This is a genomic window from Streptomyces sp. NPDC001220, from assembly GCF_053597895.1.
On record NZ_JBSFJE010000010.1, the window covers coordinates 166,053 to 222,168 of the forward strand.

Consider the following 56,116-nt stretch of genomic DNA (forward strand, 5'->3'; position numbering starts at 1 on the left):
GCTCACGAACAGCCGTTGCCCCAGTTCCGTCTGGCTGAGGCCGGCCTTCTCGCGCGCGTGCCGTAACTCGGCCCCCAGGAGTGCTCGCGGTGACGACGACGGGTCCAGGTCCTTCGGTGCCGCCATGGGCAACTCCCTGTTCCACGGACGAGGTTGTTGGGATGTCGTATCTAGCCAGGTTAGAGCCGTGGCCGACACGCTGTGTTGCGAATGGTCAACTCAGCGTGGAGGTGGGAAAGGTGCGGCCGACCGAAGAAGTCGTGGAGTCGTTGCGGATGGCCCTGAAGGGCGCCGGGGTCGTGCTGCCGTCGTTGTGCGTCGATCCGGTGACTGGTGCGAGTGACGAGCCCTTCGCCCTGGTCGAGCTGGGGCGTTGCAACGTCCGGGTGGCGGAGCGGCTGGCCTCGGTGGTGCGCGGCGAACGGCCGCCCGTCGGGACGTGGGTGACGGACGTACGGGACGGGCGGATCGGCGAGGTGATGGGGCACGTCGGCGGCAGGGTGCAGCTGCGGCCCGTGGCCGGCGGGCGGGAGTGGGACTGTCCGGCGGAGTCGCTGGAGCTCACGCCGCCGGACGAGGTGCTGCGGGAGCAGGTGCGGTGGGCCAACAGGGCTCGGCGGATGCCCTGTTGAGGGCGGTCAGTCCGCGTTCTTATGGCGCGTCATGATGAGCAACTCGGCGACCTGCCGACGGCGTCTGCGTCCGAGGGTGGTGTCGTCGATGAGTTCGTTGAGGACTGTCTGCGCTCGCTGCGGGTCGATCCCTGAGAGCCACTTTGCGGCCTCCAGGCGGTGGGCGGCCTTCGTCGCGGGGTCCAAGGCGATCTTCGCGTGCAGTGCGGTGGCTGTGTCGTGGTCGGCGTCGTGCAGAAGCCACGCCACCGTGATGCGTTGGCCGATGCCCAAGGTGGTGTCGGCGGCGAGGGTGCGCAGGAGTTCCGCCCGTCCGGGCTTGTCCAGCGTGTTCAGCACCACCACGGCCTGCATCCGGTGTGAGGACAACGCATCGGCATCGCGAGCGAGGGCGTGCAGTCGTCGGACGGCGGTTGCCGGATCGGTTTCGGTCAGGGCCAGCGCCGCTTTCATCTGGTGCGACGACTTGGCGCCCCCTGTCGTGTCCGGGGCGAGGTCGCCGAGGAATCGGGCAGGCCGTTCCGCCGGATCAAGTTCGGCGAACGCGCTTGCCGCGAGTGCTCGGGCATAAGCCCATGCGGTGGGGTCTGCCGCGATTTCCCGGAGGGCTTCCGTGCCGGCCGCCTTGTCGGCGGTGCTCAGTGCCGCGGCCACCCGCAAGCGAGCGAATGCTTCGAGTGACCGATCACGGGCGAACTGGTTGAGCAGACTCACGCAGTCCTTGACCACGTCCTCGGGCAGCCAGGTTCCCGACTGCGCCTGCTTGATCAGGAACTGGGGGCCCTCGGCGCCCGCACGCCTCGAGGTCATCCAGGTCAGGAACTCGGTCTTGAGCGGGTGGTCGTTGGGCGTGATGTCGAGGAGGAAGCCGCCGAACGGGTCGTACTGGGGCGGTGTCCAGCGCTTGCCGAGCCGCCGCGGTGGCCGGGCCGAACGCAGGAACGTCTCCCGGAAGACGACCCGGAGTCTCTCCTCCTCGTCGGCGACATGGCGAGCGGCGAAGTACTCCAGGAAGGTCTGGTGGGTGAAGACCAGGTCGTCCGAGCGCCGGATCAGCAGGCCGGTGCCGGACAGGACCGATTCCAGGAACTCCCGCCAGCGTCTTTCCGGCACCGCCGTCGGCCGTTCGGCGCACTCGTGATCCTGTACGGCGTCGAGGACGGCCCGGCCCTCGTCTTCGTCGGTGAAGAGCAGCCGGTGGGCCAGGTGGGCGAGGATCGGCCGGAGGTTCTGGACGGTCCGTTCCGCCCCGGCCTCGGCGTCGGAGCCGTACTGCCGCAGGGCGGCCCGGGCCTGTTCCACGGCGCCGGCGGCGTACTGGCGCTCGTGCAGCAGGTCCATGAACCTGCGGTAGAGGTCGCCACGCCCGCGAGGGGGTGGCTCTGTCGGGGCTTTGGCGCGGAGCTGGCAGAGCATGGACATCATGAGCGGGACCCGGGCGAGATCGATCAGCCCCATCGCGTGCAGTGTGCCGAGGAACTGCTGTGCGGTCTGCTCGGGTTCGGTGACGTCCAAGGCGCGGAACCAGCCGCTCGCGACGCGTTCCAGTTCGTCGGCGCGGAACGGCTCCAGTGCGTAGCACGGGACCTGCGGGCCGAGGATGCCTTGTTCGGCTTCGCGCACGGGGCGGGTGGCCACGACGAACGTGTACTGGTCGCCGGCGTGGGCCACCGTCCTGAGGACGTCCTCCCGGCCGGAGACGCTCGTGATCTCGTCGAGGCCGTCGACCAGCACCAGCCAGCCGTGCCCAGGGGCCGGACGGTCTTCGAAGAAGGTGTCGGGGAGGGGGGACGTGAGGCCGTACCGGTGGAGCTGGGCGTTGACGGTGCCGGCGAGGGCTCTGCTGAGGGGGGTGCCGACCAGGGCGGCGGCGGGCACCAGGACCGGCGCGGGGCCCGGGTCGGCGTTGCCGTCGAGCCATTGGGTGGCACCGTGGGTGAGGCGGGTGCGCAGCAGGCTGGACTTGCCGCCGCCCGGTCCGCCGACGACCAGACAGACCCCGTCACCGGTCAGGACCTCGTCGGCGGGCCGTGGCGGGGCTGCGGGGAGCAGGCCGCTCGCCATGAGCGCGGCGTTCCCGGTTCTCTCCTCGGCGGGCGAGTTCCGGCTCACGACCTGCTGGCGCACGTAGACGTGGGACAGCGGTGGCATGGTGCCGGGTACGACCCCGGGGTACGGGTGCTCGGTGGCGGCGAGCCGGGCGGCGGTCAGATAGCGCTCCAGATCCGTGCCGACCTGGCGCAGCCGGGGACGGCCGTCGCCGTGGCGTTCCAGTACGTCGGCGAAGCCGGGGTCGTCCACGAACGAGCGGGCCGGACACGCGTGCAGCCGGCGGTTCCGGAACGCCTCGTCGTCGTGGATGACGACCCCGACGAGATGGTCCCGGCAGAAGACCGCGCTGCCGGAGGCGCCGGACCAAGCCCTGCCGCCACTCCTGGAATCCGCTTCCGGCGCGGGGCCCTGGTCGAGGACGTACCGGTCCTGGTCGCCGCTGCCCCCGCCCAGCACGGGCAGCTCTCCCCGCAGGTGCTCGACGCCGAACTGTCCGTTGCTCGTCGTCGCCGCCGGGAAGCCGAGCGCCTCGTAGGGGAGGGGGCCGTTGCCGACCGGGCGGCCCCAGCGGACCGTGCCCGGTGCCTCGACGGACTCGTCGAGCAGGAGCAGGGCGACATCGCGGCCGTCGGGGTGGGTCCAGCAGACCTGTGCCGCGCAGCGCCGGGTGTCGTCCTGGGGGTGCCCCACGCGTACGTCGACGCGTGGCCAGGCGGCTCCCGGGTGCTCCTCGACGACGTGCCGGGCGGTCAGTACCAGGCGCGGTGCGATCAGGTACCCGCTGCCGATGCGGCGGAACCCGGTGTCCGCTCCGCCCCTGACCAGGGTGAGACGTCGGCGGTCCACCTCAGTCCTCGTCGTCCCAGGAGCCGGACCGCGACCCGCTGATCTCGGGGCTGCCGCCGCCCGTCGCCCGGTCCCTGACCCGGAGCTTCAGCGTCAGCTTGTGCGACCGGGCCGACGAGTGTCCGGCGCCCGCGCCCGCCGTGGCCACCCCGAACTGGAGTTTGCCCTCGCCCTTGACGTCGTCGCGCAGTTCCAGCAGCAACTCCAGCTGGGCTTCCTGGATCTCGAAGGCGAACTGTTCGTGCGTGCCTCGGTCCTGGGCCTCGTACAACTCCTGCCGCAACTCCTCGATGGCTGCGGCCAACCCGATCGTCGCCATGGCAACTCCCCCTGAATGCACGCCTCGTACCCGGAAGTGTGCCCTCACCCTGTCAGGCACCGCTGAAACTGGCCAACTTCCGTGACGCGGCTCTCTCCCGACCAGGAACCTCGGCGACGACGTGGACATCACGTACTACTGGCACGGCGCCGACGACGACCCCGGGGACTTCATCACGTGGATCGCGCAGGTGTCGGGCCACCGGCCCGCGAGCCGTCGGCGCTGAAACTCAGGTAGGTGGCCAGGAAGCCGACGGCGTAGCCGGTCAGCAGGCCACCCGCGTAGACCGCCGCCGCCAGGGCCGGGCCCCTGTTCCCGGTCAGCAGGGGGAACAGGGCCCAGCCCGAGGGGCCGATGGCGGTGGCCCCGACGCGGTCACCGAGCACGGCGAAGAAGCCGACGAACGCCCCGCCCGCCGCGCCGCCCGCACAGGCGGTGAGGAAGGGCCGTCCGAGGGGCAGGGAGACGCCGTAGATCAGGGGTTCGCCGACACCGAGCAGGCCGGCCGGGAGGGCGGACCTGATGGTCGTACGCAGTGAGGTGTCGTGGCGGAGGCGGACGTAGACGGCGAGGGCGGCGCCCACCTGGCCGGCACCGGCCATGGCCAGCAGCGGAAGCAGCACGGTGTAACCCTGCTGCTGGATGAGGGTGGTGTGGATGGGGATCAGGGCCTGGTGGAGGCCCAGCATCACGAGGGGGAGGAAGAGGCCGCCGAGGACCAGGCCGGCGAAGGGGCCGGTGGTGGCGAGGAGCCAGTCGGCGGCGGTGCCGATGGCGGAGGAGACGACCCCGGCGGCGTACATCAGGCCGTACAGGGTGGCCAGCCCGGCGACGAGGACGGTGACGGTGGGAGTGAGGAGGACGTCGAGGGCGTCGGGGACGCGGCCCCGGCACCAGCGTTCGACGTGGGCGGCGAGCAGGGCGGCGGCCAGCGCGCCCAGCACCCCGCCCTGCCCCGGCGCGAGCGCCACCCCGAAGGCGGTCACCTTCGCGACGCCCGGATAGACGACGATCGCCGCGACCGCGCCGCCGAGCACGGGCGTCCCGCCGAACACCTTCGCCGTGTTGTAGCCGACGAAGACGCTGATCAGAGCCATGAAGCCGGAGGCGATGGCGGCGAGGGCGGGGGTGAGCCAGGGCAGCAGGCCGGCGTTGACGAGGAGCCCGTTGAGGCCGGCCAGCACCCCGCAGCCGATCAGGGCGGGGATGAGAGGAACGAAGACGTCGGCGATGCGGCGCAGGGCGGTCTTGAGCGGGGTCGCGTTGCGCCGGGCGCGGGCGGCGCGCAACTCGGCTCCCCGGGCGGCGAGCTGTTCGGCCCCGTGGGGGGCGGAGCGTCCGGCCCCGGGCCGTTCGGCTCCCCGACCGGCGAGCCGCTCCGCTCCTTGGGCGGCGAGCGGCTCCGCACCTTGGGCGGCGAGCGGCTCCGCACCTTGGGCGGCGAGCGGCTCCGCACCTTGGGTGGCGAGCTGCTCGGCTCCGTGGGCGGCGGCCTGCTCGGCTCCCCGGGCGGCGAGCTGCTCCGGACCCTGGGTGGCGGTCTGGTCGGCCGTCGCCGGCTTCTCCGCCGTCAGCAGTCGCTGGAACTCGGCGGTCACCGTCACCACCGCTCCCGGCCCCAGCACCACCTGGAGGCCGTCCCCGGCGGCCACCACTCCCAGCACCCCGGGCACCGCCCGCACCGCCTCTCCCGCCACGAGCGAGGGATCGTTCAGCCCCAGTCGCAGACGGGTCATGCAGTGGGCGACGGAGCTGACGTTCGCGGGGCCGCCGACGAGGGGCAGCAGTGCGGCGGCGGTGTCGTACGGCGATCTCTGCACACCCCGAGCGTGCGGGTCAGCCGGCCGCCGTGGCGAGCGCGGCGCGCAGACGGCCGCCGGACTCCTCCAGAAGGCGGGTGGCGGTGGGCCCGTCGACACCGGCCAGGACCACCAGGATGGCGTTCTTCACCTCGCCGTCGGTCGCGGTGAGGGCCTGCTCGATCTCCTCGTCCCCGGCGCCGGTCGCGAGGGCCACGATCCGTCTGGACCGGGCGCGCAGCTTCTCGTTCGAGGCCCGGACGTCGACCATCAGGTTCCCGTAGGTCTTGCCGAGCCGGATCATCGTGATCGTCGACAGCATGTTGAGGACGAGTTTCTGGGCGGTGCCGGCCTTCAGACGGGTGGAGCCGGTGAGCAGCTCGGGGCCGACGACCACCTCGACGCCGTGCTCGGCGGCGGCCGCCAGCGCGCTGCCCGCGTTGCAGGAGAGGCCGACGGTCAGGGCGCCGCGGGCCCGGGCGTGCTCGACGGCGCCGACGGCGTAGGGGGTGCGGCCGGAGGCGGAGACACCGACGACCGAGTCGAGGGCGTCGACCCCGAGGGCGTCGAGGTCCTTCCGGGCCAGTTCGGCGGAGTCCTCGGCGCCTTCCACGGACGTGACCATGGCCTCGGGGCCGCCCGCGATGACACCGACGACCTGACCGGGAGCGGTGTTGAAGGTGGGCGGGCACTCGGAGGCGTCGAGCACCCCCAGCCGCCCGGCGGTACCGGCACCGGCGTAGACGAGCCGCCCGCCTTCGGCCATACGGGCCGAGATCGCGTCGATGGCGGCGGCGATCTGGGGCAGCCGCAGCGCCACAGCGGCGGCGACCCCGGCGTCCTCGCCGTTCATGAGCCGTGCGATGTCGAGGGTGGGCAACGTGTCGATCTCGGCGAGCTCCGGCCGAAACGCCTCGGTGGTGAGCGCCTCCAGCTGCGAGCGGAGGGCGCGGTGTTCGGTGGTCATGGAGAACGGTTCTTTCTGACTCGGTCGAGTGCACCCAGCAGGGGCGCGGGGAGCTGCGCGACCAGCCACATCCGGCCCGCACATGCCCACGACGATCAAGCACTACGGTCTATCGAGGAATGTTCCGGTGCCGATGGGCCAACGCCTCGTAAGACGCCGCCAACGCCGGAGCCGCCGCCTCGTACGTCCGCTGCGCAACACCCACGAACAGGCAGTCCACCACCAGCAACTGACTGGTCCGCGAGGACATCGCGGCCGGCCGCAGCTCACTCTCCCGCGCGGTCGAGGTCGTCAGCACATGGTCGGCGTACTGCGTCACCGAGGAATCCGGCCGCCCGGTGACGGCAACGGTCGTGGCCCCCCGCTCGAAGGCGACCCGCAACGGCTCTATGACATCCCCGGTGGCCCCGGAGTGCGTGATGGCGATGGCCACGTCACCCGCCCGCAACTGCACCGCGTTGGTGACCGCCAGATGCGGATCGCTGTGCGCGTGCGCTATCAGCCCTATCCGCAGCAGCTTCTGCGTGAGGTCCTGGGCGACCAGCCCGGACGCCCCGATGCCGTAGACGTCGATCCGCCGTGCCCCGGCGAGCGCGCTCACCGCGGCCCCCAGCTGCACGGTGTCCAGGCCGGCGGCCGTGTCCGCGAGGGTCTGCTGCTCGTCGTAGGCGAGTTTCGCGACGACGTCGGCGATCGGGTCGTCGACGGCTATGTCGGTGGTGATCGCGGGCGCCCGCCCCGACTGCTGGTGCGCGGCGAGCCCGGCGAGGGCGAGCCGCAGATCGCGGTAGCCGGGGTAACCGAGCAGCCGGGCGGTGCGCACGACGGTCGCCTCGCTGGTGCCGGTGCGCTCCGCGAGTCCGGTGACCGTGAGGGCCGCGCAGCCGGCGGGGTCGCCCGCGACGGCTTCGGCGACCCGCTGCATGGAGCGGGTCATGGAGGGGGCGAGGGTGCGCACCTTGGCCGCGAGGGCGGCCGGAGCAGGCGGCGCGCTCCCCGGGGCCGGGGTCCCGCCCGGACGGTTGCCGAAAATTTCCTTCACGTTCTCGGTCACCCCTGAAAGATATTTTCGTTTCGGGCGCCCGGTCAAGACCGCGCACAATAGGACCATGGACCCCGTAAGCCCCCTGGAACAGGCGCTGCACGCAGCCCGCGCCCTGGTGCTCGCCGACCTGGTCGCGGGCGAGGTCGCCGAGGCGGACGTCGTCTCACTGGTCGAGGACTCCGTCGTACAGCGGCGCTGGTGGGTCGAGCAGTGGCCGGACGGGGCCGGGTACGTGGCGGGCCTGGTCGCCCAGGACGTACAGGACGCGCTGCTCGAGCGGTACGGCCGCTGGCCGCTGTGCCCGGTGTGCGGCACCGGCGACCCGCACGCCCTGGACGTCGAACCGGAGCTCGGCCCGGACCCGCACTGGGTGTGCCACAAGGCGGGCGTGAAGGTCGCCTCCGTCGGCTCCCTGGGCCGGGCGACGGGCGGGATGGCGTCCTCGTGACGGTGCTCTCATGAAGGTGCTCCCATGACGGTGTACATCGACCCACCGACCTGGCCGGGCCACGGCCGCATGTGGTCCCACCTGGTCAGCGACGTCTCCTACGCCGAACTGCACGTCTTCGCCGAGGCGTTGGGCGTACCCCGGCGCGGCTTCGAACGCGACCACTACGACCTCCCGTCCGACCGCTACGCGGACGCGGTACGGGCGGGCGCGGTGCGGGTCAGCAGCCGCGAGGTGGTACGGCTGCTCACCCGGGCGGGGTTGCGACGACGGAAGGGGCGGTCGACTCCGTCGGCCCAGGGCTGAACCAGCTCTCGGCTTCGTGGGCGATGCCCCTCTGGGTCGCTCTGTCGGAGAGGCAACTCCGGTTGTACGGGGGCCTTTGCGGTCGGTGATGCGGCTACCGGGTTTCCGTCGTGCGGGTTATCCCCGCAGTTCGAAGGCGAGCCCCTCCGCGTCCTCGCTCACCTTGGTGAAGCCCGCGCGGGTGACGACGGCCTGGGAGGGGACGTTGGCGGGCTCGATCGTGGCGAACAGGGAGCTCACGTCGGCGCGGGACAGGGCCCAGTCGGCCAGGGCGCGCAGCGCTTCCGTGGCGTAGCCGTGGCCGCGGGCGGACTCGGTCAGGTCGTAGCCGATCTCCACCCGGCCCTCCTCGTCCGGCGCGGAGTGGAAGCCCATGCCGCCCACCGCGCGGCCGTCCTCCCGGCGGACCAGGGCGAAGACGCCGAACTCCGGCCGGTGCACGCCCCCTTCGTACGCCTTCAGCATGAAACCGGCCGCTTCCCGGGATCCCTCGTACGGGCCGCCCTCGATCCACGTGAAGCCTCCGTCGCCGCCGAGGCGCAGGTCGCGGGCCTCGGCGGGGCGGATGCCGACGAGGTCGAGGCGGTCGGCGGGGATGACCAGGTTGTTGTGCCAGCGCCACTCGGTGACCGGGGCGCGGCCGGGCAGTTCGCCGCGGCCGGTGGCCCACAGCAGGGTCTCCCAGGGCGTCGGGCCGGGCTGGACGTGCGGGAAGAGCAGCGCCAGGACGGATTCGGCCAGTTCGTCGGACGGCCGGTGGGGGACCCCGAGGCCTGCCGCCATGTCGTGGGTGTGGAGCAGCACTTCGGCGATGCCCATCGCGGCGAAGCCGACCCGGTCCGCGCTGCGGAAGGGGTACGGGTGGAAGGCGCGGACCTCGCGCGGGGTGGTCCGGACGGTGGCGGCGAGCAGGGCGCCGGTCGTCTCGATGACGTGCAGCAGGCCGGAGTTGTCGGTGCCGTCGTCGAGCTTGAGCTCGAAGGGCACGTACGCGTCCTGCGCGCGTCCGGCCAGATTGGCGGCGTACGCGACGAGGTCGTCGGCGACGTGGACCGCCGTCTCGTGGCAGTTCCAGTCCAGGCGCCCTGCCTTCACCTCCGTCCAGTCCCGTGGCACCGCCGGCCGCAGCGTCGCGACACAGCCCGCGACGGCCTCTTCCACCTGATCCCCGCCTATTTCCCGCATGGGCCGCACCTTAGGACGCCGGATCCTGTGCGGTCGACAGCATTTCCAGCTCGGCTGCGAGGTTGTAGCGGGCGGTCGGCTCCCACCGCGATCGGCCGTGCGGGGTCCTGAAGAGGGCCGGCAGGTCGAGGAGTTGGCGGAGGATCGCGGAACGGCCCTCGCGGAAGGCGTCGTTCGGGACGAAGTGGTACTCCTCGCGCACCTCGGCGGTGTAGGCGGCGTACGCGGCGGGCGGGGCGGCGAGGATGGCGAGGTCGGCGTCGCACAGGACTTCGCCGTTGCGGTCGCCGGGGGCCGGGTCGTGCGTGACGGTGAGCCGGACCAGGCGGGCGACCTCGGCGGTCCCGGCGTCGGAGACCCCGGCCTCGGGCAGGGCGCGTTCGGCGAGCCGGGCCGAGCGCTCCTCGTTCTCCGACCGGTCCGGCAGATACACCGCGTCGTGGAACCAGGCGGCGAGCCGCACCAGATCGGGGTCGTCCGCGTACTCCGTCAGTACGTCGACGTGGTCGAGGACCGCCGTGAGGTGGGCGACGGTGTGGTACCGGCGCTGGGGCTCCTGCCAGCGGTCCAGCAGGGCGGTGGCGTACGGATCGGGGTCGGGCAGGCGCGCGTCGTCGCCCCGCGCCTGGAGGAGGGCGCGCCGCCAGCGGACGCGCAGTTCCTGGAGATCGGCCATGCGCCCATTCTCCCGCGCGCCACGGACATGCCCCTAGCGTGGAGGGCATGACTGCTGCTGTTGACGACGTACGTGACCCTTCCCTCCCCGGACGTCTGCTCGCCGTCGAGCGTGACGCGCTGCTCCCGCTCCTGCGCTCCCGGCCGGACGCGGACTTCGCGCTGCCGACCGCCTCGTGTCCGGGATGGACGGTGCGGGATGTGCTCGCCCACTGTTCGGCCGCGCTGGACCGGGTGGTGGAGAGCCGCTTCGAGAAGGGGGTGTTCTCGCCCGAGTCGAACGACCGGGACATCGCCGACCGCGCCGACTGGACGAACGCGCGGGTCCTCGACGAGCTGGAGCGCGGGATGACCGAGGCCGGGGAGGTGATCGCGGGGCGGGCCGACGGGGCCTGGGACGGGATCGCCTTCGGGGAGTGGGTGCACGCCGGTGACGTCCGCGACTGCCTCGGCGAGCCCGGCGCCTACACCGGCGCGGGACGGCCGTACGCGCTCTCGCTGCTGGCCCGGGTCACCCGGGACCGGGGGCGGCTGAGGCTGCAGGCCGACCTGGACGACGTCGACGACCCGCTGCACCTGGGCGTGCCGAGCGGGACCCGGACCCCGGCCCGTTTCATCGGGGACTCGGCGACGCTCGTACGGCTGTACACGGGGCGGGCGGTCGACGGGGCGTCGTACGAGCTGACCGGGGCGGCGGCCGAGGAGCTGAATCTGTACGGGTGAGAGGAGCCGAATCCGCACGGTGAGCGGCCGGGGGCGGTCTCGCGGCCGTATACGGTCCCCACGTACTCTTGGATTGGACTAGACCTCCTGCGGTCGGCCGGCGGCTGATCGGCCGGCTGCGTCAGGGGTACACGGGGAACACCACGGAAGGGGCCCTATGAGCACGCGTGCAGTCCTGGAGGTGATCGCCCTCGACGCCGAGGACGCGGTCGCCGCCCAGGCCGGAGGCGCGGACCGCCTCGAACTGGTCACCGACATGGCGGCCGACGGGCTGACCCCGCCGCCCCGGACCTTCACCGCGATCCGGGCCGCCGTCGACATCGACCTGCGCGTGATGCTGAGGCTGGCGGACGGGTTCGCGGCGGGCGACGTCGACCGGCTGGTCGGGGTGGCCGGGGAGCTGCGGGCGGCGGGGGCCGACCAGTTCGTGCTCGGGTTCCTCGGCGCGGAAGGGGATGTGGACCTGGCGGCCGTGGAGCGCGTGGTGGCCGAACTGGCGGGCTGCCGCTGGACCTTCCACCGGGCCATCGACCGCGCCGCCGACCGCGACGCGCTGCGCAAGCAGCTCGCCGACCTTCCGGGCCTGGACACCTACCTCACCGCGGGCGCGGCGACGGGCGTGGACGAGGGCCTGCCCACCCTGCTGGCCGAGGCCCGGCGCCGCGGCGAGCCGGGGTACGGGCAGACGCTCCTGGTGGGAGGAGGTCTGCGCCTCGACCATGTGCCGGGGCTGCGGGACGCGGGGATCGACGCCTTCCACATCGGCGGCGCGGCCCGGCCCGGCGGCTGGGAAGGACCGGTGTCGGTGCCGGCCGTACGGGAGTGGCGGCGAGTGCTGGACGAAGGGTAGGTCCCTTCGGGCGAGGTTCCCCGCGTTCATTTAAATGAACGCGGGGTTTTTCATATCGGCATGGCCTGTTATATTGAACGAATGGTTCACTCAAACGACTTCCGGGGCTGTTGATGGGCCCGCAGCCCGGGACCGGGCGACAGCCGGTGAGCAGTACGGCGGCCGCCGTCGGCGCGAAGATCCGGCTGCGCCGTCAGCAGCGCGGCATGAGCGCGGCGGAGATGGCCCGGCGCGCCGGACTGAGCAAGGCCACCCTGTCCCAGCTGGAGGCCGGCCGGGGCAACCCGACCATCGACACCCTGGACGCCATCGCGATCGCACTGCGTATCCCGATCGCGGACCTGCTCGCACGCGACGCCGACACCGGCCCGGTCTACCGGGCGGGCACGGAGGCTGAACCCGGCGAGGTCACCCGCGAGTTGCTGCGCCGCATCAGCAGCGGCAACAGCCTGGAGATCTGGCGGCTGCGCATCCGGCCCGAGACCGAACTGGCCGGCGTCCCGCACGCCACCGGCACGATCGAGCACCTGATCATCTCCACCGGACACGTCACCGCCGGACCGGTCGACGCCCCGCACGACCTCGGCCCCGGCGACATGCTCGCCTTCGCCGGTGACGCCCCGCACTTCTACCGCACCGGCGCGGAGGCGGTGGACATCACCGTCGTCTTCGCCTCCCCCATCAGCGCCTGAGAACGGGAACACCCCTCATGACCACCGCCGCCCCCACCGCCACCACCCCGTCCGGCCTGTCCTTCATCAGCGACAACATGGCCGGAGCCTCCCCGCGCATAGCCGCCGCCGTCGCCGACGCCGCCGTGGGCCAGGTCCTGCCCTACGGCAACGACCCCTTCACCGAGCGCGCCCGGGGCAGGCTCGCCGAGATCTTCGAACGGGACGTCGACGTCTTCCCCGTCTCCACCGGGTCCGCCGCCAACGCCCTCGCCCTGGCCGCCCTCACCCCGCCGTGGGGCAGCGTCCTCGCCCACCAGGACAGCCACATCCACCACGACGAGTGCGGGGCCCCCGAGTTCTTCACCGGCGGCGCCAGGCTCGTCGGACTCCCCGGCCTCGACAGCAAGATCGACCCCGAGGCACTCCGGACGGCGGTGCGCCGCCGGGCCGGCGACGTCCACAGCGTGCAGCCGTCCGTGGTGAGCATCAGCCAGGCCACCGAGAGCGGCAGCGTCCACACCGTCGAGGAGATCCGCCGGCTGTCCTCGATCGCCGGGGACGCGGGCCTGCGCGTCCACATGGACGGCGCCCGCTTCGCCAACGCCCTGGTCCACCTCGACGCCACCCCGGCCGAGATGACCTGGAAGGCGGGGGTCGACGTCCTGTCCTTCGGCGCCACCAAGAACGGCGCGATGACCGCCGACGCCATCGTCTCCTTCGACCCCGCCCTCGCCGCGGAACTCGCCTTCCGGGCCAAGCGCGCCGGTCAGCTCACCTCCAAGATGCGCTTCCAGACGGCCCAGCTCGACGCCTACCTCACCGACGGCCTGTGGCTGGACAACGCCCGCCGGGCCAACGCCATGGCCGCCCGCCTCGGTGCCGGCCTCAAGGCCGTCCCCGGCGTCGGCCTCCTGGCCGCCCCGCAGGCCAACATCCTCTTCTGCCGGCTGCCCCAGCACGTCACCGACGGGCTCCTCGCCGAGGGTTACGCCTTCTACCACGACCGCTGGGAGCCGGGCGTCGTCCGCTTCGTCACCGCCTTCTCCCACCACGCCGAGGACATCGACCAGCTCCTCGACGCGGTCCACCGCCACAGCGCCTGAACCCCACGACGGCGTCGAGGACCGGATCGGTGCGCCCGAACCGGCCCTCCACGACGGGGGTGCGTCAGGTCAGTTGGGGCGGGAGCGGGGCCGTGTGCGTCACGATCAGGCCGGAGACGGCCCGGGTGAGGGCGACGTAGAGGCGGCGCAGGCCGGTGCGTTCGTCGGGTTCGCCGTCGACGACCGCCTGCGGCTCGTCCAGGACCACGTAGTCGTACTCCAGGCCCTTCGCCAGTGACGCCGGGACCAGGGTGAGACGGGTCTCGGCCGTCGTCTCCTCGCCGGGGGCGAGATACCCGATGCCCGCCGCCGTCAGGGCCTCCGCGAGCGCCGGTACCCGCGCGTCCGCCGCGATCAGGCCCGTCGATCCCTCGTGGCGCAGCAACTCCTCGCAGGCCGCCACGGTTTCGGCGGTGCCGGCGATCGAACGCACCGCGAAGAAGCCGGGGTTCTCACGGACCGACGCCACCGGGGTGAGGCCGGGGGCGATGTACGGGAGGAGCCGGGAGGCGTACGTGATGACGTCCGTCGGGACGCGGAAACCGGCCGTCAGTTCCTCGATCACGCCGTCCGACTTGCCGAGGTGGGACAGGGCCTCGTCCCAGCTCCGGGTCGCCCAGGGCGTGGTGCCCTGCGCCAGGTCGCCGAGGACGGTCGCCGAGCCGGTGGTGCAGCGGCGGCCGACCGCGCGGTACTGCATGGGCGACAGGTCCTGCGCCTCGTCCAGGACCACATGGCCGAGGGAATGCGTCCGCTGGACGAGATCCGTCGTCTCGTCGATCAGCACCGCGTCCGCGGCCGACCACCTGGCCGCCTTGACGCCGCGCACCGCCTTCGCCCAGACGATCGTCTTCTGCTCGTCGTCGGTGAGGATCCCCTCCGCGTGCACGGCGAGGAAGTCCGCGTCCGTGAGCAGGCGCAGCACGAGTTTCGCCGGGTCGACGGGCGGCCAGACCTGTTTGACGGCCGCCTTCACCGCCGCGTTGCGGGCCACCGAGTCCTGCACCCGGTCGTCGGGAGCCTCGCCCGAGCGTTCCATCTGGACCAGCACGGCGTGTGCGATGCGCTGCGGCAGGGCCTCGCGCGCCGCGCCGTACCGGATGCCGCGGTCCAGCAGCTCCCTGACGATGTCCTCCAGTTCGTACGCCGGGACGCGCCAGCGCCGGGAGCCGCGGACCACCACGACCGGTTCACCGGGCATCGTGACGTGCGCGTACACGGCCCTGCGCAGCACCTCCGCCATCCGGGCGTCGCCCTTGATGACCGCGGCGGGCGCGGTGTCGGTGCCGCGCACCTCGACGCCGTTCGCCACCAGGTCGTCCACCGTGGCCTGCTGCACGGTCAGCTCGCCCAGCGCCGGGAGCACCTGCTCGATGTAGTGGAGGAAGGAGCGGTTCGGGCCGATGACCAGGGTGCCGGTGCGGGCGAGGCGCTCCCGGTGGGCGTAGAGGAGGTAGGCGACCCGGTGCAGGCCGACGGCGGTCTTTCCGGTCCCCGGCCCTCCCTGCACGCACACGGTTCCGCCGAGCCCGCTGCGCACGATCTCGTCCTGCTCGGGCTGGATGGTCGCGACGATGTCCCTCATCGGGCCCACGCGCGGGCGCTCGATCTCCTGCTGGAGCAGCTTGCTGGTCCGGGCCGCCTCGGCCGGGTCGGACAGGTGCTCGTCCTCGTAGGCGGTGATGTCGCCGCGGGTGTACCCGAAGCGGCGGCGCAGTGCCACGTCCATCGGGTCCTTCTTGGACGCGCGGTAGAACGGCTGCGAGACCGGTGCCCGCCAGTCGATGACCATCGGGTCGCCGTCGTGGTCGTGGACGTGCCGGCGCCCGATGTAGAAGCGCTCGCCGTACGCCCCCTCGGCCTGGTCGGCGCCGGGGGCGTGCAGGTAGTCGAGGCGGCCGAAGAAGAGAGGCGTGTCGCTGAGGTCGGCCAGCGCCTTGATGCGCTCGTCGATCTGGCGGGCGAGGACCTCGGCGTTGACCCAGTTCGCGGTGACGTCGCGGATGTCCAGCGACTCGACGTCCTCCCGCATGGCCCGCAGAGCGGACCGGGAGCCGGCGAGGTGGGCGCGCTCACGGGAGAGGGGGTCGGTGGCTTCGGCGTGCGGGTCCGTGAGGGGGTCGTGGGCGGGCGTGGACAAGGGGGTGCCTCCGAAGGCCTGCGAGTGGGTGGCGCTCAGGTGTGAGGGGCGCACGGGTGGCGATCAGCCGACCGGTTTCCGTCCGGGCGGCGGCACTCCGGGGAAGGAGGCGGGCAAGAGCGGAGATTGTAGTGAGGCGGGGGCGGGGGAGGCCAATGGATTTCCCTCGGCGTGCCGAGGGGGGCTGGGGCGCCCAGGAGAGGGAGCGTCGGGAGCGTCCCCTAGGGGGAGCGTCCCTCGTGAGGTGGGGCGGAGGTAGGGGGTGGGGTCCATCGGCGGGTGGACTGGCGGAAGCCGGAAATTGGGCCCGTGGACCGATGCCGTACGCGTGTCCGAAGTTCCACCATTGAGGCATGAGCGCAGCAACCATCCATCCAGCCCCCAGCCGTCCGCCGGGCGCCACCGCCCTGGACGGGGTCCCGCACCCCCAGCACCGTCTGGGCGACGCCCTGCGTGCCGTCAAGGTCTTCGTCGGCGCGGCGTTCCGCGTCGTCATACTCGGCGAATACGGCGAGGAAGCAGGCATACGCCGCAGGTGACGGCATAGTGTCGCCTCCGTGCCGAACCGGACGGTGACGTCATCTTCCCTGCCCTCCCTCACCCGCCCCGTTTCCCTTTCCGCCCTCTCTCTTCTGGCGGTCTCCCTCTCCTCCTTCGTCGCCCTCTGCGTCCTGCTGCACGCCCCGATGGCCGATCTGCTGGTCTACCGGGCCGAGGGCGAGGCCGTGGTCCACGGCAGTGACCTGTACGGCTTCACCGTCACCGAGTGGCGGCTGCCGGCGACCTACCCGCCCTTCGCGGCGGTCCTGTTCGTCCCGGCGGCCTGGATCCCCGTCCCGGCCCTGAAGGCGGCGTTCCTCGCGGGCAACGCGCTCCTGCTCGCCTGTCTCGTCGCCCTCTCCGTCCGCCTGGCCGGCCGCACGGCACCCCTCCCCGTGCTGTGTACGGCCACCGCCCTCGCCCTCTGGCTGGAGCCGGTCTTCCAGACCCTCCTCTTCGGCCAGATCAACCTGGCGATCGCCTGCCTGGTCCTCTGGGACCTCACCCGCCCGCCCGGCGCCCGCGCCAAGGGCCTGGCCCTGGGCATCGCGGCGGGCGTCAAACTCACCCCGGCGATCTTCATCGCCTACCTGTTCCTCACCGCACGCAGAAAGGAGGCAGGCGTTGCGACGGCGTCCTTCGCCGGTACGGCAGCGCTCGGCGCCCTGTTCCTCCCCACGGCGACCGTGGACTTCTGGACGCGGCGCCTGTTCGAGACCGGCCGGGTCGGCAAGGCATGGATCGTCGACAACCAGTCGCTCCAGGGCCTGATCGCAAGGGCCACGGGCACGGCGGCACCGGGCCTGACCTGGGCGCTCCCGGCGGCCGTGGTCGCGGCGACGGGCCTGTGGCTGGCGACCCGCGCCCACCGCGCCGACCTCACCGCCCGCGCCGATCGCACCCACCGTGACCAAGGGAGTCAGGGCGACCGCTGGGGCATCCTGCTGACCGCGTTCACGGCACTGCTGATCAGCCCGATCAGCTGGTCCCATCACTGGGTGTGGTGCGTCCCGCTGCTGGCGGTGCTGCGGGCGGAGGGCCGCACGCTCATCGCGGCCACCGCGGCGCTCGTGTTCGCGGCCCGCACGATGTGGCTGCTGCCGCACGAGGGCGACCGGGACCTGCACCTGCCCTGGTGGCAGCAGCCGTTCGCGGCGCCCTACCCGCTCCTGGGGCTGGCGCTGCTGGCGGGCGCGGCCGTGGTCCTGCGACGGCACAGCCACGCCCGGCCGGGGACTCAGCCCTCCGCTGCGTCCGTGCCCGCCGTGCCCTCGGCGAGGAGCTCGTCCGCGTCCACGATGCGGTAGGCGTAGCCCTGCTCCGCCAGGAACCGCTGCCGGTGGGCGGCGAAGTCCTGGTCGATCGTGTCGCGGGCGACGACGGAGTAGAAGTGGGCCTGGTGGCCGTCGGCCTTGGGGCGGAGCACCCGGCCGAGGCGCTGGGCCTCCTCCTGGCGGGAGCCGAAGGTGCCCGACACCTGGATCGCGACCGTCGCCTCCGGCAGGTCGATGGAGAAGTTGGCGACCTTCGACACCACCAGCACGCTGATCTCGCCCTCGCGGAAGGCGTCGAAGAGCTTCTCGCGCTGGGCGTTGGAGGTCTCGCCCTTGATGACCGGGGCGTTCAGGTGCTCGCCCAGCTCGTCGAGCTGGTCGATGTACTGCCCGATGACAAGGATCTGCTGGCCCGCGAAGCGCTTCACGATCGCCTCCGTGACCTTCCGCTTGGTCGCGGTGGTCGCACAGAAGCGGTACTTCTCCTCGGTCTCGGCGGTGGCGTAGGCGAGCCGCTCCGAGTCCGTGAGGTTCACCCGCACCTCGACACAGTCGGCGGGCGCGATATAGCCCTGCGCCTCGATCTCCTTCCACGGGGCGTCGAAGCGCTTGGGCCCGATGAGGGAGAACACGTCCGATTCCCGGCCGTCCTCGCGCACCAGGGTGGCCGTCAGCCCCAGCCGCCGGCGCGCCTGCAGATCGGCGGTGAACTTGAAGACAGGAGCCGGCAGCAGATGGACCTCGTCGTAGACGATCAGGCCCCAGTCACGGGAGTCGAAGAGTTCGAGGTGCGGGTAGACGCCCTTCCGCTTGGTCGTGAGCACCTGGTACGTGGCGATCGTGACGGGCCGGATCTCCTTCCGCGTCCCGCTGTACTCCCCGATCTCGTCCTCGGTGAGACTCGTCCGCTTCACCAGCTCGTGCTTCCACTGGCGCGCGGAGACGGTGTTGGTGACGAGGATCAGGGTCGTCGACTTGGCCTGTGCCATGGACCCGGCACCGACCAGCGTCTTGCCCGCCCCGCAGGGCAGGACGACCACGCCGCTGCCGCCGTGCCAGAAGTTCTCCACGGCCTGCTTCTGGTACGGCCGCAGCGCCCAGCCGTCCTCGGCGAGCTCGATCGGGTGGGCCTCGCCGTCCACGTACCCGGCGAGGTCCTCGGCGGGCCAGCCCAGCTTCAGCAGCGTCTGCTTGATCTGCCCGCGCTCGGAGGGGTGCACGGCCACGGTGTCGGGGTCGATCCGGGCGCCGACCAGCGGGATGACCCGCTTGGAGCGCAGGATCTCCTCCAGGACCGGACGGTCGGTGGTGGTGAGCACCAGCCCGTGCGCCGGGTGCTTGGAGAGCGTCAGCCGGCCGTAGCGGTCCATCGTCTCGGCGATGTCGACCAGCAGCGCGTGCGGCACGGGGTAGCGGCTGTACTCCACCAGCGCGTCCACGACCTGCTCGGCGTCGTGCCCGGCCGCCCGCGCGTTCCACAGGCCCAGCGGGGTCACCCGGTAGGTGTGGATGTGCTCCGGCGCCCGCTCCAGCTCGGCGAAGGGCGCGATCGCCCGACGGCATTCGTCGGCCCGCTCGTGGTCGACTTCCAGGAGCAGCGTCTTGTCGGACTGGACGATCAGCGGACCATTCACGCGCGGCACCTTTCCCTTTCGGCCCATGCGGCCATCGCCATGGCGGCCATCGTCATGGGCCAAAGTTCCAGTGTGCCTCATGGGCGAGCGATCACCTGTGCCGCTCGGCAGAACGTGCCTTCCGAGGACGAGGGACGGCCCGATGCAACCTTGGGCCCGTTTCGGGTGTCATGTCCCAAGGGGGGAGCCGCGCAACGCGTGTGGTTCGGTGAGGAGGGGTCGGGTGACGTCCGTACGTATCTGGGGGTCGGGCGCAGGGGCGGTGGCGGTGCTGGTGGTGACGGCGGTGTGGGCGCACGGGTCCGCCGGGGTGGACGCCGGCCTGTGGACCGAGGTGCGCCCCGCCATAGAGGCCCGGCTCGTGGCGCAGGCCGCGGGCACCGGGGCGGGGGAGAGCGAGCCCGGTCTCCGGTCGCGGTGGTTCTGCCGGGCGGAGGCCCTGGACCTGACGGAGAGCGGGGGCCAGGTGCGGGCCGGGGTCGACACCCTGTGCCTGGAGTACGGCGAGCGCGCGGGCGCCCTGGTGGAGTGCGGCGGCGCACAGATACCGCAGGTGGTCCGGCTGGAGCGGGACGCGGCGCACGGCGGGTACCGCGTCGTCGCCGAGGAGGAGCCACCGGACGGCGAGGGCTACGGCGAGTGGACGGAGAACCACTTCAGCCGCCACGCCGAGTCCCGCCTCGACGAGGAGATGGAGTCCACCGCGTTGCAGACCGTGGCCCGCACCCACTTCGCCCTGCCGGCGGACGCGCCGGTGCGGTACTGCTGAGCGCTTCGCGGTGAGCGCCGCGACGGGCGGCCGTCGTTGGGGTGCGGCGCCGTCGTGGACGGTCGCGCCCCGCGGCGGAGCCGCACGCCGACGTGGGCCCGCGCCCCTTCGGGCGCCTTCGCGACGCTGCCGGACCGCGGGGCCGGCCCCGCTCGGCCGGCTCGGCCGCCCGCGCCGCTAATCGTCCGCGAGTTCCGCCACCCCCGTCACCCGGTGCAGGGGGTAGGTGCGTACCTCGTCGGCCGTGTGGTCGTACGCCGTGACGAAGCCGCCCTCCACGCGGATGGGGGCGATGACGCGCTGGCTGGCGGTGCCCTCGGCGTTGACGTAGCCGATCCACAGGGTGCCGCCGGTGAGGACGGCGGCCTGCATGGTGGCGAGGGTCTCGGCGGCGGTGGTGCGCGGGAGTTCGCCGCCCTGGGCGGCGGTGCCGGCCGCCTTGCGCGGGGTGGTGGCGGCCAGGTCGCCGGCGCGGATCGCGCGGATGGCGGCGGTCAGGAGGGTGCCGTCCGGCGGGGGCGGGCCGTCCGGGACCGGCTCGGGGGCGGTACGCGGCGGGGTGCGGTGCGCGTGGGCGCGGGTGATCAGGACATCGCCCTCGGCGGACTCGGCCGCGGGCGCGTAGCCCATCGCGCGCAGCCCCTCCAGGAGGGTGGCCGGGTCGGCCTGGGTGGCGAGCACGGTCGGGGCCAGGCGGCGCAGGCGCAGGGCGGCGGCCCGCTTGTCGGCCATGATCTCGTTCAGGACGGTGTCGTCGTCGCAGCGGACGTACGCCGAGGCCGCCCCCACCCGCAGATGGCCGTGCTTGCGGGCCACGTCGTCGATCAGGTAGGCGAGCGGCTGCGGGACCGGGGTGCGGGAGTGGGTGCTGAGGAAGGCTTGCAGGTCGGCGGCGGTGCGGCCGGCGTCCAGGGCGCGGCGGACCGAGGCCGGAGTGAAGCGGTAGACGGTGGCGCCGCCCTTGGACTCGACGTCGGCGAGTACGCCCAGTGCGTCGGCGAGCGGGCGCTGCAGCGGGCCGGGGGCGACCGCCGTCAGGTCGGCCTGGAGCAGCACGTGGTCGAGGGGTTCGGGCAGCAGCGGGGCGAGGAGACGGGCGGCGGCCGCGGCGGCGACGGCCTGCTCGGGCGGGGAGAGGGGTTCGAGGACGGCGGCGGGACGGTGGTGGTGCACGGGAAGCTTGTCGCCGGGTCCGGCGGCCTCCTGCTCCTTTTCCGCCAGGGACTCCACCGGTGGCGCCCCGAGGAGCGCCCTGCCCTGCGCGGACAGCGCCCCGCGTCCGGTCACGCCCAGCAGCTCGGCCTCCGACAGGGTCCAGCGGGCCAGGCGGCCGCGCAGGTCGTCGCCCTGCTGCTGGGGGCCGCGCAACGGGCGTTCCCAGCGCAGCCGGGCCAGTAGCGAGGCGGCGGCCGGGGCGGTGCCCTCCGGCAGGCCGGCCAGCAGCGTCAGCACCCGGTGCCGTACCTCGGGCGCGGCCGAGCGGTCGAGGCCTGGGCCGAGCGCCGACAGCGCGCGGTCCTTGGCGTCCCGGCCGCCGACCAGGCCGGAGGCGCGGGTCGCGGTGAGCCAGGCCTGGGCGAGCTGGGACCAGCGTTCGGCCGGGGGGCGGTCCAGCCACTCGTCGTAGGCGGGGGTGGCCGCGTAGCGTTCGTCGGCCTCGCCGTCGGAGGCGAGCAGTCCGGCCGCGTACGCCAGCTCGACCCAGAAGGCGGCGATCGGCTCGGGCAGGTCCAGGGCCACGGCCGTGCGCTTCAGGTCCCGGACGCTGAGCCCGCCGGCCCGCAGCACGGCCGGGCCGCCCTCGTCCCAGTCCTTCAGCAGCTCCTCGACGGTGGCGAGCGCGGTGTAGGCCTGCCCGGCCGCCGTGCTGTCCACAACCTGTGGACGGTGCGTCGCCGTCGGCTCGACCGCGGGCGGCACCGGCTCCGGCTCGCGGTGCGCCCGGCCCTCGCGCAGGTGCAGGGCGACCTCGCGGGGGAGGACGACCGTGCCCGGCGCGGTCGGCAGCAGCAGGCCGCGGTCGAGGAGCCAGCGCAGATGGGCGGCCGGTTCCGGGGTGACCTGACCGTACGGCGGCCCCCAGACCAGCCGGGAGAGGACCTCGCGGGACTCGGCGGGCGCCGCGGCGAGCAGCTTCGCCATCTTCTTGCGGTGGCCGAACAGCCGGCCGAGCGCGTCCGCCGCGGACACCGAGTCGTGTGTGGAGGGCAGCCCGGCGGTGGTGACGATCTCCTGGATCCGGCCCGGCGACATGCCCGAGGTGGCCTCCCGCACGGTCGGGCCCAGCCCGGTCGGCGACGGGTACTGCGGGGACGGGGCGAGTACCTCGCGCGCGGTCCGCACCAGCCGCAGCCGGTCGTCGTCGCCCCACACCAGCGCCTGGTCGCGGAGCGTGGTGACGGCGCGCGGCAGGGCGGCGGCGACCGACGGGTCCCCGCCGTCGCCGGCCATCAGGCCCAGCAGTTCCCGGTACGACGCCGGGTCGCCGGCCACCGCGAGCGCCTCCGCGGTCTGCAGGGCGAAGCGGTCCAGGCGTTCCAGGGCGCGCAGCACCGAGGCGCGGGTGCCGGCCCGGGTGGCCAGCTGGGTGAGATCGGTGGGGACGGGGGTGATGAGGTCGGGGCGGGCGCGCAGCAGTACGGCCAGGGAGGCGTCGTCCCTGGCGCGAAGCGCCTCCGCGAGGGAGCGCGGCGGGGTGGCCGGGTTGCTCATCCGACCCACGGTAGCGGGTGCGGGGCGGGGACCGGGATGACCTGTCCCCGGCCTCTTCCGTGGATTGGGCGACCACTGGGCGAACGGAACGTTTCACAGACGTCCCGCACGGCACTTCGGGTCCCGCGTCGTCGGCACCGGGCCGGCCACTGACCCGTCCCGGGTGCCGGCGGGCGGCCGGGCCATGGGGGTCGACCTGGGCTCGAGCCGTCTCGCGGTGGTGTCCGGCGGCACGAAGAGCGACTCCGGCGAACCGCCCGTCGGCACGGGTACGGCAACCGCCCCCGCCCGGAGACGCGTTGCCCCCTGGTGTGCCCGCCGACATAAGCCGTGACCTGCGCTACCGTCGTTCCGACGGGTTATCCAACGCGGCGGCCCCGGAGGGGACTTCGTGGGTATCGAGAGTGATCAGGTCGTCTACGAGTATCTGAGCCGGGTCGGGGACATCGCGCACCAGCGCCAGTTGTCGTCGGCGGACCGTATGCGGCTGGTGTCGGGGCTGCGCAACGAGATCGACCGGCACCGGGCGAAGGCGGCCGTCGACAGCCCCGCGGCCGTGCGCCGCATCCTCGACCGGCTGGGCTCGCCCGACGAGGTCGTCGAGGCGGCGGGGGGCACGACGCAGACCGCGCCGTCACCGTCACCGCCGTCGGCGGTTCCCGCCCAGCGGGAGGCCGGGGCGCCCGCCGGGGGCGAGGAGCTGCGGCGCGTCGTACCGCGGCCGCGGCCCGCCGAGCCGGCGGACGGACAGATGCCGCCCGACTGGTGGCGGGTGGACAGCAGCCCGTTCGGGGACGGCGACAGCGTGCCGGGGTTCGTGGGCGGCGTGGAGATCCCGGAGCTGCTCAGGAAGCCACGCCCGCGCAAGGAAGCGGAGCCGGAGGAGGAGGCCGCCGGGGAACCGGTGGAGACGGCCGGGCCGGCCCCCGAGGCCGAGGCGGCCGAAGCCGTGCCGACCGCGCGTCGGCGTCGCCTTCGCGTCGTCCCCCGGCCCGCGGTCGGCTGGAGCAACCCCCTGCTGCTGCTCGCCGCCGCCGCGCTGGTCGTGGGGGCGGTGCTCGGCAACTGGTTCGCGCTGCTCCTCGGCTGGCTCATCGCCTACGGCTCCCGGCGGCTCACCCCGGCGGAGACCAAGCTGGCCGTGATGTGGGTACCGGGACTGTCCGTCACGGCCGGGGTGGTCTGGCTGTGGGGCCGCAGCGCGGGCCGCTGGGGCGAACCGATAGCCCAGGGCCACATGAGCGACGCGGTGGGCGAGACGTGGCCGTGGGTGGTCCGGGGGGCGGCGGTGGCGTCGGCGCTGTACCTGGTGTGGCGGTCGCAGAGAGCGCGGTAGGGGGGCGCCGGGTTGCGCGGTAGGGGGGCGCCGGGTCCGGTTGTCGGTCGGCTGCGGGCCGGTGGGGGTCGTTCGCGCAGTTCCCCGCGCCCCCGAGAAGGTGGGTCCGCCGGTCCCCCCTCAAGGGGCGACAACCGGAACCCGGCGCCTTCGGCGCCACCGGCACAATGGCCCATATGATTTCTCGCGCCCTCACCGTCGGCTTCGATCTCGACATGACCCTCATCGACTCCCGGCCCGGGATCCACGCCTGCTACACGGCCCTGGCCGAGCGGACGGGGACCTTCATCGATGCCGATCTGGCGATCACCCGGCTGGGGCCGCCGCTCGCCGAGGAGTTGATCAACTGGTTTCCGGCCGAGCGGGTCGCGGAGATGAGTGTTCTGTACCGGGCCATGTACCCGGAGATCGCGATCGCCGCGACGCCCGCCATGCCGGGCGCGCGGGAGGCGGTCGCGGCGGTCCAGGGCGCGGGCGGCAAGGCCGTCGTGGTCACCGCGAAGTACGAGCCGAATGCGAAGCTGCATCTCGGCCACCTCGGCATAGTCCCCGACGCGGTGGTCGGTGACCTCTGGGCCGAGCAGAAGGCCGTCGCGCTGCGCGAGCACGGCGCGGGCGTGTACGTCGGCGACCACGTCGGCGACGTGCGCGGGGCACGTACCGCCGGAGCGCTGTCCGTCGCCGTGGCCACCGGGCCGTGCGACGCGGACGAACTGCTCGCGGCGGGCGCCGACGTGGTTCTCGGGGACCTCACCGAACTCCCGGCCTGGCTGTCGGCCTACCGCGAGGACGCCTCCCGGGCCTGACGGCGCCCCGCCGCGATCGACTGGAGCACTCCGGCGCCGGCGACCAGGAAGCCGACGCCCATGAGCATGCTCAGCACGTACATGTAGGTCGGAAAAGGCTTCGCACCGAGGAACAGCGGTATCACGGTGACGAGAGTGGCCACCGTACCGATGAAGAAGAGCACGGCACCGGCGCGGATCAGTCGGTCACCGGGCCCGGTGGAATTCGCTTGGGTTTTGTCACGCACTCGACCAGGGTAGTTCCCTGCCCGAAGGAACAACCGGGCGACGTCTTGTCACGCGCCCGAAGACCATTAGCCTTGGTACCGGCGGGTCATGGTCGACCCGCCCGAGTGCTATCAAGGCCCGTTCCAGAGCTGTTGCATTCAGAAGTTTTCCGAGCAGTTTCCGACGAGATACGAGGACGAGGACAGACGTGCCTACCGGCAAGGTCAAGTGGTTCAACAGCGAGAAGGGCTTCGGCTTTCTCTCCCGTGACGACGGCGGTGACGTCTTCGTCCATTCCTCGGTTCTCCCCGACGGGGTCGACGCACTCAAGCCCGGACAGCGCGTGGAGTTCGGCGTCGTCGCCGGTCAACGCGGTGACCAGGCACTGTCGGTGGTCCTGCTCGACCCCACCCCGTCGGTCGCCGCCGCCCAGCGCAAGAAGCCGGACGAACTGGCCTCGATCGTGCAGGACCTGACGACCCTGCTCGAAAACATCACGCCGATGCTGGAGCGCGGCCGTTACCCCGACAAGGCGGCCGGCGCGAAGATCGCCGGGCTGCTGCGCGCGGTCGCGGACCAGCTCGACGTGTAAGCGCGTAAGAGACAGGCAAGTCGCGTAAGCGTGCAAGTCCCGTAAGTGTTTTTACGGGAAATCGAGTGCGTGCGGACCGAGGGGCGGGACGAGTCCCTCGGCCGCCGCCCGGGTGAGCAGTCCCCGTACCGCCGCGTAGCCGTCCTCGCCGAGTTCCGAGGTGAACTCGTTGACGTAGAGCCCGATGTGCTGGTCGGCGACGGCCGGGTCCATCTCCTGGGCGTGCGCCATGACGTAGGGCCGGGAGGCCTCGGGGTCGTCCCAGGCCGTGTGGACGGACGTGCGGATCGACTCGGCGAGGCGGGTGAGCGTCTCCGCGCCCAGGGACCGCTTGGCGATGATCGCGCCGAGCGGGATGGGCAGGCCGGTCGTGGTCTCCCAGTGCTCGCCCATGTCGGCGAGCTTGTGCAGCCCGTAGTTCTGGTAGGTGAAGCGCGCCTCGTGGATCACCAGCCCCGCGTCGACCTTCCCGTCCCGCACGGCCGGCATGATCTCGTGGAAGGGCATGACCACGATCTCGCCGACACCGCCGGGGAGCGTGTCCGCCGCCCAGAGGCGGAACAGCAGGTACGCCGTCGACCTCTCGCTCGGTACGGCGACCGTACGGCCCGTGAGGTCCGTCCCGGCCTCCCTGGTCAGCACCAGCGGCCCGCAGCCCCGGCCCAGCGCGCCCCCGCAGGGCAGCAGCGCGTACTCGTCGAGGACGTACGGCAGCACGGCGTACGACACCTTGAGCGCGTCGGACTCGCCGCGCTCGGCCATGCCGTTGGTGATGTCGATGTCCGCGAAGGTCACGTCGAGCGCGGGCGCGCCCTCGACGCGGCTGTGGGCGAGGGCGTCGAAGACGAAGGTGTCGTTCGGGCAGGGCGAGTACGCGATGCGCAACGAGTCAGCGGTGGTCATGTGGGTTCCAACCCTCCAAGGCGGGCGCGAGCTTCCCGAAGGCCCCGGTCAGGGCGGCCAGGGCGTCCGCGATGCGCCAGGCGGCTCGGTCGCGGGGGCCGACGGGGTTGGAGACCGCGCGTATCTCCAGTACGGGCACGCCGTGCGCGGCGGCCGCCTCGGCCACGCCGAAGCCCTCCATGGCCTCGGCGAGGGCGTGCGGATGCCGGGCGCGCAGTTCGGACGCGCGGTCGGCGGAGCCGGTCACCGTGGACACGGTGAGTACCGCGCCGGGGCGGGCACCGGTCGTTTCGGCGATGGCTCGTACGAGTGAATCCGGCGGACGGTGGCTGACGGTGCCGAACCCCAGTTCGGTGACCGGCACGAACCCGTCGGCCGTCTCGGCGCCCAGGTCCGCCGCGACGATCTCGTCGGCGACGACCAGGGAGCCCACGGGGGCCGCCGGCCGGCAACCGCCGGCGATCCCGGCGGAGACGACCAGGGCGTAGGGCCGGCCGTCCAGGGCCGCGGCGGTGAGGGCGGTCGCGGTGCCCGCGGCGGCCAGGGCCGGTCCGACTCCGGCGGCGAGCAGGTCGTACTCCGCGCGTCCCGCGCGCGTGCGGTGCAGCAGAACCGGGCCGGGCAGCCGTACCTCGGTCGTCCCCGCCGTGAACGCCCCCGCCACCGCGTCCCGTTCGGCCGGGACCGCGGTGGTCACGAGGATGCGTACGGCGGACGTGGTCAGGCGTCCTTCTTGAGCTTGAAGGACCACAGACCCAGCACCGACTTGTCGCCCTCCTTGATGGAGACGAGGGTCGAGTTGCCGGAGGCGCCGTACTGGGCGTTGAAGAACACGCTGCCCGGGATCGTGCGGTAGGTCTTCTTGCTGGAGTCGGTGAGCGCCTGACCGTTCATCAGGATCGTCCAGCCGTTGTCCGCGATCTTCGGGTCGACGCCGAAGCGGACCGTGTCGTCCGGGTCCACCTTGATGGACTTGATCCCGGTGTCCTTGAGGCAGTTCGCGAGGGAGGCCGTGTTCAGGGCCTTGCCGTCGTTGTAACAGGCGGCCTCGGAGTTGACCGAGGACGTACCGACGGTGATCGTGGCGATCGGCGTCGGCTTGTCACAGGCCGACAGGACGAGCAGTCCGGCGGAAACGGCGCCGGCGGCGGCGACGACGCGGCGGCGTCGCGAGCGGGATTGCAGCGTGGTCATGGCCGAAGGCTATCGGGACCTCCCGGCCCGCTCCCCATGTGGGGTACGGCGTGCCCGGTTCGTTACGCCAGCCGCGTTCCTCAGGCCACCCTCGCCCGGCCACGGGTGCCGTGCCGGGCGGAGCCGATCAGGCCGCGCAGGGTGGCCAGCCAGCCGGCCGCCACGATCACGGCGGCCACCACCAGCCCCAGGGTGCCGTTCAGCGGCATCACGATGCCCACCGCCCCGCCGAACACCCAGGCCATCTGGAGCAGCGTCTCCGACCGGGCGAAGGCGGAGGTGCGCACCGCCTCCGGCACGTCCCGCTGGATCAGCGCGTCCAGGCACAGCTTGGCCAGCGCCTGGGCGAATCCGGCCACCGCGGCGAGGACGGCGACCAGGAAGGCGCCGAAGAACAGGGCCGCCACGACCGCCGTCCCCAGCACCACGGCGACCACCGTCACGATGATGATCTCCGGCGCCCGGGAGCGCAGCCAGGCCCCCACCGCCGTACCGAGCGCGTTGCCCGCGCCCGCCGCGACGCCCACTATCCCCAGCGACACCGCCGCGCTCTCGCCGGTCAGCGGGTGCTCGCGGAGCAGGAATGCCAGGAAGAAGATCAGGAAGCCGGAGAGGCAGCGCAGGGCCGCGTTCGCGCCGAGCGCGTGCGTGACGGCCGGCCCCACCGTCCGCAGCCCCGGCCGTTTGGCCTCCTTGCGCAGCGGGCCGTGCAGATGCTCCTCGTCGGCGGCGAGCAGCGCCACGTCCTCGCCCTTGGCCGAGTCGACCTTCGCGGGGAGGGTGAAGGAGAGAAACGTCCCGGCAACGAAGATCACGAAGGCGCCGTAGAGCGGCCAGGGGTCGCCGACGGCATGCAGCCCGGCCCCGATCGGGGCGGCCACGCCGGTGGCCAGCAGCCCGGCGAGGGTGACCCGCGAATTGGCCTTCACGAGGGAGAACCGGGGCGGCAGCAGCCGGGGCACGACGGCACTGCGCACCACGCCGTACGCCTTCGAGGCGACCAGCACCCCGAGCGCGGCCGGATACAGCTCCAGACCGCCGCCGGCCACCGCCCCCGAGATGATCAGCGCGAGCAGCGCCCGGGCGAGCATCGCGCCGGCCATCGCGGCGCGGCGGCCGTGCGGGAGGCGGTCGAGGAGGGGGCCGATGACCGGCGCGAGAACGGTGAAGGGCGCCATGGTGATGGCGAGATAGAGCGCGACCCGCCCCCGGGCCTCGTCGGTGGGCACGGAGAAGAACACGGTGGAGGCGAGGGCGACGGTGATCATGACATCGCCCGCGCCGTTGACCGCGTGCAACTCGATCAGCTTGCCGAGACCGGACTCACCGGCGCCGTGCGCGTGCGTGGCCTTGCGGATTCCCCGGGCGGTACCGGTCACCGGGAGGTGCAGGGCACGCCCGACGGAGCGGACGGCACCGCGCACGCGGCCCGCGCCGCTACCGACCCCGACGGTGTGTTGGGGGGATTTCGCGGTTGCCACGTCGTTCATAGTGCCCTGAGACGACAGTTCCTAGTGCACTTTGTGACCAAGCGAGTCGGAGAGGACCGCGGCGCCCGCAGGGGCGCGGGCCGTACCGATGCGGCCCCGCCGCGTGGGCGCGCTGGGCCCCCGCCCACCCGCCCCGGCCGGCGGACCCGAACCGGCGCCTCCCACCGCCTTCGGCCCTCCGCCGCCGCGCAGGCATCGCGGCGGACTGTCCCCCACTACCGGCGACGGGGTAGCGTGCGTATCTCAGCCATAAAGCACAATGGATGGCAGAGGTGCGCCCGAGCGCGATCGGACGCGGACGTCGATGCGGCCCACAGGTCCGCTCCGTCCGCCCCACCGCCGGAGGCAGCCGCACTCGTGAGACGGCGTAGGAGAGAAGCGATACCTGTGAGCGCAGCGACAACGCGAAGCCGCACCCCCGACCGTCTGTGCGCCGAGGCGGTCGACCTCGCCCGGACCGCCGCCGAGGAGGCCGCCGCACCCGGAGTGGTGGGCGAGCACGCCGGAGCGGTGGCGGAGGGCGACCGCGTCGTCACGCACTACTTCGAGTGCAAGGAACTCGGGTACCGCGGCTGGCGCTGGGCGGTGACGGTGGCCCGCGCCTCCCGCGCCAAGGTCGTCACGCTGGACGAGGTCGTGCTCCTCCCCGGCTCCGACGCCCTCCTCGCCCCCGAGTGGGTGCCCTGGAGCGAGCGCCTGCGCCCCGGCGACATGGGCCCCGGCGACCTGCTCCCCACCGAGGCCGAGGACCTCCGCCTGGAGCCCGGCTACACCGGCGAGGACGGACCGGAGCCGAACTCCCCGGTCTCGGCGGAGATGGAGGAGCTGGCGGAGGCGGAGGACGCCGAGGTCACCGCGGGCACGCCCGCGCACCTGCCCACCGTCCCCTCCCGGGGCACGATCGCGTCGGTCGCCGAGGAACTGGGCATGCGCCGCGCCCGCGTGCTGTCCCGCTACGGCCTGCACATCGCCGCCGACCGCTGGGAGGAGTCGTTCGGCGCGAAGACCCCGATGGCCCAGGCGGCCCCCGCGACCTGCGTCAGCTGCGGCTTCCTCACCCCCATCGGCGGCTCCCTGGGCCAGGCCTTCGGCGTCTGCGCCAACGAGTTCTCCCCGGCCGACGGCCGGGTCGTCTCCTTCTCCTACGGCTGCGGCGGCCACTCGGAGGCCGCGGTCATGCCGAAACCTCCGGTGGTGGCACCCCCGGTGATCGACGAGACCCGCGTGGACCCCTTCCCGCTCCGCCCCGCCTCCGACTCCGGCTCGGTACCGGCGACGGAGGACGAGACGTCGGCGGAGCTGGGCCACTCGTAGTCCCGCTCCCTGCCGGGATGACGGCCGGTCAGCCCCGGGCGCAGGGCGCCACGGTGCTACCGGCCACCGCCGGCGCCGGGCCGGGGCGCGGGCTTCCGCTTCTTGGCTGAGCGGGGCGGGTGGGCGGACGGGCGGGCTCTCGGCGCGCGGTACCTTCGTCCTCACGCCGATGAGGAGAGTGAACGTGAGCAAGTTCGTGCGGCCCGCCGCCGAGGGCGCCGACCCCTTCGGCACCGCCCGCCTGCGTCGCGGTGTCCTCGACGCCTGGGCCACCAGCCCCGCCCGGTTCCGTGAGGACGCCAACGCCGAGGAGGACCTGGTCCTCGGCGGCTACCGGGACCGGCTCGTCGTGGAGCTCGCCCAGAACGCCGCCGACGCGGCCGCCCGCGCCGGGGTCCCCGGCCGGTTCCGGCTCACCCTCCGTGACGGCGTCCTGTTCGCCGCCAACACCGGTGCCCCGCTGGACGCGGCCGGCGCCGAGTCCCTCTCCACCCTGCGTGCCTCCGCGAAGCGGGAGGAGACCGAGAGCGCCGTCGGGCGGTTCGGCGTCGGCTTCGCCGCCGTGCTGGCGGTGACGGACGAGCCCGCGGTGGTCGGCCGGCACGGCGGCGTGCGGTGGTCGCTCGCCGAGGCGCGGCAGCTGGCCGAGGAGACCGCCCGGCAGAGCACCGGGCTCGGGGACGAGATCCGTCGGCGGGACGGCCATGTGCCGCTGCTCCGGCTCCCGTTCGCCGCCGAGGGCACCGCCCCGGACCCGTACGACACGGTCGTGATCCTGCCGCTCCGGGACACCGCCGCCACCGATCTCGCCGAACGCCTCCTCGCCGCCGTCGACGACGCGCTGCTGCTCGCCCTGCCGGGGCTGGAAGAGGTCGTGATCGAGAGCGGCGACACCGTACGCACCCTGCGCCGCGGTACCGACGGCCCGCTCACCGTCGTGGACGACTCCCAGGAGGGCACGACCCGCTGGCGTACCGTCTCCGCGCACGGCCCGCTCACCCCGGAGCTGCTGACCGGCCGGCCGGTGGAGGAGCGGCTGCGCCCGCACTGGTCGCTGACCTGGGCCGTGCCCACGGACGGCGCGGGCGCCCCCGACCGCCCGCGCACCGCCGCCGTGCTGCACGCCCCCACCCCCAGCGACGAGCCGCTCGGCGTCCCCGCCCTGCTCATCGCGTCCTTCCCCCTCGACACCACCCGCCGGCACGCCGCCCCCGGCCCGCTCACCGACTTCCTGGTGCAGCGCGCGGCCGACGCGTACGCCGAACTCCTCGCCGGCTGGCGGCCGGTGGGGGAGGGGATCATCCATCTGGTGCCCGGCCCGCTCGGCAAGGGCGAGCTGGACGGCGCGCTGCGCCAGGCGATCCTGGATCGGCTGCCGCGCACCGCGTTCCTGCCCCCCGCGGTCGAGCCCGGCGACGACAGCGAGCTTCCCGAGGCGCTGCGGCCGCGGGACGCCGAGATCGTGGAGGGGGCGGGCGCGGACACGGTCCGGGTGCTCGCCGAGGTGCTCCCCACCCTGCTGCCCGCCGGTCTCGAACGCCGGGTGGAACTGCGGACGTTGTCCGTCAGCCGCCTCCCGCTCGCCGACGCCGTCGACCGCCTGGCCGGCCTCGAGAAGGACCCGGACTGGTGGTGGCGGCTCTACGACAGCCTCGCGGGCGTCGACCCGGAGCGGCTGTCCGGGCTCCCGGTGCCGCTGGCCGACGGGCGGACCAGCATCGGCCCGCGGCAGATCCTGCTCCCCACCCCGGACGGGGTCATCGACCCCGAGGTCCTGGCCCGGCTCGGCCTCAAGGTCGCCCACCAGGACGCCGCCCACCCCCTCCTGGAGAAGCTCGGCGCGCTGCCCGCCACCCCGCGCGCGGTCCTCACCACCCCGCAGGTACGGGCCGCCGTGGCCGCCTCCCTGGACGACGAGGGCGGCCTGAACTGGGAGGAGGACACCCCGGACGTGGAGGAGCTGGCGGACACCGTCCTCGCCCTGGTCCGGGACGCCGGCCTGGAACCCGGCGACGAGCCCTGGCTGGGCGCCCTCGCCCTGCCCGACGAGGACGGTGAACTGGCCCCCGCCGGTGAACTCGTCCTTCCCGGCAGCCCGTTCGCCCGGGTGATCAGGGAAGGCGAACTCGCCGCCGTGGACGCCGAGCTGGCGCAGAAGTGGGGCGAACAGCCGCTGGCCGCCTGCGGGGTGCTGGCGAACTTCGCCCTCGTCCGCGCCACCGACGTCGTCCTGGACCCGGACGAACTGGAGCCCCGCGAAGGCGACTTCGCCGAACCCGACGACGCCGGTCTGCTCGACGCCGTCGACGTCTGGTGCGAGGACATCCTGGACCGCTTCCCGGACACGCCCGTGCCCCCGGTCGCCACCGAGCTGGTCGCCGTCCGCGACCTCGACCTCGTCGACGAGGACCACTGGCCCGAGGCCCTCGCGCTGCTCGCCCGGCCGCCGCTGCGCGACGCCCTCACCCAGCCGGTCCGCATCCTGCTGCCGGACGGCACCCACGAGGTCGTACGGCCGTACACGGCCTGGTGGCTGCGCGGCCACCCGGTGCTCGACGGCCGCCGCCCCGCCGGTCTGCTGGCCGCCGGCGGCGACCCGCTGCTGCGCGGCCTCTACGAGGAGGCCGACGCGACCGGCTTCGAGGACGAGCAGGTGCTCCGGGCGCTGGGGGTACGGACCTCGGTCGCCGCCCTCCTCGACGAACCGGGCGGCGCCGCCGAACTCCTGGACCGCCTCGCCGACCCGGACCGCTCGGTCACCGGGGCCCAACTGCACGCCCTGTACGGCGCGTTGGCGGACCTGGACCCCGAACGGGTGACCCTCCCCGACGAGCTGCGGGCGGTGGTCGACGGCCGGGTGGAGGTGGTGGACGCGGCGGACGCGGTGGTCGTCGACTCGCCGGACCTGCTGCCGTTCACGACCGGCGTCCCGCTGCTCCCGGTGCGGCCCGCCCGCGCCGCCGAACTGGCCGAGCTGTTCCAGGTGCGGCGGCTGAGTCGGTCGGTGACGGGGGCGGTCGACTCGGAGGGGACCGAACACGACGTCCCCGAGCCGGTCCACGTCCTGCTCGGCCCGCGCACCCCGGGGACCTACGTCGAACACGAGGAGCTGGTGGTCGACGGCGTCGAGATCGACTGGCGGCTCACCGGGGACGGTGTCCTGCACGCGGCCACCCTGGAGGGCGTCGCCGCCGGTCTCGCCTGGGCGGCCGGCCAGTGGCCGCGCCGCTTCGAGGTGGCCGCGCTGCTGGAGGACCCGTCCCGCACGGAGGAACTGGCCCGGGACCGCTGGTTCGACTGAGGGTCGAAAAGGCGCTGGCCCGGGACCCCAGCGGGGCCCCGGGCCAGGTCAGGCCGAATCAGACCGGTCGGGCCGAATCAGGCTGATTCGGCCCGATCGGGCTGGCCGGACCGGTCAGGCTTCCACTTCCAGGAAGTACTCGAAGCGGTCCAGGTCGAGGGCCATGCCGGTCAGCCGGTGGAAACCGTCCGCGTGCTCCGGTCCCAGCGGATACACGTCGGTGAGCCGGTCCGCGGGCATCGCCAGCAGCCCCGCGAACGCGTCCGCGCCCACGGACGAGACGTCGGTGACCGACTCGGGGGTGTCCTCGTCCTTGGCGTAGCGGGCGACGAGGTACTTCATGGGGTCACCTTCCGGGTTCCGTCCGCGGGCTTGGTCTGGGCGCCAGTATCGGGGTCGAACTCCCCGAGGTGCTTGCCCCGCTTGTTGTACTTCTCGACCGCCCCGTGCTGGGAGTCCCACTCGTAGATCTCCCCGGTAGCGACTACGTCGACGTGAAGTCGCGGCACGGGGAGTAGTCCCATGGAGACGTAATCCGGTTGCAAAGGAATCAAAATCCAACCGGATTACGTCTCGCCCGTACAACCACTTCCGCCCCTCATGGATCTGATCACTGAGTCAACAGACTCCCTAGATCACTTGGGCCTCGCGCCCACTGTTCTCCACTTGGGGAATCCATGCGCATTCGTGCCACTGTGGCCGCCGTCTCCGGCGCCCTGGCCCTCTCCGCGTTCGTCGCCCCGGCCGCGCACGCCGCCGACAGCACCACGCTGGACGTCACCTTCTCCAGCGTGAAGGTCAACGGCGGCAAGGCCGTTGTCGTGCCCGCCACGGGCTCCGTGAAGTTCTCGATCACCTACAAGGTGACCCACGCCGCCAGCCTGAAGAGCAGCGCCTTCGACACCATCCCGGTCATCTACCACGGCTCCGACATCGAGTCGTCCGAGTACGGCGTCGCCCCCTCCGACCTGGCGACCTGCACGAACACCTCCTCGACCGTCGAGAGCTGCAAGGCCACCCTCAGCGCCAGCCACAAGGACGTGGTCAACAGCATCGCCGGCGGCTGGCAGGCGGGCGCCATCGCCTTCGACAAGGACGGCAACCCCACCTTCGGCGACAACCTGGGCAAGGTCTCGGTCCAGCGCCTGTCCAAGCTGACGGTCAACGCCGCCCCCGAGCCGGTCAAGAAGGGCAAGACCATCACGGTCACCGGTTCCCTGACCCGCGCCAACTGGGACGCGGCCAAGTACTCCGGCTACGGCAGCCAGTCGGTCAAGCTGCAGTTCCGCAAGAAGGGCTCCAGCACCTACACCACGCTGAAGACCATCAAGTCCTCCTCCACGGGCGCCCTGAAGACCACGACCACCGCGACGGTCGACGGCTACTACCGCTACTCCTTCGCGGGCACCGCCACGACCCCGGCGGTCAGCGCCACGGGCGACTACGTCGACGTGCAGTAGTAATCCCATGGGGACGTAATCCGGTCGCAAAGGAATCAAAATATGGCCGGATTGCGTCTTCCTTGTACAACCCCGTTCACCCCTCGTGGATCTGATCACCCGAGTCAACAGACTCCCTAGATCACTTGGGCCTCGCGCCCACTGTTCTCCACTTGGGGAATCCATGCGCATTCGTGCCACTGTGGCCGCCGTCTCCGGCGCCCTGGCCCTCTCCGCCCTCGCAGTGCCGGCCGCACAGGCCGCCGGCGACTCGGGCACCCCGTACACGCTGAACGCCGGCTTCTCGAACCTGTCGATCGCCAAGGCGGTCAAGGTCGGCACCTCCGCCGAGGTCGGCGTCAAGTACACGTACACGCTGACGCACGGCGCCGACGTGGACATCACCGCGAAGGACTTCTACACGGACGCCTTCCTCTACAAGGGCTCCTACAGCGACACGGCTCCCGAGCTGTACGGCGACGCCGACTCGGCGACCTGCACCGCCACCTCCGCGACCACCGCCACCTGCTCGGGCTACGTCAACATCTACCCGGCCGACGGCGACCTGAAGAGCGTCTGGGCCGGCAGCTGGAGCGTCGCCGCCGAGGCCGTCGCCTTCAACGGGCAGAGCCCGACCAACCCCGACCTGAGCAAGGTCGGCTACAAGGACCAGAGCGGCCTCGCCACCACCCTGGTCCAGCGCAACTCGCAGCTGACGGCCAACGCGGGCCCCGAGCCGGTCGCGAAGGGCAAGACCCTCACGGTCACCGGCAAGCTCTCCCGCGCCAACTGGGATGACAACCTGTACCACGGCTACGCCGGCCAGCCGGTCAAGCTCCAGTTCCGCAAGGCGGGTACGAGCACCTACACCACCGTCAAGACGGTGAACACGGACTCGACCGGCAACCTGAAGACCACCACCACCGCCAACTACGACGGCTACTGGCGCTTCAGCTTCGCCGGCACCTCGACCACCCCGGCGGTCAGCGCCACGGGCGATTACGTCGACGTGAAGTAAACCCTGTCAGTGCGGCTCCGCCGCGAGGGCATCCAGCCCTCGCGGCGGAGCCGCACTGTTCTAGTCGGGGAAGCGGCGCTCCACCCACTTCCAGAGAACCTCCAGCACCGCCGACGCCACCACCGCCACGCCGACGGCAGTCCACGGCATCGCCACCCCCACCAGCTTCAGCGCGAAGAAGCTCTGCAGTGCCGGTACCGCGAGGACGAAGACGAAGGCCACGCCCATCGAGACCACCAGCGCCACCCGCCACCAGGTGTACGGGCGGGCGATGATCGCCAGGACCCACATCGAGATCAGGAACAGCGTCAGGGTCGCCGCACTGGTCTCCGCGTCCAGGGAGCCCGGCCCCGTGTAGTAGTGGCGGGCGAGCAGATACGTCACGAAGGTCGCGACGCCGGCCACCACCCCGCCCGGGATCGAGTAGCGCATCACGCGGCGCACGAAGTGCGGTCTGGCCCGTTCCTTGTTGGGGGCGAGGGCCAGGAAGAAGGCCGGGATGCCGATGGTGAGGGTGGACAGCAGGGTCAGGTGCCGGGGCAGGAAGGGGTATTCGACCTGCCAGCAGACCACGAGCACCGCGAGCAGGACCGAGTAGACCGTCTTGACCAGGAACAGGGTGGCGACCCGGGTGATGTTGCCGATCACCCGGCGTCCCTCGGCGACCACCGAGGGCAGCGTGGCGAAGCTGTTGTTGAGCAGGACGATCTGCGCGACCGCCCGGGTGGCCTCGGAGCCCGAGCCCATCGAGACGCCGATGTCCGCGTCCTTCAGGGCGAGTACGTCGTTCACGCCGTCCCCGGTCATCGCGACCGTGTGCCCCCGGGACTGCAACGCCCCCACCATGTCCCGCTTCTGCTGCGGGGTGACCCGGCCGAAGACGGTGCCCCCGTCCAGGGCCTCGGCCATCGCACCGGGCTCCGCGGGCAGCCGGCGCGCGTCCACCGTCGTACCGCTCAGGCCGAGTTTCGCGGCCACCGCGCCGACCGACACCGCGTTGTCGCCGGAGATCACCTTCGCCCGGACCTCCTGGTCGGCGAAGTAGCGGAGCGTGTCGGCGGCGTCGGGCCGCAGCCGCTGCTCCAGGACCACCAGTGCGGTGGGGCGGGCGCCCTCGGCCACCTTCGCATGGTCGAGGTCCCGGGCGGCGCGGGCGAGCAGCAGCACCCGCAGCCCTTCCTCGTTGAGGCGTACGGTTTCGGCCAACGCCGGGTCGCCGTCGTCGAGCAGCACGTCCGGTGCCCCCAGCAGCCAGGTGCTCAGCTCCCCGTCGCCCTCGCTGAAGGTGGCCCCGCTGTACTTGCGGGCGGAGGAGAAGGGCAGCGACTCCACGCACCGCCAGTCCTCGCTGTCCGGGTAGGCGTCGATGATCGCCTGGAGGGAGGCGTTCGGGCGCGGGTCCGACTCGCCGAGCGAGCCCAGTACCTTGCGTACGTACGTCTCGGCGGCCCCGTCCAGTGCCCGCAGCTCGGTGACGTCCATGCCGCCCTCGGTGAGCGTGCCGGTCTTGTCGAGGCAGACGGTGTCGACGCGGGCGAGGCCCTCGATCGCGGGGAGTTCCTGGACCAGGCACTGCTGGCGGCCCAGCCGGATCACGCCGATCGCGAAGGCGACGGAGGTGAGCAGGACGAGACCCTCGGGGACCATCGGGACGATGCCGCCGACGGTGCGGGCGACGGCGTCCTTGATGCCGTTGTTCTTGACGACCAGCTGGGTGGCGACCAGGCCGATGGCGGCCGGGACCATCATCCACGTCACGTACTTGAGGATGGTCGAGATACCGGAGCGCAGCTCGGAGTGGACCAGCGTGAAGCGGGAGGCCTCCTCGGCGAGCTGGGCCGCGTAGGCCTCCCGGCCGACCTTCGTGGCCGCGAAGGCGCCACCGCCGGCCACCACGAAGCTCCCCGACATCACCTGGTCGCCGCGGCGTTTGACGACCGGGTCGGCCTCACCGGTGAGCAGCGACTCGTCGATCTCCAGGCCGTCGGCCTCGGCACACACCCCGTCCACCACGATCTTGTCGCCGGGACCGATCTCTATGAGGTCGTCGAGCACGATCTCGCTCGTGCCCACTTCCACCGCGGCCCCGTCGCGGCGCACGGTCGGCCGCGCCTCGCCGATCACCGCGAGCGAGTCCAGGGTCTTCTTCGCCCGCCACTCCTGCACGATGCCGATGCCCGTGTTGGCCAGGATCACGAAGCCGAACAGGCTGTCCTGGATCGGCGCCACCACGAGCATGACCACCCACAGCACACCGATGATCGCGTTGAACCGGGTGAAGACGTTCGCGCGCACGATCTCGCCGAACGAGCGGCTGCTGCGCAGTGGAACGTCGTTCACCTGGCCGCGCGCGATCCGCTCCGCGACCTCGGCGGCGGTCAGCCCGCTCGTCCGGGCCGGGGCCGGCAGCGGAACCGGATGCACAGGGTCGAGTTCCGCGCCCGCGTCGATGTGCGTCATACGTTCGACGGTACGTGCGGATTTGCGCGTTCACCTGCCGAGTGCCCGGAAGATCCGACCAGCGGAGGAGCGAAGTCGTGCCCTGGTTGTAGAGCGACCCGGGGGGGCTCCCCTACAGGGAGCGTGCGGCCTGGGCCCGCTTGATGGCGGCGTCCCGCTTCCGCACGTACCAGATGCCGATCAGCCCGAGGCCGCCGCCGGCCAGGCAGGTCCACACCCACCAGGTGTGGCCGTGGTCGGAGAACCAGCCGTAGAAGGGGAGCTGGGCCAGGAAGAGGACGAACCAGACGATCGTGCCGCCGATGATCGTCGGCACCACGGGCCCCTCCAGGGGTTCCGGTGCCTCGTGCTGGGGGGTCCACTTCGCCATGGTGCTCAGCTTACGCATTCCTGCGGTCTACGCGCGGAGATAGCGATCTGGTTCTCATACGTTCATACTGAAACCGTTTGTGTCTGACTACTTCTGATCGTAGGAACATCCAATGTCGACCCCGGCTTCCACTCAGGCCCCCGCCCCCGAACAGCCGGGTGCGACCCCCGCCTACGGCGCGCTCGATCGTTACTTCAAGATCTCCGAGCGGGGCAGCACCCTCGCCCGCGAGGTGCGCGGCGGCTTCGCCACGTTCTTCGCGATGGCGTACATCATCGTGCTGAACCCGATCATCCTCGGCAGCGCGAAGGACATGTACGGCCACCACCTCGACAACGGTCAGCTGGTCACGGCCACCGTGGTCACCGCGGCCTTCACCACGCTGCTCATGGGCGTCATCGGCAACGTCCCGATCGCGCTCGCCGCCGGCCTCGGTGTGAACTCGGTCGTCGCCCTGCAGCTGGCGCCCCGGATGTCCTGGCCGGACGCCATGGGCATGGTGGTGCTGGCCGGTTTCGTCGTGATGCTGCTGGTCGCCAGCGGTCTGCGCGAGCGCGTGATGAACGCGGTGCCCTACAGCCTGCGCAAGGCGATCTCGATCGGTATCGGCCTGTTCATCATGCTGATCGGTCTGGTGGACTCCGGCTTCGTCACCCGGATCCCGGACGTCGCCCAGACCACCGTCCCGCTCCAGCTCGGCGCCGACGGGCACCTCAACGGCTGGCCGGTCCTGGTCTTCGTGCTCGGCGTGCTGCTGACCCTCGGGCTGATCGTCCGCAAGGTCTCCGGCGCGATCCTGATCTCCATCGTCGCGATGACCGTGCTCGCGCTGATCATCAACTCCGTCGCCCACGTGACGACCTGGGGCCTGACCGTCCCGAAGTGGCCCGGCAACCCCGTCTCCACCCCGGACTTCGGCCTGCTCGGCAAGGTCAGCCTGTTCGGCGGCTTCGACAAGGTCGGCGTGCTGACCGGCGTCCTCTTCGTCTTCACCGTCCTGCTGTCCTGCTTCTTCGACGCCATGGGCACGATCATGGGCGTCAGCGACGAGGCCAAGCTGACCGACGCCCAGGGCTATATGCCGGGCATCAACAAGGTCCTCTTCATCGACGGTGTCGCGGTCGCCGCCGGCGGTGCCAGCTCCTCCTCGGCCACCACCTGCTTCGTGGAGTCGACGGCGGGCGTCGGCGAGGGTGCGCGCACCGGCTTCGCCAACGTCGTCACCGGCGCGCTGTTCGCCGTGGCGCTGTTCCTGACCCCGATCGCCACGATGGTCCCCTCGCAGGCGGCCACCCCTGCGCTGCTCGCGGTGGGCTTCCTGATCCTGGCCGGCTCGATCAAGGAGATCGACTGGGCCGACTACACCGTCGCGATTCCGGCCTTCGTGACCATGGTGATGATGCCGTTCACCTACTCGATCACGAACGGCATCGGCATGGGCTTCATCACCTTCGTGGTACTGCGGCTGACCGCCGGCCGGGCCAAGGAGATCCCGGCCGCGATGTACGTGGTCGCGGCCGTGTTCGCCTTCTACTACCTGATGCCGGCCCTGGGTCTCACCTGATCCCGATCCCGAGCCTGATCGCGGTCGTCCCGAACCCGATCGCGATCCCGCACCCCGTCCTGATCCGGCCGGGGGGTCTCATGTGACCTTGACCTGGTCGCCGTAGAACCGCTCCGTCTCCTCGACGGCAGCCGAGAACCGCTCGTCGAAGTCGTCGCGAATGAGCGTCCGGACCACGTAGTCCTGGACGCTCATTCCCCTTTTCGCCGCATGGTGCCGGAGCCGGTCGAGCAGCTCTTTGTCTATCCGCAGGCTGAGCACACTGGTCCCCATGCATATGAGGGCGCCACATCCGGGCGCCCGATGCGTCACTTTCCGGATTCGGCTCACTCGTATGGGTGACGCGATGTTTTCTGGGGGCACCCCCGGACCCCGGATCCAGTGGCCGAGGTCACGGGCATCCGGCGCGTCCCAGGTGGTCCTTAGGCAGGGTAATGAGTTACTCTAAAGAACATGCCGGACCTTACCCATGGCGACGACGCGGCCGCCGTGAACTCCCTCCGCTCCGCCGTGATGCGACTCTCGCGACGGCTGAAGCACCAGCGGGTCGACGAGTCACTGAGCCCCACCGAGATGTCGGTGCTGGGCACCCTCTCCAACTGCGGCCAGGCCACCCCCGGTGAGCTGGCCCGCAAGGAGCATGTGCAGCCGCCCTCGATGACCCGCATCGTGGCGCTGCTCGAGGCCAAGGGACTGGTCCGTCTGGAGCCGCATCCCGAGGACCGGCGCCAGAAGGTCGTCACCAGGACCGAGCAGGCCGAGGCGATGCTCGAAGAGAGCCGCCGCAAGCGCAACGCGTTCCTGGCCGGTCTGGTCGACGGCCTCGACGAGGACGAGTGGGCCAAGCTCCGTGCCGCCGCCCCCGTCCTGGAGAAACTCGCACACCTGTAAGCCCTTGCACCGCGCGTGAGCCGAAGGGCGCGCCGGTGCCGGGAGAGCGATCGCGCGGAGACCCGAAGGGGTGAGCACGATCGCTCCCCCGACACCGGCTGGAGCGCCCCGTAGGCGAACGAGCCAGAGAAAGAGGAGGCGAACCCACTTTGAGTACGGGATCCGGAGCACCTTCCGCCCCCGCACCGACCGCCCCTACTACCCCCGCATCACGCAGCAGGTCCTCGATGTTCGGTTCGCTGAAGGTCAGGAACTACCGCCTGTTCTTCGCGGGCCAGGTCGTCTCGAACATCGGCACCTGGATGCAGCGCATCGCCCAGGACTGGCTGGTCCTCAGCCTCACCGGCTCCGCGACCGCCGTCGGCGTCACCACCGCCCTGCAGTTCCTGCCGATGCTGCTCTTCGGCCTCTACGGCGGAGTCCTCGTCGACCGGCTGAACAAGCGGCGCGCACTCTTCGTCACCCAGACGTCCATGGCCCTCACCGGTATCGCGCTGGCGCTGCTGACCCTCTCCGGCCATGTCCAGGTCTGGCACGTCTACCTCGCCGCCTTCGTCGTCGGTCTCGCCACGGTCGTCGACAACCCGGCCCGCCAGTCCTTCGTCTCCGAGATGGTCGGCCCGGACCAGCTGCAGAACGCGGTCAGCCTCAACTCCGCGAACTTCCAGTCGGCCCGCCTGGTCGGCCCGGCGGTCGCCGGCCTGATGATCACCGGCGTCGGTACCGGCTACGCCTTCCTCTTCAACGGCCTGTCCTTCGTCGCCCCCATCGTCGGCCTGCTGCTGATGCGCGCGCGTGACCTGCACGTCGTGCGGCGGGCGCCGAGAGGCAAGGGCCAGCTGCGGGAGGGCCTGCACTATGTGGCCGGCCGCCCCGACCTGACGTGGACGATCATCCTGGTCGGCTTCATCGGCACCTTCGGATTCAACTTCCCCGTCTACCTCTCCGCCTTCGCGGACGACGTCTTCCACGCGGGAGCCGGCTCCTACAGCCTCTTCAACACCCTGATGGCGGTCGGCTCCCTGGCCGGCGCCCTGCTCGCGGCCAGACGCGGCACGGCCAGGCTGCGGGTGATGCTGGCGGCGGCGGTGGCCTTCGGCGGACTGGAGCTGGTGGCGGCGACCGCACCGTCCCTCTGGCTGTTCTCGCTGCTCATGGTCCCGATCGGCATGTTCGGCATGACGGTCAACGTCACCGCGAACACCACCGTCCAGATGGGCACCGACCCGGCCATGCGCGGCCGGGTGATGGCCCTGTACATGATGGTGTTCATGGGCGGCTCCCCCATCGGAGCGCCCATCGCCGGCTGGATCACCGACGCGTACGGCGTCCGTGCCGGCCTGGCGGTGGGCGGCGCCATCGCCGCCGCGGCGGCCGTGGTGATCGGCCTGGTCCTGGCCCGCGTCGGCAACCTGCGGCTGTCGGTCGGCTGGCACGGCGGCCACCCGCGGGTGCGGTTCGTCCCGCGCGAGGAGCGGGAGGACCAGGAGGAGCTCGCCGCGGCCGCGTGAGACACGGACGGGGGGCGGCCGTCCGGCTCGGACCGCCGCCTGCCACCGGCCCGGGGGCATACTGCGGCCTCCGGGCCGGCACCTGTCCAGGGGCCCTCCTACAGCCTCCGGGCCAGCACCTGTCCCGGCCAGTCCCGCATCGCGGTGTAGGTCTCGGTGCGGACGAAGCCGTTGCCCTCGTAGTAGCGGACCAGCTTGCCGTCGGCGCCCGCGTAGCAGTCCACCCGTAGCAGCGACACCCCGGCCCGCCGGGTCTCCTCGGCCGCGTGCGCCAGCAGCGCGCTGCCCACGCCGTGGCCCTTGAACCGGCGGTCGGAGGCCAGCCAGTGGATGTACCGCTCGGGCTCACCGGGCGGCGGGAGATGCGCCAGATAGGCGCCGGGCGCGTCGGTGACCGTGAGCGTGGCGGCCGGCACCCCGTCGGCCTCGGCGATGTAGGTCACGCCCTTGTCCATGTACTGGCCGACCGACTCCACCGTCTTCTGGTTCTCCGACAGCGGCGTGGTGCCCCACTGCTCGGTCCGCCCCTGTCCCACCAGCCACTCCACACAGCTGTCGAGCATCCCGAGTATCGCGGGAATGTCGTCGGGTCCGCCTTCTCTGATGGTGATCCGCATCTCCCCATGATGGCAGGGTGGTCCGCATGAGACTCTTCGCCGCCGTGCTGCCCCCGCCCGAGGTGGCCGCCGAACTCGCCGCAGAAGTCGACCTGTTGAAGCGGCTGCCGGGCGCGGACGCGCTGCGCTGGACCGGCCGGCCCGGCTGGCACTACACCCTGGCGTTCTACGGCGAGGTCGAGGACGGCGTCGTACCGGACCTGTCGGACCGGCTGGCCCGCGCGGCCCACCGGACGCCGTCCTTCGCGCTGTCCGTCGCGGGCGGCGGCCAGTTCGGCCACGGCCGGGCCCTGTGGGCGGGCGCCCGGGGGGATCTGGAGACCCTCCGGCTCCTCGCCGACCGCGCGGAGGCGGCGGCGCGGAAGGCGGGCGTACCGATGGGGGAGCACCGCCGCTACAAGGCCCACCTGACGGTGGCGCGCAGCCGGGACGCGGTGGAGGTACGGCCGTACGTCGCGCTGCTCGCCGAGTTCGCGAGCCGGACCTGGACGGTGGGGGAGCTGGCGCTGGTGCGCAGCAACCTGCCGACGTCGGGGGTGCCGGGGGAGCAGCCACGGTACGAGGTGGTCGACCGCTGGAGGCTCACGGCAGGCGGTTAGGCTCGTTGCCGTGGACCCGAAGACCAGGAACCGGATCATGGCCGGTGCGCTCGTGCTGTTGTTCGTGGTGGTTGCGGTGGCGTCGGCGATGAGGTGAGTTGAAGAGGGCGAGGAGCCGCGGGCGGCCGGGGTTCGGCTCCGCCGCGTGAGAGCTGATCGCGCCCACGCGGCGGAGCCGCATATCGATACCGCCCCGCGCCCCCCCCGGGGGCGCTGCCCCTGACGTGGGCTACCAGGCGAAGGCCTCAGGGGAAGGCCCCGGACCCGGGAAGATCTCGTCGAGGCCGGTCAGCAGCTCCTCGCTCAGCTCCAGCTCGACGGCCCTCAGCGCCGACTCCAGCTGCTCGCCGGTGCGCGGGCCGACGATCGGACCCGTCACCCCCGGACGCGTGAGCAGCCAGGCGAGGGCGGCTTCGCCGGGTTCGATGCCGTGCTTTTCGAGCAGGTCCTCGTACGACTGGATCTGCGCGCGGGTGGAGGGGTTGGCGAGCGTGTCGGCGGCCCGTCCGGAGGCGCGTCGGCCGCCCTGGACCTCCTTCTTGATCACACCGCCGAGCAGCCCGCCCTGCAGCGGCGACCAGGGGATGACCCCGAGGCCGTAGTCCTGTGCGGCCGGGATGACCTCCATCTCCGCGCGCCGCTCGGCGAGGTTGTAGAGGCACTGCTCGCTGACCAGACCGATGGTGCCGCCGCGGCGGGCGGCGATCTCGTTGGCCTGGGCGATCTTGTAGCCGGGGAAGTTGGAGGACCCGATGTACAGGATCTTGCCCTGTGCGATGAGGGTGTCGATCGCCTGCCAGATCTCCTCGAAGGGGGTCCGGCGGTCGATGTGGTGGAACTGGTAGACGTCGATGTGGTCGGTGCCCAGCCGCTTGAGGCTGGCGTCGACGGCACGTCGGATGTTGAGCGCGGAAAGCTTGTCGTGGTTGGGCCAGGCGTCACCGTCGGCGGCCATGTTGCCGTACACCTTGGTGGCGAGCACGACCTTGTCGCGGTGCGCGGGGCTCTTGGCGAACCAGCTGCCGATGATCTCCTCGGTCCGCCCCTTGTTCTCACCCCACCCGTACACATTGGCGGTGTCGAAGAAGTTGATGCCGGCATCCAGCGCCGCGTCCATGATCGCGTGGCTGTCGGCCTCGTCGGTCTGCGGGCCGAAGTTCATGGTGCCGAGGACGAGTCGGCTGACCTTGAGTCCGGTACGTCCGAGCTGCGTGTACTTCATGGTCACCCAGCCAACGGCTTGGAGTGCGCTCCAGGCAAGCACTTTCCCTCCGGTCGGCCCGGTGTTCTTCAGAGGAAGACCCGCGCGACGTCGAGCCAGGTGCCCGCGTCCTCGCCGACCGCCCTGAGGCCGGTCTCGGCCAGGGACCTGCGCCGGGTGACCCGCAGGCAGAAGTCGAGGGCGGTGCCCTGAACCCGTTGTGCCGCGTTCTCCGGGCCCCATGCCCAGGTCTGGCCGCCGGGACCGGTCAGCTCGATACGGAACGGCTCGGCCGGACCGGGCAGCCCGGCCGCGTGGAAGGACAGCTCCCGTCCGGTCACTCCCAGGGCGGCCACCTGCCTGAGCCGGCCGGTCGGACGACGTTTCACACCGAGTGCATCGAAGACGTCCTGCCCGTGGGCCCACGTTTCCATCAGCCGAAGCGGTGTCATGAGCGCCGCGGTCAGCTGCGAGCCGTACCAGGGAAACCCCTGGTCCCGGGGTACGTCACGGAGCGCCGCCGCCGCCTCGGTCCGGCCCGCGCGCCAGCGGGCCAGCAGTGCCGACCGTGGTTCGGCCGCTCCCGCGGCGGCGTCGAGATCGGCGTACCGGGCGCCCGCGGCCTCGGCCTGCCGCAGCACGGCGTCGAACCCCTCCGGAGTCCGTACGGCGATGACAACGTTGGCGTCGGCTGAAGCGAGATGAGCGATCTGGTGGGCGATCGTCCACCCCGCGGCCGGTGTGGGCCTCGTCCAGTCAGGGTGTGCCGACACCAGGGCGTCGAGTTCGTCCCCTTCGGCCACCAGGTCGGGCACCGCGAGGTCGCCCTCCAGGGCGGAGAGGTCGAGGCCGTAGTTCAGCATTCGCAATCACCTTCGCACGCGTTGACGGCAGGCAGGGCCGACCCTGGCCGAAGGGCCCGTGGGAACGGCTCAACTCCGATGTGCGGAAGGCTAGTCGGTCGGGAACTCATCGGTCTTGAGGGTGAGGCCGACGACGGTGGCCGTGAGGTCCGCCTCGTCGCCGAAGTCGACCTTCGTCTCGGTCGCGTAGTCGTCGCCCTTGGGGTTGGTGTAGATGTGGCAGCGTCGCTGGTGGGGGTCGGCGATCAGGTAGACGGGGACCTCGGCCTGGGCGTAGGCGTTCTTCTTCAGGCCGTAGTCATTGGCCGCGGTGCCCCGGGAGATGACCTCGGCGACGAACTCGACGTCCTGGTAACGCCAGAGCCCCTTCCCGTTCTTCACCGCCTCCTCGGCCATCACCGTCACGTCGGACGCGAACCCGTTCAGATGCCCCGGGTAGTCGACACGGACATCGGACTTGACCCGCTTCCGGGGGTACTTGGTCCGCAACTGCTCGTAGATGTCCGCGATGATCTCCCAGTGGGTGTCCCGCTGCGGTGCCATGAAGACGGTCCCCTCGACGATCTCGACCTTGTAACCCTCGGGGGCGGGCATCTTCTCGATCCGCTCGAACAGCTCGTCGAGCGTGATTTCGTCGTCGCTCTCGGCCATCGCGATCCTGTCTTCGAGGACGGTCATCCTGGCGCTCCTCCCCGGCCACCCTCCGCACGAGTGCGGCCGCGCGGTTCAACGATACGCACGGTGACCGGGCAACGGCGGAAGCCGGTCAGTCCGTTCCGGCCTCGTACTCCTCGCCCAGGTCCCACCCCTGCCACATCGCCTCCGCGAACGCCTCGGCGATGCGGTGTTCGCCGTTCGCGTTGGGGTGGGTGCCGTCGTAGGTGTCCGTGTCGATGTCGTACGACGGCGGGGGCGAGGCCAGCAGCAGCGGGGAGCGGGGCTCGTCCAGGTCGGCGACCGTCTTCGCCAGCAGCTCGTTGAAGAGGTTCACCTGTTCCGCGAACTGCGGGTCCGACGCGGCCCGGATGTTCGGGATCACCGGCAGCACCACCATGCGGATGCGCGGGTTGGCCTCCCGTGCCGCCGCGACGAAGGACCGTGCGTTCGCCGCCGTCTGCTCCGCGTTGGTGTAGAAGCCCAGGTCGATCAGGCCGAGGGAGACCAGCAGGACGTCGGCGCGGCAGGACCGCACCGCCTCCCCGACCAGCGGTGCCATGTGCAGCCAGCCCTCGCCCCAGCCGGCCAGGTGGGCGCGGGGGAAGTCCGGGTCGGCGTAGGTGTACGACACGGGCGCGTCGGCGAGCTTGTCGTACAGCGTCTCGCGCGGGCCGACCAGGGTGAACGGGCCGCCGTAGGTCGCGCACAGGTGCTGCCACATGCGGTACCGCCATGTGTGTTCGCCCGTACTGCCGATGGTCATCGAGTCCCCGACGGGCATGAACCTGAGCATCCGCTCATGATGGACGATCGGCGGGAGCGGTGGGGTGTGAGGACCGCCACGTCAGCCACGGGCCCCGGGCCGTGAAACACCGTGCGGGATGGCAGGCTTGGGCCCATGCGCCGACGATCGTTCGCCCTTCTCGCCGGGGTCCTGCTCACCGGGGCCCTCGCCGCCGCACCCGCCTCCGCCGCCGACGACACCGGTGACAAGGGGTTCACGATCACGGACCCGCGCATCACCGAGTCCAGCGGTCTCGCCGCCTCCCATCTGCACCCGGGCATCTACTGGACCCACAACGACAGCGACGACGGCCCCTACATCTACGCCGTCGACAGCGCGACCGGGAAGACCGTGGCGACCGTCACGCTCAGTGGTGTCGGCAGGCCCCGTGACGTCGAGGCCATCTCCATCGGCCCGGACGACCAGATCTACGTCGGGGACATCGGCGACAACCTCGACGGCAGCTGGCCGTACGTGTGGATCTACCGGCTGCCCGAGCCCAAGGTCCTGGAGAACCAGACGATCAGGGCCACCCAGTACGTCGTCAAGTACGCGAACGGCGCCCGGAACGCCGAGTCGCTGATCGTCCACCCCAAGACCGGGCGCGTGTACATCATCGACAAGAAGGAGGACGGCGGCCATCTCTACGAGGGCCCGGCGACCCTGTCCTCCTCCGGCACCAACATCTTCAAGCCCGTCGCCGCCGTCGATCTCTGGGCCACCGACGCCGCTTTCTCGCCCGACGGCAGGCAGCTCGCCGTACGCGGCTACTTCGGCGGCATCTACTACGACTGGAACGGCGGGAAGATCAAGCGGGCGGGGCGGCTCGACGTGCCGCTCCAGAAGCAGGGCGAGTCGGTCAGCTACTCCACCGACGGGACAAAGCTGATGTACGGCAGCGAGGGCTCCGGCAGCCCGGTGCAGGCCGAGGACGTGCCGGGCGGGGCGGCGGGGGGCACGTCGCCGTCCGGTGGGGGGAGTTCGGCCGCCGCCCGGGACAACGGCAGTCCCGCGAGCGGCAAGGTCAAGGTCGGTGCCATCGCCGTCGGCGTCGCCGTGCTCGCCCTCTTCGGATTGCGCCGGCTGCGGCGCACCCCCACCCGCCGGCACTGACTCCCGGCCGGAGGTCACCCGTCCGGGTCACCGGCGGGGCGGCCCCGCGCCGGTCCGTGCAGGCTGGGAGGTGTCCCGCGGGCAGGGGCGGCAACACGCGGCCGGGTCCCGCCTCACGGAATGGGAGCACCCATGCGCCGCACCGTCCTGCGCCTTGCCGGGAAGGTCTGCCTGCTCACGGCCGCCCTGGGCCTGACCGTCCCCGCGACCACCGCCACCGCCGCCGAGTCCGCCGGAACGGCGCGGGCCGCGGCCGCCGCCCTCCCGCAGTTCCGCTCCGTCAGGCTGCCGATCAGCGGGACCTTCGCCGGCCCCAGTGAGAAGGTCCGCCTCAAGGGAACCCTCGACGTCACCGTCATCACCCTGCCCGGCGCGGCCGGCGGCGGCACCGCCCAGATCATCAGCAGCCTGGACGACACCAGCGGCACCGGCGACCCGAGCGGCGGGAGGTACGACCTGGTCGGCGCGGGCCGGGACGACCTGCCCTTCTCCGCGGGGGCCACCACGACCCTCAAGACCCGCCCCTCCTTCGTGCTGATCTCTCCGGTCGTCCCGCCCAACCCCGTCGTCCCGCCGAACCCGATCCGGCCCGTCACGGTCTCGGTCACCGTCACCTCCACCGGCGCGATCAACGCCATCACCGCGACGGTCGGCACCCCAGCGCCCTGAGGAGGGCCGACCTAGGAGGACCTAGGAGGACCTAGGAGGGGCGACACGGACCGAGCCGGGCGACGAGGGGCGTCGTACGTCTTGACGTGATGAAGGTGTGTCAGTTTCCTGGGAGGTGCGCGGCATATGGGAGCGCTCCCATGTTCCGGGGTCGCGCCTCCCCAGTGGAACTCCGAGAGGAACAGGCACATGTTCCGCTTACGCGCCCTGCGAAGAGCGCTGTGCGCTGCCGCCGCCGCGCTCCTCCTGCCCCTCGCCGGTGTGCACCCCGCGCACGCGGCGACCACCCCCGGGGCCGGCTACTGGCACACCAGCGGCCGGCAGATCCTGGACGCGGCCGGGCAGCCGGTCCGGATCGCCGGGATCAACTGGTTCGGGTTCGAGACCGCCAACTACGTGGCGCACGGCCTCTGGTCACGCGACTACAAGAGCATGATCGACCAGATGAGGTCGCTGGGCTACAACACCATCCGGCTGCCCTACAGCGACGACATCTTCAAGAGCACGACCGTCCCCAACAGCATCGACTTCAGCAACGGCAAGAACGCCGGCCTCCAGGGGCTCGACTCGCTCCAGGTCATGGACCGGATCGTGGCCTACGCCGGCCAGGACGGCCTCAAGGTCATCCTGGACCGGCACCGCCCGGACGCCGGCGGCCAGTCGGCGCTCTGGTACACCCCGTCGGTCCCCGAGTCGACGTGGATCGCCGACCTGAAGGCCCTCGCGGCGCGTTACGCGGCCGATCCGACCGTCGTCGGCATCGACCTCCACAACGAGCCCCACGATCCCGCCTGCTGGGGCTGCGGGGACACCACGATCGACTGGCGGCTCGCCGCCCAGCGCGCCGGGAACGCCGTGCTGTCCGTCAACCCCGATCTGCTGATCTTCGTCGAGGGCGTGCAGACGTACAACGGCGTCTCCGGGTGGTGGGGCGGCAACCTGATGGGGGCCGGCCAGTACCCGGTACAGCTGAGCGTCGCCGGCCGGGTGGTGTACTCCGCCCACGACTACGCCACCAGCGTGGCCCAGCAGAGCTGGTTCGGCGATCCCGCGTTCCCCGCCAACATGCCCGGGATCTGGGACAAGTACTGGGGCTACCTCTTCAAGCAGAACATCGCGCCGGTGTGGGTGGGCGAGTTCGGCACCACGCTCGCCTCGGCCGTGGACCAGAAGTGGCTGGCCGCGCTGGTGAGTTACCTGCGGCCGACCGCGACGTACGGCGCCGACTCCTTCCAGTGGACCTTCTGGTCCTGGAACCCCGACTCCGGTGACACCGGCGGGATCCTGAAGGACGACTGGCAGACCGTGGACACGGTGAAGGACGGCTATCTGGCGAGCGTCAAGGCGCCGCTGTTCCCGGGCACGGGAGGCGGCGGTGGCGGTGGCGGGAACACGGGCGCCTCCTGCGCGGCCTCCTACGCCGTCAGCAGCGACTGGGGGAGTGGCTTCAACGCCGCCGTCACGGTCACCAACACCGGTACGACCGCGATCGGTTCGTGGACGGTGACCTGGACGTGGAGCGGCGCGCAGCAGGTGACCAACATGTGGAACGCGTCGTACACCCAGAGCGGCGGGAAGGTCACCGCCGTGAACGCCGCGCACAACGGCACGATCCCGGCGGGCGGTTCGGCGAGCTTCGGCTTCGGGGGCGCGCCGGGCGGCGGGGCCGTCCCGAGCGTGAGCTGTACGGCCGGATGAACAGCGGCGCCCGGTGCCTGTACGGGCACCGGGCGCCTTCCGCCGTCCTGCGCGTTACAGCTTCTCGATCACGTGGTCGACGCACTTCGTCAGCGCCTCGACGTCGGCCGGGTCGATCGCCGGGAACATCGCGACGCGCAGCTGGTTGCGGCCGAGCTTGCGGTAGGGCTCGGTGTCGACGATGCCGTTGGCGCGCAGCACCTTGGCGACGGCGGCCGCGTCGATCTCGTCGGCGAAGTCGATCGTGCCGATGACCTGCGAGCGCTGTGCCGGGTCGGCGACGAACGGGGTGGCGTACTTGCTCTCCTCGGCCCAGGTGTACAGGCGGGTCGAGGAGTCCTTCGTACGGCCGGTGGAGAAGGCCAGGCCGCCCTGCCCGTTCAGCCACTCCAGCTGCTGGTCGAGCAGGAAGAGGGTGGCCAGGGCCGGGGTGTTGTACGTCTGGTTCTTGCGGGAGTTGTCGATCGCCGTGGGGAGGCTGAAGAACTCCGGGACGTGCCGGCCGGACGCGTGGATGCGCTCGGCGCGCTCGATCGCCGCCGGGGAGAAGACGCCGATCCACAGGCCGCCGTCGGAGGCGAAGGACTTCTGCGGGGCGAAGTAGTAGACGTCGGTCTCGCTGACGTCGACGGGCAGGCCGCCCGCGCCGGAGGTGGCGTCGACGAGCACGAGCGCGCCCTCGTCGGCCCCGGCGACCCGCTGGATCGGCATGGCGACACCGGTCGAGGTCTCGTTGTGGGTGAAGGCGTAGACGTCCACGCCGGCCTCGGCCCGCGGCTGCGGGTGGGTGCCCGGGTCGGAGGCGATGACGGTGGGTTCGGCCAGCCAGGGGGCGAGCTTGGCGGCCTTGGCGAACTTGGAGGAGAACTCACCGAAGTTCAGGTGCTGCGACCTGCCGTCGATCAGACCGTGGGTGGCGACGTCCCAGAAGGCGGTGGAGCCGCCGTTGCCGAGGACGACCTCGTAGCCGTCCGGGAGGGAGAACAGGGCGCTGATGCCCTCGCGGACCCGGCCGACCAGGTTCTTCACCGGGGCCTGCCGGTGGGAGGTGCCCATGAGAGAGGTGCCGGTGGCGGCGAGCGCGTCCAGCGCCTCCGTCCGCACCTTGGAGGGGCCCGCGCCGAAGCGTCCGTCGGCGGGCTTGATGTCAGCGGGGATCTGGATGTCAGCCACGGGGCGAGCGTAGTGGCTGGAGGAAACGTGGTCGAAATGTAGTCCGTCGGGTGAGACGGGCGGGTGTGGGGGCGTGAGACGAGCGGGTGGCGGGCCGGTTCCCGTCCCCGCGCGGCGGGTGCGCGTCGTCCGAGGCGGTTCGCCGGCCGTCGTCCCGCGTCACCGCCGGTGCCGGCGGGCAGACTGGGAGGCATGGTCGATCTGGAGGCTGAGCTGCGCGGGGCCGTCCGGGGCGAGGTGGGGTTCGACGTCACGTCGCGGGCGCTGGTCACCATGGACGCGTCCAACTACCGGCGGGTCCCGGTGGGGGTGGTGGCCCCCCGGGACGCGGACGACGTGGCCGCCGTACTGGAGGTGTGCCGTGCCCACGGGGTGCCGGTGGTCGCCCGGGGCGGCGGCACCTCGATCGCGGGGCAGGCCACGGGCACGGGCGTGGTGCTGGACTTCACCCGTCACATGAACCGTCTCGTCGGCCTGGACCCGGTCACCCGAACGGCCGTCGTCCAGCCGGGTCTGGTCCTGGACCGCCTCCAGGAGGCCGCCGCCCCGCACGGTCTGCGGTTCGGCCCGGATCCCTCCACGCACAGCCGGTGCACGCTCGGCGGGATGATCGGCAACAACTCGTGCGGCTCGCACAGCGTGGCCTGGGGCACCACGGCGGACAGCGTCCGGGAGCTGGACGTGATCACCGCGCGGGGCGGCCGGCTGCGGCTCGGCCAGGACTGGGCCGGGGCCCCGGAGGGCCTGCGCGAGCTGGTGGCCGGCGATCTGGCCCGCCTGCGCACCGGCTACCCCGACCTCCCCCGGCGCATCTCCGGGTACGCGCTGGACGCGCTGCTCCCCGAGAAGGGCGCCGACGTGGCCCGCGCCTTCTGCGGCAGCGAGGGCACGCTGGGGATCCTCACGGAGGCGACCGTCCGCCTCGTCGAGCCGCCCCGCGCGCGTGCCCTCGCGGTGCTCGGGTACGCCGACGAGAGCGCGGCCGCGGAGGCGGCGGCCGGGCTGCTCGCCGCCGCCCCGCTGACGGTGGAGGGCATGGCCGCCGACCTGGTGCGGTCCCCGGCCGGACTGCCGCGCGGCGGCGCCTGGCTGTTCGTGGAGACGGGCGGCGAGTCGGCCGCGCAGGCACGCGCGCGTGCCGAGGCGGTCGTCCGCGCGGCGGATGTCCTCGACGCACTGGTCGTCACCGACCCGGCCGGGCAGCGCGCACTCTGGCGCATCCGCGAGGACGCCTCCGGTACGGCGACCCGGATGCCGGACGGCAGCGAAGCGTGGCCCGGCTGGGAGGACTGCGCGGTGCCGCCGGCCCGACTGGGCGCCTACCTGCGGGACTTCAGAGGCCTGCTGTCCGCCCACGGCCTGCGGGGCACCCCGTACGGCCACTTCGGCGACGGCTGCATCCACGTCCGCATCGACTTCGACCTGCTCAGCGCGGCCGGCGTGGCCCGCTTCCGCCGCTTCTCCGAGGAACTGGCCGACCTCGTCGTCGCCCACGGCGGCTCGCTCTCCGGGGAGCACGGGGACGGCCGGGCGAGGGCGGAACTGCTGCCCAGGATGTACGGCGCGGAGATGGTGGCGTTGTTCGAGCGCGCGAAGGGGATCTGGGACCCCGACGACCTCCTCAACCCCGGCATGCTGGTCAGGCCCGCCCCCCTGGACACCGACCTCCGCTTCGCCGTCCTCCCCCGCGAGCCGCTGCCGGTAACCTTCGCCTACCCCTCCGACCACGGCGACTTCTCGGCGGCCGTCCGCCGCTGCGTGGGCGTGGCGAAGTGCCGTACGACCGAGGTGTCCGGCGCCTCCGTGATGTGCCCGTCCTTCCGGGCCACCGGCGAGGAGGAGCACTCGACGCGCGGCCGGGCCCGGCTGCTGCACGAGATGCTGGCGGGCGAACTGGTGACGGACGGCTGGCAGTCGACGGAGGTCCGGGACGCGCTGGACCTGTGCCTGTCCTGCAAGGGCTGCCGGTCGGACTGCCCGGTGGGGGTGGACATGGCGACGTACAAGGCGGAGTTCCTGTACCACCACTACGCGGGGCGGCGGCGTCCCGCGTCCCACCACAGCATGGGCCGGCTGCCGCGCTGGCTGCGCCTGGTGGCCCGCACGCACACGGCGGGGCTGGTCAACGCGCTCGTCGCCGTACGCCCGCTGGCGGCACTGGCCGGACGCGTCGGCGGTATCGCACCCGAGCGGCGGATCCCGCGCCTGGCGAGGGAACCGTTCAGCCGGTGGCTGCGGCGACGGCAGCGCAGGCGCCTGCGGGACTGGATGACGGACGCGCGGGCGGGACGCCGGCCGGACTTCCCGGCGCGGACGGTCTTCCTCTGGCCGGACACGTTCACGGAGCACCTGTCACCGTCGGTGGGCCGGGCGGCCGTACGGGTGCTGGAGGCGGCAGGGGTGGGCGTGGCGGAGCTCCCGACGCGACCATGGCGGGTGCGCCGGTCGCACGACGGCGGGGTGGGGAGCGTCGGCATGTCGGGCCGCCGGCCGCGCCGGGCCTCCCGCGCGTGCTGCGGGCTGACGTACATCTCCACGGGCCAACTGGACGAGGCGCGGGCGGTGCTGCGTCGCACGCTCGACCTCCTGGGCCCCTTCGTGCTGCCGGAACCGGAGGACGCGGAGGACCCGGCCCTGTTCGTGGTCCTGGAACCCAGCTGTGCGGCCGCCCTCCGCGCGGACCTGCCGGAACTCCTCCCGGACGACCCCCGCGCGGCCCGCGTGGCGGGGGCGGTGGTCACCTTCGCGGAGGCCCTGGAACGCCTGGCCCCGGAGTGGACCCCGCCCCACCTGAACCGCCGGGTCACCGGTCAGACCCACTGCCACCAGCACGCGGTGCTGGGCGACACCGCCGACCGCCGCCTGCGCGAGGCCGCCGCCCTCACCGGCGACCTGGTCGGCGGCTGCTGCGGTCTGGCCGGCAACTTCGGCTTCGAGAAGGGGCACTTCGAGGTGTCGCGGGCGTGTGCGGAGGAGCAGCTGCTGCCGGCGGTGACCGATGCGCCGCCGGACACGGTGATCCTGGCGGACGGCTTCTCCTGCCGGACACAGCTGGAACAACTGGGTGGCGTGCGGGCCAGGCACCTGGCGGAGGCACTCGCCGAGGGCCTGGAACCGGAGGGGGACGGGCCAGAGGGGGACGGGCCAGACGGGGACGGGAAGGACGGGAAGTGGGGCTGGAAGTGGGGCTGGAGGGATGGGACGTGGGGCGGGAAGTTGGACGGCAAGGATGGGAAGTGGGGCGGGAAGTGAGCGTGTCCGAGCTCGAGTTGAACCGGGTGGCGGTCCTCTCCGACATCCACGGGGTGCTGCCGGCGCTGGAGGCGGTGCTCGCGGAACCGGACGTGTCCTCGGCCGACCGCATCGTGCTCACCGGTGACATCACGGCGGGCCCGCAACCGGGCCAGGTGATCGAGGCGTTGCGCGAACTGGGCGACCGGGTGCTGTGGCTGTCGGGAAACGCGGACCGGGAGCTGGTGGAGTACCGCAGGGGCGAACGCACCGAGATCCCCGACCCGATCGGCCCGTTCGCGGCGGACGCGCTCACCGCCGAACAGGTCGGCTTCCTCGCCGCGCTCCCCAGGACGGCCACCCTCACGGTTCGAGGCCTGGGCCGGGTCCTGTTCTGCCACGCGACGCCCCGCGACGACGAG

General features: G+C 72.2%; 52 protein-coding genes and 1 pseudogene (2 of these 53 only partly in view). 26 read left to right on the plus strand and 27 right to left on the minus strand.

The features are described 5' to 3' along the window. Positions 1-126 carry the start of a helix-turn-helix domain-containing protein gene (locus ACWDGI_RS24460; protein ID WP_450762288.1) on the minus strand. Its footprint begins 714 nt before the window's first position, so only the first 126 of its 840 coding nucleotides appear in the window; it begins with the start codon at positions 124-126; its stop codon lies off the left edge, out of view. A 113-nt stretch (positions 127-239) separates the two neighbouring features. Between ACWDGI_RS24460 and ACWDGI_RS24465 the strand changes: the two genes are divergently transcribed. Continuing rightward, on the plus strand, positions 240-632 hold the full coding sequence (locus ACWDGI_RS24465; RefSeq protein WP_450762290.1) for a hypothetical protein: 393 nt from the start codon (positions 240-242) through the stop codon (positions 630-632). Between the two features lie 6 nt (positions 633-638). On the opposite strand, the gene ACWDGI_RS24470 is transcribed toward ACWDGI_RS24465, so the two are convergent. From ACWDGI_RS24470 to ACWDGI_RS24490, 5 genes are all read right to left on the minus strand, one after another. Then, on the minus strand, positions 639-3,530 hold the full coding sequence (locus tag ACWDGI_RS24470; RefSeq protein WP_450762292.1) for a trypsin-like peptidase domain-containing protein: 2,892 nt from the start codon (positions 3,528-3,530) through the stop codon (positions 639-641). A gap of 1 nt (position 3,531) precedes the next feature. Further along, complete coding sequence (locus ACWDGI_RS24475) at positions 3,532-3,849, minus strand: trypco2 family protein (protein ID WP_450762294.1); 318 nt, start codon at positions 3,847-3,849, stop codon at positions 3,532-3,534. Between the two features lie 173 nt (positions 3,850-4,022). Next, positions 4,023-5,669, minus strand: coding sequence for a PTS transporter subunit EIIC (locus ACWDGI_RS24480; RefSeq protein WP_450762296.1), 1,647 nt, complete (start codon positions 5,667-5,669; stop codon positions 4,023-4,025). 16 nt (positions 5,670-5,685) lie between these two features. Then, positions 5,686-6,615: an N-acetylmuramic acid 6-phosphate etherase gene (gene murQ, locus ACWDGI_RS24485; RefSeq protein ID WP_450762297.1), complete on the minus strand. Its 930-nt coding sequence runs from the start codon at positions 6,613-6,615 to the stop codon at positions 5,686-5,688. Positions 6,616-6,724: 109 nt separating this feature from the next. After that, a complete protein-coding gene (locus ACWDGI_RS24490) occupies positions 6,725-7,669 on the minus strand; it encodes a MurR/RpiR family transcriptional regulator (protein ID WP_450762299.1) in 945 nt (314 codons plus the stop codon). A gap of 55 nt (positions 7,670-7,724) precedes the next feature. Here ACWDGI_RS24490 and ACWDGI_RS24495 point away from each other — a divergent pair, with 55 nt between their 5' ends. Both ACWDGI_RS24495 and ACWDGI_RS24500 read left to right on the plus strand, forming a co-directional pair. After that, positions 7,725-8,108 carry a hypothetical protein gene (locus ACWDGI_RS24495; RefSeq protein WP_360485709.1) on the plus strand — a complete coding sequence of 128 codons (384 nt, stop codon included), beginning with the start codon at positions 7,725-7,727 and terminating at the stop codon, positions 8,106-8,108. Between the two features lie 24 nt (positions 8,109-8,132). Next, positions 8,133-8,414, plus strand: coding sequence for a DUF4031 domain-containing protein (locus ACWDGI_RS24500; RefSeq protein ID WP_450762301.1), 282 nt, complete (start codon positions 8,133-8,135; stop codon positions 8,412-8,414). A gap of 117 nt (positions 8,415-8,531) precedes the next feature. Here ACWDGI_RS24500 and ACWDGI_RS24505 read toward each other — a convergent pair whose 3' ends face one another. Together ACWDGI_RS24505 and ACWDGI_RS24510 are read right to left on the minus strand one after the other, a co-directional pair. Further along, positions 8,532-9,599 carry a GNAT family N-acetyltransferase gene (locus ACWDGI_RS24505; RefSeq protein ID WP_450762303.1) on the minus strand — a complete coding sequence of 356 codons (1,068 nt, stop codon included), beginning with the start codon at positions 9,597-9,599 and terminating at the stop codon, positions 8,532-8,534. A 10-nt stretch (positions 9,600-9,609) separates the two neighbouring features. Next, positions 9,610-10,275 carry an HD domain-containing protein gene (locus ACWDGI_RS24510; protein WP_450762305.1) on the minus strand — a complete coding sequence of 222 codons (666 nt, stop codon included), beginning with the start codon at positions 10,273-10,275 and terminating at the stop codon, positions 9,610-9,612. Positions 10,276-10,322: 47 nt separating this feature from the next. Between ACWDGI_RS24510 and ACWDGI_RS24515 the strand changes: the two genes are divergently transcribed. The 4 genes from ACWDGI_RS24515 to ACWDGI_RS24530 all read left to right on the plus strand — a co-directional run bounded on the left by ACWDGI_RS24515 (position 10,323) and on the right by ACWDGI_RS24530 (position 13,624). Next, positions 10,323-10,997, plus strand: coding sequence for a maleylpyruvate isomerase family mycothiol-dependent enzyme (locus ACWDGI_RS24515; protein WP_450762307.1), 675 nt, complete (start codon positions 10,323-10,325; stop codon positions 10,995-10,997). A 157-nt stretch (positions 10,998-11,154) separates the two neighbouring features. Beyond that, positions 11,155-11,847 carry a copper homeostasis protein CutC gene (locus ACWDGI_RS24520; RefSeq protein ID WP_450762309.1) on the plus strand — a complete coding sequence of 231 codons (693 nt, stop codon included), beginning with the start codon at positions 11,155-11,157 and terminating at the stop codon, positions 11,845-11,847. Between the two features lie 146 nt (positions 11,848-11,993). Further along, on the plus strand, positions 11,994-12,539 hold the full coding sequence (locus ACWDGI_RS24525; protein ID WP_351711382.1) for a helix-turn-helix domain-containing protein: 546 nt from the start codon (positions 11,994-11,996) through the stop codon (positions 12,537-12,539). 17 nt (positions 12,540-12,556) lie between these two features. Beyond that, positions 12,557-13,624, plus strand: a complete 1,068-nt coding sequence (locus tag ACWDGI_RS24530) for a threonine aldolase family protein (RefSeq protein WP_450762311.1) — start codon at positions 12,557-12,559, stop codon at positions 13,622-13,624. A gap of 64 nt (positions 13,625-13,688) precedes the next feature. On the opposite strand, the gene ACWDGI_RS24535 is transcribed toward ACWDGI_RS24530, so the two are convergent. Beyond that, on the minus strand, positions 13,689-15,764 hold the full coding sequence (locus tag ACWDGI_RS24535; RefSeq protein WP_450762313.1) for a HelD family protein: 2,076 nt from the start codon (positions 15,762-15,764) through the stop codon (positions 13,689-13,691). 353 nt (positions 15,765-16,117) lie between these two features. On the opposite strand from ACWDGI_RS24535, the gene ACWDGI_RS24540 reads away from it, so the two are divergent. Together ACWDGI_RS24540 and ACWDGI_RS24545 are read left to right on the plus strand one after the other, a co-directional pair. After that, a complete protein-coding gene (locus ACWDGI_RS24540; RefSeq protein WP_450762315.1) occupies positions 16,118-16,303 on the plus strand; it encodes a hypothetical protein in 186 nt (61 codons plus the stop codon). A gap of 18 nt (positions 16,304-16,321) precedes the next feature. Then, the gene (locus ACWDGI_RS24545) at positions 16,322-17,611 is read left to right on the plus strand and encodes a glycosyltransferase 87 family protein (protein WP_450762317.1); all 1,290 of its coding nucleotides are present in this window, start codon (positions 16,322-16,324) and stop codon (positions 17,609-17,611) included. Here ACWDGI_RS24545 and ACWDGI_RS24550 read toward each other — a convergent pair. Beyond that, the gene (locus tag ACWDGI_RS24550; protein WP_450762319.1) at positions 17,542-19,212 is read right to left on the minus strand and encodes a DNA repair helicase XPB; all 1,671 of its coding nucleotides are present in this window, start codon (positions 19,210-19,212) and stop codon (positions 17,542-17,544) included. The two genes, ACWDGI_RS24545 and ACWDGI_RS24550, sit on opposite strands and share 70 nt — an antisense overlap. 223 nt (positions 19,213-19,435) lie before the next feature. Between ACWDGI_RS24550 and ACWDGI_RS24555 the strand changes: the two genes are divergently transcribed. Continuing rightward, a complete protein-coding gene (locus ACWDGI_RS24555; protein ID WP_450762321.1) occupies positions 19,436-19,981 on the plus strand; it encodes a hypothetical protein in 546 nt (181 codons plus the stop codon). Between the two features lie 177 nt (positions 19,982-20,158). Here the strand turns inward: ACWDGI_RS24555 and ACWDGI_RS24560 are convergent, their stop codons facing one another. Beyond that, the gene (locus ACWDGI_RS24560) at positions 20,159-22,693 is read right to left on the minus strand and encodes a helicase-associated domain-containing protein (RefSeq protein ID WP_450762323.1); all 2,535 of its coding nucleotides are present in this window, start codon (positions 22,691-22,693) and stop codon (positions 20,159-20,161) included. Positions 22,694-23,084: 391 nt separating this feature from the next. On the opposite strand from ACWDGI_RS24560, the gene ACWDGI_RS24565 reads away from it, so the two are divergent. Further along, entirely contained in the window at positions 23,085-24,029 is a 945-nt protein-coding gene (locus ACWDGI_RS24565) for a hypothetical protein (RefSeq protein WP_450762325.1), read from the plus strand. 167 nt (positions 24,030-24,196) lie between these two features. Continuing rightward, on the plus strand, positions 24,197-24,835 hold the full coding sequence (locus ACWDGI_RS24570) for an HAD family hydrolase (RefSeq protein WP_450762327.1): 639 nt from the start codon (positions 24,197-24,199) through the stop codon (positions 24,833-24,835). On the opposite strand, the gene ACWDGI_RS24575 is transcribed toward ACWDGI_RS24570, so the two are convergent. Beyond that, positions 24,808-25,062, minus strand: coding sequence for a hypothetical protein (locus ACWDGI_RS24575; RefSeq protein WP_450762329.1), 255 nt, complete (start codon positions 25,060-25,062; stop codon positions 24,808-24,810). The two genes, ACWDGI_RS24570 and ACWDGI_RS24575, sit on opposite strands and share 28 nt — an antisense overlap. 188 nt (positions 25,063-25,250) lie before the next feature. Between ACWDGI_RS24575 and ACWDGI_RS24580 the strand changes: the two genes are divergently transcribed. Then, positions 25,251-25,634 (plus strand): cold-shock protein, encoded by a 384-nt coding sequence (locus ACWDGI_RS24580; protein WP_093501504.1) that lies wholly within the window; start codon positions 25,251-25,253, stop codon positions 25,632-25,634. 51 nt (positions 25,635-25,685) lie between these two features. Here the strand turns inward: ACWDGI_RS24580 and ACWDGI_RS24585 are convergent, their stop codons facing one another. The 4 genes from ACWDGI_RS24585 to ACWDGI_RS24600 all read right to left on the minus strand — a co-directional run bounded on the left by ACWDGI_RS24585 (position 25,686) and on the right by ACWDGI_RS24600 (position 29,212). Further along, positions 25,686-26,537 carry a 1,4-dihydroxy-6-naphthoate synthase gene (locus ACWDGI_RS24585; RefSeq protein ID WP_450762331.1) on the minus strand — a complete coding sequence of 284 codons (852 nt, stop codon included), beginning with the start codon at positions 26,535-26,537 and terminating at the stop codon, positions 25,686-25,688. After that, entirely contained in the window at positions 26,524-27,288 is a 765-nt protein-coding gene (locus ACWDGI_RS24590; protein WP_450762333.1) for a futalosine hydrolase, read from the minus strand. The genes ACWDGI_RS24585 and ACWDGI_RS24590 overlap by 14 nt, the downstream gene beginning before the upstream one ends. Then, positions 27,258-27,731 (minus strand): DUF2771 domain-containing protein, encoded by a 474-nt coding sequence (locus ACWDGI_RS24595; RefSeq protein WP_450762334.1) that lies wholly within the window; start codon positions 27,729-27,731, stop codon positions 27,258-27,260. The genes ACWDGI_RS24590 and ACWDGI_RS24595 overlap by 31 nt, the downstream gene beginning before the upstream one ends. 80 nt (positions 27,732-27,811) lie before the next feature. Then, a complete protein-coding gene (locus ACWDGI_RS24600; protein ID WP_450762336.1) occupies positions 27,812-29,212 on the minus strand; it encodes an MFS transporter in 1,401 nt (466 codons plus the stop codon). Between the two features lie 396 nt (positions 29,213-29,608). Between ACWDGI_RS24600 and ACWDGI_RS24605 the strand changes: the two genes are divergently transcribed. Further along, positions 29,609-30,535: a DUF3027 domain-containing protein gene (locus tag ACWDGI_RS24605; RefSeq protein ID WP_384482505.1), complete on the plus strand. Its 927-nt coding sequence runs from the start codon at positions 29,609-29,611 to the stop codon at positions 30,533-30,535. Positions 30,536-30,719: 184 nt separating this feature from the next. After that, entirely contained in the window at positions 30,720-33,836 is a 3,117-nt protein-coding gene (locus ACWDGI_RS24610) for a sacsin N-terminal ATP-binding-like domain-containing protein (protein WP_450762338.1), read from the plus strand. Between the two features lie 114 nt (positions 33,837-33,950). Here the strand turns inward: ACWDGI_RS24610 and ACWDGI_RS24615 are convergent, their stop codons facing one another. Together ACWDGI_RS24615 and ACWDGI_RS24620 are read right to left on the minus strand one after the other, a co-directional pair. Further along, a complete protein-coding gene (locus ACWDGI_RS24615) occupies positions 33,951-34,178 on the minus strand; it encodes a DUF7683 domain-containing protein (protein ID WP_360485648.1) in 228 nt (75 codons plus the stop codon). Next, on the minus strand, positions 34,175-34,345 hold the full coding sequence (locus tag ACWDGI_RS24620; protein WP_450762340.1) for a colicin E3/pyocin S6 family cytotoxin: 171 nt from the start codon (positions 34,343-34,345) through the stop codon (positions 34,175-34,177). Before ACWDGI_RS24620 ends, ACWDGI_RS24615 begins: the two co-directional genes overlap by 4 nt. A 168-nt stretch (positions 34,346-34,513) precedes the next feature. On the opposite strand from ACWDGI_RS24620, the gene ACWDGI_RS24625 reads away from it, so the two are divergent. Further along, positions 34,514-35,296: a hypothetical protein gene (locus ACWDGI_RS24625; protein ID WP_450762342.1), complete on the plus strand. Its 783-nt coding sequence runs from the start codon at positions 34,514-34,516 to the stop codon at positions 35,294-35,296. 163 nt (positions 35,297-35,459) lie between these two features. Next, positions 35,460-36,293, plus strand: a complete 834-nt coding sequence (locus ACWDGI_RS24630) for a hypothetical protein (RefSeq protein ID WP_450762344.1) — start codon at positions 35,460-35,462, stop codon at positions 36,291-36,293. A 60-nt stretch (positions 36,294-36,353) separates the two neighbouring features. On the opposite strand, the gene ACWDGI_RS24635 is transcribed toward ACWDGI_RS24630, so the two are convergent. Both ACWDGI_RS24635 and ACWDGI_RS24640 read right to left on the minus strand, forming a co-directional pair. Next, positions 36,354-38,753: an HAD-IC family P-type ATPase gene (locus tag ACWDGI_RS24635; RefSeq protein WP_450762346.1), complete on the minus strand. Its 2,400-nt coding sequence runs from the start codon at positions 38,751-38,753 to the stop codon at positions 36,354-36,356. 112 nt (positions 38,754-38,865) lie between these two features. After that, entirely contained in the window at positions 38,866-39,123 is a 258-nt protein-coding gene (locus ACWDGI_RS24640) for a DUF2530 domain-containing protein (protein WP_450762347.1), read from the minus strand. Between the two features lie 112 nt (positions 39,124-39,235). On the opposite strand from ACWDGI_RS24640, the gene ACWDGI_RS24645 reads away from it, so the two are divergent. Continuing rightward, positions 39,236-40,687, plus strand: coding sequence for an NCS2 family permease (locus ACWDGI_RS24645; RefSeq protein WP_450762349.1), 1,452 nt, complete (start codon positions 39,236-39,238; stop codon positions 40,685-40,687). Positions 40,688-40,765: 78 nt separating this feature from the next. On the opposite strand, the gene ACWDGI_RS24650 is transcribed toward ACWDGI_RS24645, so the two are convergent. Next, positions 40,766-40,960 carry a ribbon-helix-helix protein, CopG family gene (locus tag ACWDGI_RS24650; RefSeq protein WP_351737173.1) on the minus strand — a complete coding sequence of 65 codons (195 nt, stop codon included), beginning with the start codon at positions 40,958-40,960 and terminating at the stop codon, positions 40,766-40,768. 180 nt (positions 40,961-41,140) lie between these two features. Here ACWDGI_RS24650 and ACWDGI_RS24655 point away from each other — a divergent pair, with 180 nt between their 5' ends. Together ACWDGI_RS24655 and ACWDGI_RS24660 are read left to right on the plus strand one after the other, a co-directional pair. Then, positions 41,141-41,578, plus strand: coding sequence for a MarR family winged helix-turn-helix transcriptional regulator (locus tag ACWDGI_RS24655; protein WP_089101888.1), 438 nt, complete (start codon positions 41,141-41,143; stop codon positions 41,576-41,578). A gap of 149 nt (positions 41,579-41,727) precedes the next feature. Then, positions 41,728-43,089, plus strand: coding sequence for an MFS transporter (locus ACWDGI_RS24660; RefSeq protein ID WP_450762352.1), 1,362 nt, complete (start codon positions 41,728-41,730; stop codon positions 43,087-43,089). Between the two features lie 98 nt (positions 43,090-43,187). On the opposite strand, the gene ACWDGI_RS24665 is transcribed toward ACWDGI_RS24660, so the two are convergent. Next, complete coding sequence (locus tag ACWDGI_RS24665; RefSeq protein ID WP_450762354.1) at positions 43,188-43,706, minus strand: GNAT family N-acetyltransferase; 519 nt, start codon at positions 43,704-43,706, stop codon at positions 43,188-43,190. A 26-nt stretch (positions 43,707-43,732) separates the two neighbouring features. On the opposite strand from ACWDGI_RS24665, the gene thpR reads away from it, so the two are divergent. After that, positions 43,733-44,305: an RNA 2',3'-cyclic phosphodiesterase gene (gene thpR, locus ACWDGI_RS24670; RefSeq protein ID WP_450762356.1), complete on the plus strand. Its 573-nt coding sequence runs from the start codon at positions 43,733-43,735 to the stop codon at positions 44,303-44,305. Between the two features lie 229 nt (positions 44,306-44,534). Here the strand turns inward: thpR and ACWDGI_RS24675 are convergent, their stop codons facing one another. The 4 genes from ACWDGI_RS24675 to ACWDGI_RS24690 form a co-directional block, all read right to left on the minus strand. Next, positions 44,535-45,527 (minus strand): aldo/keto reductase, encoded by a 993-nt coding sequence (locus tag ACWDGI_RS24675; protein WP_450762358.1) that lies wholly within the window; start codon positions 45,525-45,527, stop codon positions 44,535-44,537. Between the two features lie 68 nt (positions 45,528-45,595). Further along, positions 45,596-46,369 carry a TIGR03084 family metal-binding protein gene (locus ACWDGI_RS24680; RefSeq protein ID WP_450762360.1) on the minus strand — a complete coding sequence of 258 codons (774 nt, stop codon included), beginning with the start codon at positions 46,367-46,369 and terminating at the stop codon, positions 45,596-45,598. A gap of 90 nt (positions 46,370-46,459) precedes the next feature. Next, positions 46,460-47,047: a Uma2 family endonuclease gene (locus tag ACWDGI_RS24685; protein WP_450762362.1), complete on the minus strand. Its 588-nt coding sequence runs from the start codon at positions 47,045-47,047 to the stop codon at positions 46,460-46,462. 88 nt (positions 47,048-47,135) lie between these two features. Further along, positions 47,136-47,819, minus strand: a complete 684-nt coding sequence (locus ACWDGI_RS24690) for an SGNH/GDSL hydrolase family protein (RefSeq protein ID WP_450762364.1) — start codon at positions 47,817-47,819, stop codon at positions 47,136-47,138. Between the two features lie 105 nt (positions 47,820-47,924). Between ACWDGI_RS24690 and ACWDGI_RS24695 the strand changes: the two genes are divergently transcribed. From ACWDGI_RS24695 to ACWDGI_RS24705, 3 genes are all read left to right on the plus strand, one after another. Beyond that, positions 47,925-48,923: a WD40 repeat domain-containing protein gene (locus tag ACWDGI_RS24695; RefSeq protein ID WP_450762366.1), complete on the plus strand. Its 999-nt coding sequence runs from the start codon at positions 47,925-47,927 to the stop codon at positions 48,921-48,923. A 132-nt stretch (positions 48,924-49,055) separates the two neighbouring features. After that, positions 49,056-49,592 carry a hypothetical protein gene (locus tag ACWDGI_RS24700; protein ID WP_450762368.1) on the plus strand — a complete coding sequence of 179 codons (537 nt, stop codon included), beginning with the start codon at positions 49,056-49,058 and terminating at the stop codon, positions 49,590-49,592. Between the two features lie 189 nt (positions 49,593-49,781). Beyond that, positions 49,782-51,290, plus strand: coding sequence for a cellulase family glycosylhydrolase (locus ACWDGI_RS24705; RefSeq protein WP_450762370.1), 1,509 nt, complete (start codon positions 49,782-49,784; stop codon positions 51,288-51,290). Between the two features lie 54 nt (positions 51,291-51,344). On the opposite strand, the gene serC is transcribed toward ACWDGI_RS24705, so the two are convergent. Beyond that, on the minus strand, positions 51,345-52,463 hold the full coding sequence (gene serC, locus ACWDGI_RS24710; protein WP_450762372.1) for a phosphoserine transaminase: 1,119 nt from the start codon (positions 52,461-52,463) through the stop codon (positions 51,345-51,347). Between the two features lie 192 nt (positions 52,464-52,655). Here serC and ACWDGI_RS24715 point away from each other — a divergent pair. Together ACWDGI_RS24715 and ACWDGI_RS24720 are read left to right on the plus strand one after the other, a co-directional pair. Further along, positions 52,656-55,574, plus strand: a pseudogene (locus ACWDGI_RS24715) (FAD-binding and (Fe-S)-binding domain-containing protein); the annotation flags it as partial. Positions 55,575-55,717: 143 nt separating this feature from the next. Next, a protein-coding gene (locus tag ACWDGI_RS24720) for a metallophosphoesterase family protein (RefSeq protein WP_450762374.1) crosses the window boundary here: on the plus strand, positions 55,718-56,116 show its 5' portion. It continues 390 nt past the right edge of the window; only the first 399 of its 789 coding nucleotides appear in the window; the start codon lies at positions 55,718-55,720; the stop codon falls past the right edge of the window.

What these genes read in the sequence shown, in the direction of transcription:
- ACWDGI_RS24595 (WP_450762334.1), bottom strand. Translation starts at nt 27,731, where the DNA reads ATGACCACGCTGCAATCCCGCTCGCGACGCCGCCGCGTCGTCGCCGCC.
- ACWDGI_RS24635 (WP_450762346.1), bottom strand. Translation starts at nt 38,753, where the DNA reads ATGACGCACATCGACGCGGGCGCGGAACTCGACCCTGTGCATCCGGTT.
- ACWDGI_RS24560 (WP_450762323.1), bottom strand. Translation starts at nt 22,693, where the DNA reads ATGAGCAACCCGGCCACCCCGCCGCGCTCCCTCGCGGAGGCGCTTCGC.
- ACWDGI_RS24630 (WP_450762344.1), top strand. Translation starts at nt 35,460, where the DNA reads ATGCGCATTCGTGCCACTGTGGCCGCCGTCTCCGGCGCCCTGGCCCTC.
- ACWDGI_RS24645 (WP_450762349.1), top strand. Translation starts at nt 39,236, where the DNA reads ATGTCGACCCCGGCTTCCACTCAGGCCCCCGCCCCCGAACAGCCGGGT.
- ACWDGI_RS24705 (WP_450762370.1), top strand. Translation starts at nt 49,782, where the DNA reads ATGTTCCGCTTACGCGCCCTGCGAAGAGCGCTGTGCGCTGCCGCCGCC.
- ACWDGI_RS24665 (WP_450762354.1), bottom strand. Translation starts at nt 43,706, where the DNA reads ATGCGGATCACCATCAGAGAAGGCGGACCCGACGACATTCCCGCGATA.
- ACWDGI_RS24700 (WP_450762368.1), top strand. Translation starts at nt 49,056, where the DNA reads ATGCGCCGCACCGTCCTGCGCCTTGCCGGGAAGGTCTGCCTGCTCACG.
- ACWDGI_RS24540 (WP_450762315.1), top strand. Translation starts at nt 16,118, where the DNA reads ATGAGCGCAGCAACCATCCATCCAGCCCCCAGCCGTCCGCCGGGCGCC.
- ACWDGI_RS24515 (WP_450762307.1), top strand. Translation starts at nt 10,323, where the DNA reads ATGACTGCTGCTGTTGACGACGTACGTGACCCTTCCCTCCCCGGACGT.
- ACWDGI_RS24655 (WP_089101888.1), top strand. Translation starts at nt 41,141, where the DNA reads ATGCCGGACCTTACCCATGGCGACGACGCGGCCGCCGTGAACTCCCTC.
- ACWDGI_RS24585 (WP_450762331.1), bottom strand. Translation starts at nt 26,537, where the DNA reads ATGACCACCGCTGACTCGTTGCGCATCGCGTACTCGCCCTGCCCGAAC.
- ACWDGI_RS24475 (WP_450762294.1), bottom strand. Translation starts at nt 3,849, where the DNA reads ATGGCGACGATCGGGTTGGCCGCAGCCATCGAGGAGTTGCGGCAGGAG.
- thpR (WP_450762356.1), top strand. Translation starts at nt 43,733, where the DNA reads ATGAGACTCTTCGCCGCCGTGCTGCCCCCGCCCGAGGTGGCCGCCGAA.
- ACWDGI_RS24680 (WP_450762360.1), bottom strand. Translation starts at nt 46,369, where the DNA reads ATGCTGAACTACGGCCTCGACCTCTCCGCCCTGGAGGGCGACCTCGCG.
- ACWDGI_RS24640 (WP_450762347.1), bottom strand. Translation starts at nt 39,123, where the DNA reads ATGGCGAAGTGGACCCCCCAGCACGAGGCACCGGAACCCCTGGAGGGG.
- ACWDGI_RS24510 (WP_450762305.1), bottom strand. Translation starts at nt 10,275, where the DNA reads ATGGCCGATCTCCAGGAACTGCGCGTCCGCTGGCGGCGCGCCCTCCTC.
- ACWDGI_RS24650 (WP_351737173.1), bottom strand. Translation starts at nt 40,960, where the DNA reads ATGGGGACCAGTGTGCTCAGCCTGCGGATAGACAAAGAGCTGCTCGAC.
- ACWDGI_RS24500 (WP_450762301.1), top strand. Translation starts at nt 8,133, where the DNA reads ATGACGGTGTACATCGACCCACCGACCTGGCCGGGCCACGGCCGCATG.
- ACWDGI_RS24495 (WP_360485709.1), top strand. Translation starts at nt 7,725, where the DNA reads ATGGACCCCGTAAGCCCCCTGGAACAGGCGCTGCACGCAGCCCGCGCC.
- murQ (WP_450762297.1), bottom strand. Translation starts at nt 6,615, where the DNA reads ATGACCACCGAACACCGCGCCCTCCGCTCGCAGCTGGAGGCGCTCACC.
- ACWDGI_RS24690 (WP_450762364.1), bottom strand. Translation starts at nt 47,819, where the DNA reads ATGCTCAGGTTCATGCCCGTCGGGGACTCGATGACCATCGGCAGTACG.
- ACWDGI_RS24570 (WP_450762327.1), top strand. Translation starts at nt 24,197, where the DNA reads ATGGCCCATATGATTTCTCGCGCCCTCACCGTCGGCTTCGATCTCGAC.
- ACWDGI_RS24695 (WP_450762366.1), top strand. Translation starts at nt 47,925, where the DNA reads ATGCGCCGACGATCGTTCGCCCTTCTCGCCGGGGTCCTGCTCACCGGG.
- ACWDGI_RS24625 (WP_450762342.1), top strand. Translation starts at nt 34,514, where the DNA reads ATGCGCATTCGTGCCACTGTGGCCGCCGTCTCCGGCGCCCTGGCCCTC.
- ACWDGI_RS24675 (WP_450762358.1), bottom strand. Translation starts at nt 45,527, where the DNA reads ATGAAGTACACGCAGCTCGGACGTACCGGACTCAAGGTCAGCCGACTC.
- ACWDGI_RS24685 (WP_450762362.1), bottom strand. Translation starts at nt 47,047, where the DNA reads ATGACCGTCCTCGAAGACAGGATCGCGATGGCCGAGAGCGACGACGAA.
- ACWDGI_RS24505 (WP_450762303.1), bottom strand. Translation starts at nt 9,599, where the DNA reads ATGCGGGAAATAGGCGGGGATCAGGTGGAAGAGGCCGTCGCGGGCTGT.
- ACWDGI_RS24530 (WP_450762311.1), top strand. Translation starts at nt 12,557, where the DNA reads ATGACCACCGCCGCCCCCACCGCCACCACCCCGTCCGGCCTGTCCTTC.
- ACWDGI_RS24615 (WP_360485648.1), bottom strand. Translation starts at nt 34,178, where the DNA reads ATGAAGTACCTCGTCGCCCGCTACGCCAAGGACGAGGACACCCCCGAG.
- ACWDGI_RS24520 (WP_450762309.1), top strand. Translation starts at nt 11,155, where the DNA reads ATGAGCACGCGTGCAGTCCTGGAGGTGATCGCCCTCGACGCCGAGGAC.